The following is a 57671-nucleotide window of genomic DNA, read 5'->3' as shown; positions in this document are numbered from 1 at the left end:
CCCAGTTGATGATGGCAGTGGCATGGCCAAAGGCATTGAGCATGTTGGGTTGATTGCCAAAGGCTACCCAATTGGAGTTCGTACCCCCATTTTCCATGCCATCCGTGTAACGGAAACGAGCACTTGGGTTGGGTGCGCCGTTCTGATCGAGCAAGGTGAGCTTCACGCGCTTAAACCTGTGGTTGGGCACAGTGGTTTGGATGGTCACACGATTTTCCTTGTTGCTACTGGAGAAAGTGGGATCTTGCACCCAAATCATAAATTCGCTGTAGACATAGCGTTCACCTTGATCATCGGCTTCTTCCCAAGGCAAGATGCGCACGTCCACCTGCAAGCGGTCGGCTTCGCGCACGGTGTAGACATAGTGCGTGTTGCGCAGGAGGGAGAATTTGCTATATTGATCGGCATTAGGCAGCAGATAGCCGTTTTGTGCCAACGACTGTGTGGGGTCGTTGAGATTCATCTGTCCCACGCTGAAGTATTTCGTTTCTTCGAGACCGCTCTTGAATGCCGACTGCGACCCGAGGGGCCATGCGTCGCCCGTGAGGGGAGGTTCCACCCAGCGACCATCTTTCGACAGTTCGCTATTCTTAGGAGTGAGCGAGATGAGCAAACTTCTGTCCCATCGCTCTGCCACTCCCCCTTTGGGACCTCCGTCGGTGACGCCTTTTTCGAGCAGCATCTCGGGCACATAGAAGGTGTAGGTGTAGGTGCGTCGATCGTCGGGATTGGCAGAAACGTCTGCAGTGGTGTAGTTCACATCGGGCGATTTCACCAAGTGCTGATAGGGATACTGACTATAGAACCACTCACCGCGTGCGATGCGTTCGTAGCGATAGCGCGATTCACCTTCGGGGAAGATGTCGCTATAAAATTTGTACTCTCGAGGAGCGTGGTTGGTTTTGAAGAGGGGGCTATTGAAATACGACCAATAGCGGGGGCGATTGAGCAGCACCACCCCAAAGTCGCCCAACACAGGATAGCTCAATCCACGTGGGAAGATGCCATCGCTAAACTGGCGGATTTCGGCTGCTCGCTCGAGGTGAACCGTCACCTTGGCAAAGGCGCGCACCAATTTCACCACTTCGTCACCATCTGCCACGAAGTGTTGGGGGTCGCTCTGCGATTGGCCCTTACCATTGCGTGTGCTGGTCACCGTGATGTTGCGATACACCGCACTCATGGGCATGGGACGCGTCTCACTGGGCCACCACACCACATCGCGTCCACCGCCAGTCTTGTAGGTAGCCAAGTCGAGATGCGAAAGGGGGGCAGCCGTGGAGCCTGCCACTTCGCTGCCGAAGATGCCAGAGATGTGGGTGCCCACCGCAAGGCGGTCCAAGGCTTGGTTGCCCAACTGGAAGTTGGCAGTCCTTTGAGCCTGCGTGCTTGCATTGGGGGCATACCAGTCTTGTCCTTCGTTGGCAATAAACCAGAAGTCATATTTGCCAGGAATGAGCTTGAAGGGCTTTTTCCACGGCTGGTTCACACCCTCCGCCTGCGAATAGCGTTGTTGCACCGCAGCCGGTGTCACCGTCTTTTCGTTGTAGACGATTTGTCCGGTTTGGCTGTCGGAGATGATGAGTCGTATGGTGTAGATTTTGGAGTCATAGTCTGCCGTGGTGTTGTCAAACGCACGTGTGGTGCCCACCGTGACGTGGGTCGCCATCCAGATGGGCTCTCTACCCTGCTCTCGCTCCGTGCCCACGAGGTTGTAGTCGTGAGCGCAGCTCAACAGCGTGAGTGCTGTCATGCCCAGGAGAGTAAGTTTAGACAGTATGGATTTCATTTGTCGTTATTGCTTATGTGAGGGGTAAACGATGATCTATGGCGCCATTCTCGATGGGCGCATAGCGTGGAGAGAAGCGCAGCGTCAGCACGCAGTGTGGTGCGGGTCTGCGGAGGGTCCGTGTGGGGGCAGGTGGCTTGTGGCTGTTGTCGCCACCTCTCATGAGGACGCGTCTGAGCTGCCTGCCACGCGGGACTTTATTGTTGTTGCAAGGTCACAAACCATTGTGGGTCGTCCAATCCGCGAGGAGCACGCACCGGAAGAACGGGCTGGGGCTTATTATTTAGAGAAGGACCGAAACCTTTGAATACATTCACACCAAATGTGTAGGAGTATTCCTCATTACCCGTAAGCACTTTGTAGTTCTTCACATAAGGTGCAGGATTAGCGTTCGATGGAGATGTTGGATTATTCTTATCACTCACCGCAAACTGGAAATACTGCCCAATAAAGAAAACTTTTTGCGTTGATAAACGAGTTTTTTCATTTAAAGCATTTTGCAATCCCGAACCAGGTACCAAATAGTTACGCATATCCACGCCTAGGCTGGGATCGGGATTCCAGAAATCGCCCCAGAATGCATTTTGAGGCGGCGTATTGGGATCGGTGGGGAGATTGCCGCAAATCACATCTTTCAAGAATCGTTTGCAAGCCTCTTCATCCTTCCAATCTATACCATAGTCGGCAACACTGCGCGTGTGAATGACATATCTAGAATCATCTAACGCTAAAGTCTGAATAGTCTTACCATTATTTGCAAGCCACTGCCCTACTACAGTATAGCGCACTGCATAGCAGAAAGGAGTGCCCACAAAACGAAGACCATAGAAAGACTCGTAGTTAGTAGGTTTTATCGAATTCTTTCTTGTATAAGGCAATGGACGATGATAGTAGGAGGTCATATTATTGAAAATGATACCTCCAATGCGCACTCTCTCAGGAAATTCTTTATGTAGTGCCCCAGCTGGGTAAACTTCCTTATTCGTCTCATTAATGTTCTTCATACCATAAGGAGGGAACAAGGCACGAACCGTCAGTTCGTCGGGCAACACCCATTTCGTATGATTCTCTCTAGGAACTCCTCCCTTCACCAAAGGGGGATCATATACCTCAAATTCGTCTTTGAAATATCTCAACTTACCATAGGTGAAATGGCGATTAGGTGCATTATCATATAACTCATGATAGTAATAAGACGAATATTGCATATCAGAGTTCTTTGCATCAGCATCGGGCCAACGATAGATACTTCCTGCATCATTATGAGGAATATTAGCTCTCGATCTATCGTTATAAACGAAGTTGGGTGCAAAATAGTTGGAAGCACTTATCGAAATATCTGCGCCCACTCCGGCATCGCGGAAATAGGCACGACCCGTCTTGTGATTGCGCACAGAACTGAAGGCTTTGCGCACTCCGATGGGCACATCCAAAGTGGCATTGTAGAGGTCGAGCGAAATTTTCAGTTCTCCGCCACCAAACTGTGAGGCTTGGTCTTTCGACTCGTCGATCGACTTGGTCCACACATAGAAATAGGGGGTGTATTTGCTGTCCGCCTCGCTGTCCTTCTTGCGGGGCAGGGCATAGCCTGTGTGCATATTGCCCGTCACGGCTCTGTCGAGCTGAACGGTCTGCTTGAAGGGATTGGCAGTGCTGAAGGTGTAGGCACTGCCATCGGGACGGCAACCCGTCCAAGGGAGGAGCTGACGATCGGGCGCACCGAGGGCGTCCACATTGATCCAGCCCCCCAGAGTGGTGGAGGTGGACTCGATGTTCACTCCGCGCAACACAAATGAGTTGAGTAAAGAGGTGGCAGTGACACCAGGATAATAGCCGTCGAACTCCATGCCATACTTAGCTTTGATTTCTTCCAACGCCTTGTGCATGTCGTTTTTGAAGCGCATGCAGAGCAAACTGCCATAGGGCACGAAGTCGGGTTCGGCATCGATGCAAATCAAACGATAGGCAGTTCCGCCTTGGCGGTCGCCATTCGCCACTGCCATGCGCACACCATATTTGCGCTTGAGGTCGTTGTCGAGCAAACCTTTCCAACTGGTGCCAAGGATGAAGGGCACAACGATGTCTTTGTTGAGCTCCATCTTTTCGTCCTTCTTATACAATTTTGTGGGCACCATGCAGGACTTGTTGATGTCGTAGGTTTTGGTGGCTGAGTTCCACGTACCGCCCATCATGGCATCTAGCATCCACTCTTCGTCTTCCTGCCAAGTGAAGGGCGCACCCTTGACTTGCGTGAAGGTGTAGACACCAGAAGCCGACAACTTCTGACTTTCCACTACCTTCCAGTCATTGTTGTCGGAAATATAGACTTTCGACCCATCTCGATTGCGCAAGATGAGGAATACTTTCATGTTTTGGGTGCCATTCGCCAAAAGATTGACTTTGGTGACGCCTCGGTCTTGCACCTCGAGAGAGGCACGCGTTTTGAGGTTCGACGCCTCCTGACCTTCTTCCACAGCCGTGATTTCTGAATGGAAATTGATCGTTGGGAAATCGAGCTGTAGTCTGATGGTATCGACACGCTCCTCCTCCGCACTCGCAGGCTGCACAGTGCGCTGGGTGAGTTCATCGGTGCCACAAGCTCCTAGCGTCACGAGGAAAATCGCGACAAACAACCATTTTATATGGACTAGTTTCCTCATTTTGTTCTTATACTTTTATGGCTCTCTGCGAGCGGATAGTTTTCTTACGTTCTTCTGTAGATGCCAAATATAAACATTTTATTTATCCCTTCCCGCGAAAACCAGGAAAATATTACACCCTGATAATGTTTTTTTTCTATTCCGCCCGTTTTTTAAACCTTTACAAAACAAAAAGAGTGCATAAGACGTATTGCTTGTAAACAACACCTTACACACTCTTTAATTACTTTTCCGCGGATAGTTTTCTTTATTTAGAATTTAGAGGGTCGCAGACCCGTTTTAGACGTTAGACGTTAGACGTTAGACGTTAGACATTAGACGTTAGACATTAGACGTTAGACATTAGACATTAGACGTTAGGTATTAGATATTAATACTAAAAAAACAAGGGCTCGCACGGAGGAAAGTCCAACCGCGCGAGCCCTCTAACGTCTAACGTCTAATGTCTAACGTCTAAAACGGGTCTGCGACCCCGTCTAACCTCTAACGTCTAATGTTACTCCGCCTTCTTTTTCTTTTTCACCACGGGTGTCATCTCTGTTTTGGCGAACTGGAGATGTCCCGTCTTCACATCGAGGGCGCGTTTCACACGGAGCGCAGGCACAAACACCACGTGCATACGGGTGATTTGAGAAGCGTTGACATCCTCCTTCTTCTCCACACCCTTAGAACGGAGGGACGGACGGAACGAACCGAGGTCGCCAAGGCGAACGGCATTGCCATCGCGCAAAGCATCGATGAGTTCCACTTCCAAGGCGTCAACCACCGCCTTGATGTCGCTCGAAGCCAGGGTGCACTTCTTCTCGATGCGGTCAATGATCTTCTGACTGTCGATGGGTGCGGGGGGCACGAGGGCTGGGTGGAACTTTTCTGCCTTGGTGGAAGGATTCTTGCGAGAAACGATTTTGTAACGAATCATAGTAATACAGATTTTAAGATAAAACAATAGGTTGCTAGTGGTGTTTCAGCGGATAACCGTCACCCCCACGCTCACTCACACTTCTTGCGAAGTCACCATCGCTAATTGCGAAATAGAATCCTCACTTCTTGCGAAAGTCACGATCACAACTTGAAAGCAACCTCCACTTCTTGCGAGGGATTTACTATCGCAAATTAAGCTTCAGTAGGTGTGTGTAGGTGTAGGTGTTTTTCACGGAATCACCAGCCAGCCAACCAAGGTTAGGATGGGGCGTGGACGTCTCCGCTCGAGTGCTGCGCCCCGCAGGCTCTCGTTGAGAAGCGTCCCTATATATATGGGAGGATATGACCCCAAAGTGATAAAAAATCGAGAAAAACTGCACTTTTTTTTTCGAACACCCCTCTTTTTGCCTTCTCTACTTGGCAAAACAAAGGGATTTCGTTGCAAAAAGCGCACTACATTCTTGCGAACTTGTCGCCACTTCCTCATCTCCATCTCTCAACTTCCTGCGATTTTCACCCTAATTTTTTCGTAAAATCTCCATTGCTTTCGCTCAAACGATGGACTTTCTCGAAACATCTGGCTTAAGAGGCAAAACATCTCCGTCCCTTTCGCTCAAAACCTCCGTTGCATTCTCTCAAAACCTCCGTGGTCCGCCCACAAAAATCCCCTCCGCATGAGGTGCAGAGGGGACTAGTCATCGTGTTTAGGGACTGACGCTCTCAAAGATGCTCAACGGCATCGCTCAAAACGAGGGGAGATTCTCTCAAGACGAGGGGGATTCGCTCAAGACGAGGGAACATCAGCACCCTCCTTCATCGCAAAATTTCGGGCACTTCTATATCGTCAGCCTGCAAGCGTGCCAACCGTTCCTCACCGAGCGCAGTAAGCGAAAAGCGCATTCTCCGCTTGTCGTCCTTGCACATCTGCCGTTTGATGAGCTTGAGAGCCTCGGCAGAAGCAATCACCTTGGAGGCATTGGAGTTGGTGAGCCCAAGGGCTTCTGCCACCTCCCCAGCCGTCTGCGAGGAGCGCGCACTGAGGGTGCAAAGCAACATCGCCTCATTGAGATTCAAATCATAATGCTGCTCGAAATACTGCTCAAAATTGAGGATGGCACGATAGAGATCGCGGATGCGACAAAGGCAAAAATGGTCCATAGGTGAAAAAGGCAAAAGGAATGAGATGAAGTGCAGCTCACGACTACTTCTTTCTGCAACGCTTCAAGATGAGTTCGAGCGGACAAATGCCTGTGAATGCGGACTGCACAAGATTTACGCCCATAAAGATAGAAAGAAAAATCCAATAATCGGCTACATAGTGAGCTAAAACAATACCGACAAGCACCACAATGCCAGCAAATAGACGGACGATATGTTCGTTACACATGATATAAATATATAATTAAGTAAATGAAATGATGGAGTACTGCTCACCAGGATTTATCCCCTTGACCAGCGCTTTCTCCACGAGAAAATAGTTTAGTATGTCAATATGAAGCCGCGGGCATTAAGCCTTAGGCAGGAGGATATCTTCGATCACCTCTTTGAGTTGTCCATAGGTCATGGCGCCCACCGCCTTTTGGGGCAATCCTTCTTGGGGGATAAAGAGGAGTGTAGGCATAGAGCGCACGCCAAACACCTCGGTGAGTTCCACTTCTTGGTCCACATCCACCTTATAGACATCGAGTTTTCCTTCAAATTCTTCTGCTATTTGGTCCAAATGCGGCGCCATTCCTTTGCAGGGTCCGCACCATTTGGCATAAAAGTCGATGATGGCAGGACGTTGTCCGATAAACTTCCACTCATTGGGCGAGGCTACATAGTCAAATACGTGTTGTTTGAAATAGTCGGTCGTGATTTCTTTAGCTTTCATAACTTTGATTTTTTGTTGTGATACAATCTGTTTATCTAGTTTCGCAAGGCAAAGGGTTATTTTATCGCTGAGGGAGCTATTTTATCTGTGAGGGAGCTATTTTTTCTCATGAGGTTGCTTTCTACTTCTCATGATATTTACGACTAGCTTCTCAGCTGTTTATAGTGAACTTTTCAGCTGTTTCTAGTGAGCTTCTCAGCTGTTTATAGTGAGCTTTTCAGCTGTTTCTAATGAGTTTCTCACTAAGTTTTTCATTATTTTCCCTTGGAAACTTCTGCAAAAGTAAAACATTCTTTCCAGACCAACAAATTTCCAGCGGAAAATATGTATTAGACGTTGGAGAATAGAGGTTAGACGTTAGACATTAGACGTTAGAGGGCTGCGCGGTTGGACTAGAAAGACTAGAAAATCTAGACCCCCTCCGAGCCCCCGAGCCCCGCTTGTCGGGGCGAGCAGAAAAGGGTCCGTGACCCTCTAACGTCTAATGTCTATTCCCCTCTAACTTCTAATGTCTAGACACAAAAATAGAGCTACACAACAAAGTGTGTAGCTCCTTCCTTCTTTTTAAGTACAAATACGCAGCCGAAAATCATCCTAAAAATCATCTTCGTCACGTATTGGCACTGCTTTTGTGATGCAAAAGTACAAACTTCTTGCTAGCCATCAAAAGAAATCCGTTGTTTGTTGCTACAAAAAATATAGATTTCTAATAACCAACGAATTCTTTTTGATGTGTGGATTTCACGCGATTTTGTGATAACAAATCCTTGTGTTTATCGCAGTTTTCGCAGCCTTGAAATAACCAACCCAATAACCAACGGAAAGTTTTTAGACATTAGAGGGTCGCAGACCCGTTTTAGACGTTAGACGTTAGAGATTAGAGGTTAGAATTTAGACGTTACACGTTAGAGCCATGCGGAGGAGAGACAATCGCGATAGCCCTCTAACGTCTAATCTCTAGACACAAAAAATAGAGCTACACAACAAAATGTGTAGCTCGTTCTTTTTACAGTACAACTTAAATTAAACCAAAAGTGCGTAGATGCTCTTCTGTTTCTAATTCGCTACCGATAATAGTAGTTTTGATGAGTTCAAAATCTTCATCGTGAACACTACCTATCATTTTAGCTGCTAAGAAACGCTGAGCCTTTATTTCTTTGAGTTCTGCGCAATTAACAAACGAATCATATAACAAAAAAGAATTGCGCTGCTGAGATAAAGGCATATGGAGGTCAGTGATACTCCGAGGGAGATTAGAGTTCACCCTTGAATTGATGACCACACCCCCATAGACATTGCCTAGTGCATCGATGCCAAGAATCACAAAAAACTTCCTACGACTTTTATATCCCAATTGAGGGGTCACTCCCTCTGATTGCGTCATCGCGATACTCCACACTTGTCCTGGAACCACTGTATTGCGTATCCACTGAACTATTTGCTCATCTGTAAGCTCCATCACGACAATGTTTTGTGGAGAAACTCTTGCTCTTCAATATAAGCGATTAACTCAGGAGAAGCGTTCGCTTCTTCAGCCATCGCACGAGAGGAAATAAGCCCCGTAGTTTCTTTAACTTCATCCCAGGCAGAACCATGCGACCTCACCATAAGTTCCTCAAAACTCAAACTTGCATATTCCTTAATGGCTTCGTCAAGACACTTGCAATCCGACACAGAAAGAAATGACTTTTTGCTTTCTCGTAAAGGGTTGAGCAAAATACGATTACCATCTTTTTTAGAAACGAGTATTTCGCTCAACTTGTTATTTTTGATGGCATCATAGAGGCTGCTCGGCACTGGACCATAGGGTAATGCCATAAAATCTTCCACAGCAATACGCCGTCCATAATTCACCAAATGTTGCTGTTCGGCAAAATATAAAACTTTAAAAAGATGGTAATGGTCGATTCCTTGCTTTTTATTAATTACATAGAGCACCACCTCTACCAATTTCGTCCATTTAGCTGTGTCCATAGCCTTCTATTTTTTATGTTAATGTAACATGCAAAGATAAGAAGATTTTCTCTATTTACCAAATTTCCTATCATCATTTAGTAGTGTAGAAATTACAGACGTCTAAAAAAATCTCAGGAACGAGATTTTTTCATATATTCTATCGCGCGGTCGGGATCGTTGTTGCAGAGGGCAAGCGCTTCGGCATAGCGGCGTTTCGCCTCCTCGTGGCTCACAGCACGGGAAGCCCAGCGTTGGCGCTCACGCTGGCGGTCGATGCGCTCCTGTTCGCGACGGAAAACATCGATCTCGCGCGAACGCTGCGCCAAAAACGTCTGCACGTGGCTCACCATGTGGTCTGGCGTGAGTTTGCCATACGCCACCTTGCCATACACTCCAGCACGAAGACGCGAAAGATAGAGCCCAATCTCTGCCAAGTTCAGATGACTGTATTCGCCCACAAACGACTCTGCCACAGCCTCCAACATCTCTCCCGAAATCTTGTCGCTACTGCCCCACAGTCGTGCCGTCTCGCTCAGTTGGATGGTCATCCACGTCACGGCAGTCTGCACGCCATAGTCGCGTTTCACACGTGCCAGAGCCGGTGCATTACCGCGAAAACAACGGTCGGCATCGAGTGCCATGAGGCGACACACCTGCGGATTGTAGCGTTCGAGAAATGCCGTTCGTTCGCGCTGCTTCTCCTGCTGTGCCGCTGCCGTGAGGGCTGAGGAACTGCCATTGGAAGCGGTGAGGGCTGCGCTGCCCCTTTGTGCCACGAAAGTCGGCATCTGCTGGCACTCCTGCTGGGCTACGGCAGTGGTCACTTGCATCGGGGCTGTGGAGGAGGAAATCGGGACTACTGCGCTGTCCCTTTGTGCCACGGAGGTCGGCATCTGCTGGCACTCCTGCTGGGCTACGGCAGTGGGCATTTGCATCGGGGCTGGGGAGGTGGAAATCGGAGCTATTGCGCTGTCCCTTTGTGCCACGGAGGTCGGCATCTGCTGGCACTCCTGCTGGGCTACGGCATTGGAACTGGCAAGCACCGACTCGGGAGATGCGGAGGAAGCGCGGAGAAGTTGCGAAATCGAAACTACTTCCCCCTGCCCTACTGGCGAAGGCGGAGGTGCAATAGCGGATTGTTGCGAAGTGAGGATTTCCATTTCGGAAAAAAGCGAAGCATCGTCCGATGAAGACGGTGCGGACAAAGGACAAGGAGTGAGTTTCATGGTAAATAGATATTTGAAAGAAGGTTTGCAATCAATAAAAATTCAAGTTCATCCTGCAGCGACGCTAGAACTGGTTATCAGACGTGCAAAGATTGACCAACTGACAATCAAGGACTTACCAACAGCCCTTGCGGTGCATCCTGCAGCGATGCTAGGACTGGCTATCAGACGTGCAAGCATGGAGCAACTGACGATCAAGAACTTACCAACAGCCCTTGCGGTGCATCCAGCTGCGATGATAGAAGATTCTATCAGACAATCAAGGACTTACGAACAGACGTGCAAGCATGGACCAACAGACGTTCGGGGGAATTAGAAAGGCACTTCGGGAGGGAGTTCATATTTGTCGTGCACACTGGTGACGGCTGCCACCACTTGCTGCTGGAGAAACTGCTGTCGCTGCTGGTGGAAAAGCCGATCTTGCTGCTCTTGCGAAGCATTGCGCTCGAGAAACACCCGATTGCGCCATTCCCTATCTTGCTGATATTGAAGTTCTCTGCGCTCTTTTTCCTGCGCCTTTTGCTGCACTTGCTGTGCTCGTTCTTCGGCATATCGGCACTGGTTGAGGTGCCACGTGCTCACTGCTGCGTGCCAGTTCATCATGTCGTGACGCGTGGTTTTCCACCCATTGGCAGCATAGTACGCCACAAAGCGATCGGCTTGAAAGTCGGTATAGCCCAAATACTTGGCATAGGCTGCCACCTCTTCCACCGTGGGAGGATTGAGATAGACGGGAGTGCGCAAAAGATGCCCTCTCACACTGGCACGTTTGCGTCGCACAGACTGAGTTGCGGAGGTTTTCGCTTTGCTCTCCTTTTTCGCACTGCGAACATCGCAAGATTTTGCGAAAAGACTTAATTCCTCGCAGATATTCTCCTCATTGCTCGTCATTCTTTGCATCTTCGCTCCCCTACCCACCCCTTTCTTGGTGACGAGGAGAGAAGATGTTTTTCTTCTCTCTTCTTTCTCTTGTTCGTTTGTTTGTTCGTTTGTTTGTTCGTTTGTTTGTTTGTTAACGCGCACGCACGCGCGAGAACTACTTGCAAGTTCTTCATTTGCAGGAACTTGCACACTACTTTTTGACACTTTGCAATCGCCTTCCTGCGCATCTGCTGCAAAACAAGATGCAAGTTCTTCATTTGCAAGAACTTGCACACCCTTTTCAGCCACTTTACAACCGTTTTCTGCTGCACTTGCTGTAAAACACAATGCAAGTTCTTCATTTGCAGGAACTTGCACACCCTTTTCAGCCACTTTACAGCCCTTTTCTGCTGCACTTGCCGCAAAACACGATGCAAGTTCTTCATTTGCAGGAACTTGCACACCCTTTTCAGCCACTTTACAGCCGTTTTCTGCTACACTTGCCGCAAAACACGATGCAAGTTCTTCATTTGCAGGAACTTGCACAGCATATTTCTTATTCCTTGCCTTGGCGAGTGCAGGGTCGATGGAGAGCAACATTTCGTCGAGCAGCGGAGAGAAGAAGCACCCTTTTTCGCGGTTGATGGTGAAGAGTCCGAAGTCTTCGATGATGGTGCGCAGCGTCTCTTCGTCCGTCCAGAAGGAGAAGGCGAGCGACTCATAGTCGAGTTCGAGCACACACTCTTTTTCAGAACGAAGTCTCTGTAGGATAGCGAGATAGATGCCATATCCAGCCCAGCCCATGCGAGCCCGGAGTTTGGCAGACCGCTGTTCGGCATAGTTGTCGATGAAAAGCGGCACATACTTGTTGTAGGAATCTGTCTTTTTCATGATACGATGGATTAAGGTGAATGCAGCAAACTTGCGGCATCCCACTGATGGGTAGGTTATTGGGTGGTGTTTCCCAGGAGGTTATACAAGGCAAATCGAGGGCAATGTGGCAGCACATGGCACCCTTCTTCGCGATAACGCTTCTCAGCGATACTGCAAAGTTACGAATTTATCGCAACAAACAAAATATTTTCATCTTTTTTCTTCGCGACGTTAGCAGCCTCAGTAAGCCCAAAAAAGTCCATCGTTTTAGAAAAAACGTGGGAGATTTTCTCTAAAACGATGGACATTTTCCAAAAAACGTGGGAGGAAATAGTTAGAGGGTCGCAGACCCTTTCTGCTCGGCTTCGTCTACACTTCGTTTCGCTCGCCTCGGGCTAGCGCGGTTGGACTCTTCGCCGCAGGGCTCTAACGTCTAACGTCTAAATTCTAATCTCTATTCCCCTCTAACGTCTAATGCCAAATGTCAATTCTCGCAGGGCTCTAACGTCTAATTGCTAATGTCTAATTAGGACAATTTTGTTGGCAGAATTCGTCGATGATGGCGCGTCCTTTATCGGTGGCGCATCCGCGGAAGAGCGTCACGACGAAGTGGCGCATATAGTCGGAGATGGTAAATTCTTCCATGCCGCGTTCGCGTTGGAGCACACTATCGGAGAGGAATCCCATGCATTTGCTAAACACCACAAAATTGAAATTGTCGACAAACACCCCTTGTTCCACCCCGATATTGAGAAGTTCCACAAGTTCGCTCATGCTTTGTGCACGACGATTTTTAAAATACTGCGCCACAGTGGGATAGCGATTAATCTCGCGGAGGTAGTGGTCGCTGGCAGAGGCAAAGTCCTGGATGCGATATTCCAACAAGTGCAAGATGACTTCGAGGGCATTGGCAGAGCGCACGGAGATTTGGGTGACGAATTGTTGTTCGCGGTCCAAGTTGTTTTTCACGCATGCCAACACCAATTCTTCCTTCTCGCGGAAAAACTGATAGAGGGTGCGTTTCGACATGTGGATGTTTTTAGACACCTCGTCCATGGTGACTTTTTTGATGCCTTTTTGACGGAAGGAACTGTCTGCAGTGTCGATGATCAACTGGCGCAAACGGAGCTGTTCGGGCGTCATGTATTGCGGGTCGGTGTTGGTGATTGTAGCTACTGCTGCATTTCGCTTCCGACGGCAAGCGGGGGTGAGGTTATTGGGTGGCATAGCGAACAGATATTAAAAGTTAAAAACTAGGTGTCTACAACAGGGCTTTGCTACGTGTTTCCCATAGAAAAGTAGTTACTCATTTTATGGATAGTTGATGGAAACACGGTCTCTCTGCATCGGTTATCCTTCCCGGTCGGGGAACTAGCTCGAGTAGAAAACACCGTTCGTTGTGGCAAATATACAAAAATATTTATAGGCAAACAAGTTTTCTTCAAAATTTCCTCGAAAAATAGTTTTTTAGACGATTCGAACTTTAAACCTTAACCATCAGACGTTTGAGGGTCGCAGACCCGTTTTCGCTCGGCTGCGTCTGCACTGCGTTTCGCTTGCCTCGGGGAGAATAGACATTAGACGTTAGAGATTAGACGTTAGAGGGTCGCGGACCCGTTTTCGCTCGGCTGCGGCTGCACTGCGTTCCGCTTGCCTCGGTCTAGCGCGATTGGACAGTTATAGACACTCATCGCCGCATGGTTCTAACGTCTAACGTCTAACCTCTAACGTCTAATGTCTAATCCCAATTTGTAAACTCCAATCGCTATTTGGAGGGATAACGACCACAAAATGAAACGAAATGCAGAGGACTAACATTTTTTTCACTATTGCACAGAGGGGGGGTAAATGGAAAAATGTAGTTTCGCTCTCCCAAATTGGAACGTTTTCGTTAAGCCAAATGAGCAGAACCGAGCTTGCTCGAGTTATGCCATGGCGAGAAAACGAAGGATGAAATCCAAGGTTTTCGTTAAGCCAAATGAGCAGAACCGAGCTTGCTCGAGTTATGCCATGGCGAGAAAACGAAGGATGAAATCCAAGGTTTTGCCTCCCTCATTCCTTTACAGGACTTTGCAACAAGCAGTCTACTAAGACATTCGTTCAACTAAGACGCTATTTCTAACAATGAAGATGAAACATTTTTTGCTCTCCGCACTCTGCGCCGGACTCCTCACAATGACCGCCTGCCAGAAAAAGGCAGAACAGCAGGTGGAAACTACTTACACCGCCACTACTCCGCTGGTGGACAGCATTGATTTGCCCAAAGACTATGCAGCCAACATCAACTCGCTACGCAACGTGGAGATTCGTTCGCAACAGAAGGGTCTGCTGCAAGCGGCCTACGTGAGCGAGGGACAATATGTGAAGGCGGGACAACCGCTCTTTCGCATTGCTGCCGTGGGCGTGGACGAGGAGATTGCCAAAGCTAAGGCGGAGGTGGAACAAACGAGGATTGACTTGGAAAATGTGTCGAAACTGGCGGACAACAAGGTGGTGTCGGTCAACGCGAAGCGTATGGCCGCGGCGAAACTGCGCAGCGCGGAGGCGGACTATCGACTGGCGGTGAAGCGCAAACGCTTGTCGCTCATCAAGGCTCCGTTCTCGGGCATTTTGGGACGCATTCCCCTCAAAGTGGGGAGTCTGGTGGACGATGGAGATTTGCTCACGAGTTTGTCGGACAACCGAAAGGTGATGGTGTATTTCAACATCTCGGAAACGGACTATTTGGACTATCGCCTGCATCCGGAACGCTACACGCAGAGTGGCTTGCAACTGGTGTTGGCGAACGGTGATGTGTTTGGTGCGCAGGGTCGCATAGTGGACCTGGGCGGACAGTTTGATGCGAGCACGGGGACGATTGCTATGCGTGCGGAGTTTGCCAATCCCAACAACTTGCTGCGCAATGGCGAGATGGGGACGGTGCGGTTGATGGTGAAGAAGCGCAACGCGATGATGATTCCGCAAGTGGCAGTGTTTGAGGAGCAAGATCGGAAATATGTATTTGTGGTGGACAAGCAGCGGCGTGTGCACCAACGTGCTGTGACGATTGGGGCTGAGTTTTCGGGGGGCTACGTGGTGAACGGTGGTCTCTCAGCTGGCGAACGCTATTTGGTGGATGGCATCCAAAAACTGAACGATGGCGATGTGGTGCGCTTCAAAATAGTGGACCCTCACACAGCAATGAAAATGAATCAACTCACCGCAGACTGAGGGTCGCAGACCCTTTTTCGCTCGCCCCGCAAAGCGGGGCTCGGGCTAGAAGCACTAGTACCACTATCCCCACTAGAAGCCCCAGAAGCTCTAGAAAAACTAGAACCACTAGCCCAACTGCGCAGCCCTCTAACGTCTAACATCTAACGTCTAACATCTAAGATATGTTTAAGATCTTTATTCGCCGACCAGTGTTGTCGATTGTGGTGTCGCTGGTCATCGCCTTCATTGGCGTGTTGGCATTGTTCAATCTGCCGGTGACGCAGTTTCCCTCCATTTCGCCCCCAAAGGTGAATGTGGTCGCCAACTATCCCGGAGCGAACAACGAACTGTTGGTGAAATCCGTGATTATCCCCTTGGAACAAGCCCTCAATGGCGTGCCAGGGATGAAATACATAGAGAGCGATGCCGGCAATGACGGTGAAGCCGCGCTCAACGTGGTGTTTAAGTTGGGCACAGACCCCAATGTGGACGCCGTGAATGTGCAAAACCGCGTGTCGTCAGCCACCAACAAGTTGCCACCCGAGGTGATCAGAGAAGGGGTGAAAATCTCTCGCGAAGAACCCAACATCTTGATGTATATCAACCTCTACAGCGACGACCCCACTGCCGATCAGGGTTTTCTCTACAACTATTTCGACATCAACATCGCCCCCGAACTCCTCCGCGTGGACGGTGTGGGCGACCTCGACATCTTGGGCACGCGCAACTATGCCATGCGCGTGTGGTTGCATCCCGACAAGATGATGAGCTATGGTCTTTCCACCGACGATGTGCGCGAGGCTCTGGAAGACCAAAATGTGGAAGTGTCGCCGGGTAAGTTGGGCGAGAGTGGCGGACTGCGCCCACAGGTGAAGGAATATGTGTTGAAATATCCAGGACGATACACCACAGAAGACGAATATAAGAACATCATCATCAAAAGCACGAAAGGCGGCAACGCTGTGCGCCTGAAAGACATCGCCGATGTGTATTTGGGCAACGAGGTGTATGACATCTATTCCACCTTCAACGGTAGACCCTCAGCCGCTGTGACGCTGAAACAAGCCTACGGCAGCAACGCGCGCGACGTGATTGGCAAGGTGAAAACCGCCATGGCGCATTTGCAAAAAGACATGCCCAAAGGGATGCACTATGAGGTGAGCTACGACGTGAGCCGTTTTCTCGATGCAAGTATGGAGAAAGTGGTGCACACCCTCTTCGAAGCCTTTGTGCTGGTGGGCATCGTGGTGTTTGTGTTCTTGGGCGATTGGCGCGCTTCGGTGATTCCGATTTTGGCGATTCCCATCTCGCTGTTGGGAAGTTTCATTGCGATGATGGTGTTCAACATCACGCTCAACATGATTTCGCTCTTCGCCTTGGTCATGGCGATCGGTATTGTGGTGGACGACGCTATTGTGGTGATTGAAGCGGTGAATGTGGAGATGCTGCGCCACAAACTCTCACCGGTGGAAGCCACGGAGAAGGCGATGAAGGAGATAAGCGGTGCCATCATTGCCATTTCGCTGGTGATGGCTTCGGTGTTCATCCCCGTGGCGTTTATGGGAGGACCTGAGGGCATGTTCTACCGCCAGTTTTCCATCACCATGGCATCGAGCATCTTGTTCTCTGCCTTTGTGGCACTGACCTTGACACCGGCTTTGTGCGCCTTGATTTTGACGAAAGAGCAAGAACACAACGTGAAGTTGGGCTTTGTGGGCAAGGCTTTGCAACGCTTCAACGCGCGTTTCGACCGTGGCAGCCAACGCTATGAGCGCGTGGTGCGCCGCACGGTTCGCATGAAGGCTTTGACCCTCGGAGCGATACTGGCATGCTGCGGACTCGCCTACTGGGTGAACTTGGGTTTGCCGGCAGGCTTCATTCCGCAAGAAGACCAGGGGATGATTTATGCCGTGGTGGAAACGCCTCCGGGCTCCACGATAGAGCGCACGAACGCTGCTGCACAGGCTTTTCTGAAGATTGCCAAGGAAGAAGAGGGGGTGGAGAGTGTGTCGTCGTTGGCAGGCTTTGAAATCCTCTCGGAAGGCACGAGTGCCAACTCCGGCAGTTGCTTGATCAACCTCAAAGACTGGAAGCACCGCAAGCGCACGGCGAAGGAGATTATCCGCGATTTGGAAGAAAAGTGCAAGACCCTCACGCAAGCCAACATCGAGTTTTTCGAACCGCCTTCAATCCCAGGCTACGGTGCGGCGAGTGGTTTTGAACTCCGCTTGCTCGACAAGACGGGGAAGAATGACTATCACGAGATGGAGCGCGTGAGCAAGGATTTTGTGAAAGAACTCCGCAAGCGTCCTGAGATAGGCAATGCCTTCACGTTCTATTCTGCCAGTTATCCGCAGTTTATGCTCCACGTGGACGACAATGCGGCTTTGCAAAAAGGTGTGCAGCCGGGCAAGGCTTTGGAGAATCTGTCGATTTTGGTGGGGTCGGACTATCAAACGGGCTTCATCAGATTTGGCAAACCCTACAAGGTGATTGTGCAGGCGGCTCCGCAATATCGCGATTTCCCCGAACACTTGATGGGGCTCTACACGAAAAACGAGGAGGGGGAGATGGTGCCGTATGCCGACTTTATGTCGCTGTCGCGCACCTATGGCATGAGCGAAATCACGCGCCACAATCTCTACAACTCTTCTGAGGTGACGGGAGCGCAGGCGGCAGGCTATTCGAGCGGTCAGGCTTTGCGCGCCATCGAAGAGGTGGCACAGCGCACACTGCCCAAGGGCTATGACTACGACTGGGCGGGTATCTCGAAAGACGAGGCAGAACAGGGCAACACGGCGATCATCATCTTTATGGTGTGCTTGGTGTTTGTGTATCTCATCTTGGCTGCGCAATACGAAAACTTCTTGTTGCCCGTGCCGGTGATTATCTTCTTGCCGGTGGGCATCTTGGGTGCGTTCTTGTTTTTGAAAATGTGTGGATTGGAAAACAACATCTATGCGCAGATTGCGCTGGTGATGCTCATTGGTTTGCTGGGCAAGAATGCAGTGCTGATGGTGGAATATGCTGTGCAGCGCAAGAATGCAGGAGAGAGCATTGTGCAGGCTGCCATCTCGGCAGCGGTGGCGCGTTTCCGTCCCATCTTGATGACGAGCATTGCCTTCGTGGCTGGACTGATTCCGCTGGTGTTTGCCACGGGAGCTGGTGCGATTGGCAACCGCACCATCGGTACGGCAGCTGTGGGGGGTATGCTCCTCGGTACGCTGGGCGGACTGGTGTTGATTCCGGGACTGTATTACATCTTTGCTGGGATGACGGACAAACTGGTGCATTACCAAAAGGAGAAACCGCTGAGCGAGGAGAAGGATGTGGCTTATCGGAAGAAGAGAGCCACGAGTGCTGGGGGTGATGAGGTGTTTTTCCTAGAAGAACTCTCGGTGGAGGAATTGAATCGACAGCATTTGGCACAAACGTCTGAGGGTTTTGCCCAAGAGGATTTCACGCAAGATAATTCTGCGCAAGATGATGCTGTGCAAGAAAATTCTGCGCAAGATGATTCTGCACAAGATAATTCAGCGCAAGATGATGCTCAAAACGTTCAAGAAGATGACGACGATGAAAAGAAATAAGATAAATGTGGCGGTGTGCGCCGCGGTGGTTTTGCTGGGTTTTGGGGCTTGTCAGACACCGCAAGCCACTGTGGTGAAGTCTGATTTGAAAGAGAGATTGCTCAAAGGGGACTCTGCGCACCACGCCACGCAGGACACGCTACTGTGGTGGAAACGCTTTGACGACACCACGCTCCAAACGCTTATCGACACGGCTTTGGCGAACAATCACGATGTGAAAATGGCGGTGCAGGATTTGGCGATCGCCAAAAGTGCCATCTTGGTGAAGGAGGGGGCTTTGCGCCCTGTGCTCTCGGGCAAAATGGGACTGGGGCTCTCGAAGGTGGGACGCTACACCGCCGAAGGGGCAGGCAATGCTTCGACGGAGATGACGCCGGGTCACAACGTGCCGACGGTGATTCCGGACTGGGCACCGGGGGTGCAACTGGATTGGACGATTGACCTTTGGCACAAACTGCAAAGCGACAAAAAGGCGGCAGTGGAACGCTATCTGGCTTCGGAAGCTGGACAACGGGCGGTGAGAAACAAACTAGTGGCTGAGGTGGTGGAAAACTACTATGCGCTCTTGGCGCTGGACGAAAAACGGGAGGTGATGCTGCAATATGTTGCGCTGCAAAAGAAGGCGGTGCAACTGGCGAAGATTCAAAAGGAAGCGGATGCTGGTACGCAACTGGCGGTGGAGAAATTTGCTGCTGAGGTGGCGAAGGGGGAAGCGGAGGAATGTGGGCTGCGCGAGGAGATTGCTGCTCGAGAGCACACGCTGAACTTGCTCTTGGGGCGTTTGCCGCAAGCCATTGTGCGCCAACCGAAAGATTTGGCGACATTGCCTTTGCCTTCTGCTGAGGGGGCTTTGGCGGTGGAGCGTTTGTTGGCGAGGGCTGACGTGGTGCAGGCGGAACACGAACTGGCGGCTGCGAAATGGGATGTGGAAACGGCGCGTAAGGAGTTTTTGCCGCAACTGAATGTGTCGGCTGCTTTGGGGGTGAACGCTTTCAACCCGAAGTATTTGGTGCGCCTGCCGGAGTCGGTGGTGTGGAACGCGCTGGGCACTCTGACGGCTCCGCTGATCAACAAGCGGGCGATTCGTGCGCAGTTTGCTCAGGCGGATGCGCAGCAACTGAACGCGCTCTACAACTATGAGAAGACGCTTTTGGGGGCTTTCGTGGAGACGCACGCTGCGCTCTCCAAACTGGAGCATTTGGCTTTGGTGGCGGGTCACAAACGTGAACAATATGCTGCACTGACACGTGCGGTGTCGGCTGCGCAACAGTTGTATGCGAACAACCGTGCTTCTTATCTTGAAGTGAACGACAGTGAGCGCGAACAACTGGACTGCCGCCTCTCGCTGATTGACCAAAAATTGGAACAACTCTCCACTCTGATTGGCATTTTCTCAGAAAATAGAGATTAGAGGGTCGCAGACCCGTTTTAGACGTTAGACGTTAGAGATTAGACGTTAGGGGTCGCAGACCCTTTTATGCTCGGGGTCATAGACCCATTTTCGCTCGCCACGACAAGCGTGGCTCGGGCGTTTTAGAGGTTAGAAATTAGACGTTAGAAGTTAGAAGCCCAACTGCGCTACCCCTCTAACGTCTAATCTCTTATTTCTAATTTCTAGAAGTTTGATGTAGCTTCCATCTTTGAGGGATACACAAATCGAAGTCTGGTAATGAGAGATGGACTGTGTCAGGAAAAAGGGCATCACGAAATCGTTTTTCGTATCGTTCCAAATGAATGGGGTGGGAAATAGAGATTGATGCCAAGTTGCTGGAATACTGATTGGGAGGGAAATACACAAAAACTCTTTGTCGTGCTTGTGTGGCAATTTCTATTGCAGGAATCATATCACTATCTGCGGAAACAACGATGGCGACATCACAATTTTTCTCATAAGCATCAGCTACAATTTGAGTGGCAATGCGCACATCGGTTTCTTTTTCCTCGTGGGTGTGAATGATATTTCCACAATTAAAACAGGTGATTGATTTCTTCAGATACTTGCCTAAGACCAAATGAAATTTGGGATTCTCTTGGTTGGCTTGGAAGAAAGCGTTTTGACGTCGGCTTTGTTCGAGGTCGTTTGTTCGTGCCGAAAAGTATTTCACAGCCACCAACTCTTGATTGGGGCGCATAAAGCTTTCAAAAAGTTTGACGATGTCAAGCCAATAGTATTTCTTCCAACGGACACTGGATTTTAATCCGTAGTAGAAATTGAAACCGTCAACATAGACGATGACGCGGTGTTTTTCGTGTGGTTCCATAAATCTGATAAAAAATAAGCCACCTCATTGCTGAAGTGGCGAGCCTTAGTATTTTCCACCTAAGGGAGGTAATTTGATGCAAAGATAACTATTTCTTTTTGCCCCACAAATTTTTCTAGAGTTTTTTAGACATTAGACGTTAGACATTAGAGGGCTAACGCAGTTGGACAGTTATAGACACTTATCGCCGCATGGTTCTAACGTCTAATGTCTAAAGTCTAATCTCTATTCCCCTCTAACGTCTAACGTCTAATGTCTAACCTCTAATTTAATACCAACAAATGCCGCGCTGGTTGGTCATTTCGAGCACTACCTTTGCGCCCGAGAGAATGAGGTCGTAGGTCAAGAAACTCTTCGTGTAAGGTTGTCCGTTGACAGTGACCGACTTGATGTAGCAATTCTCATCGGAGAGTCCTTCTGCAGTGAGGATAAACACCTTGCCGTTGGGCAGAGAAAGACGGCTCTCACGCCAGAGCGGCGACGTCAGTTCGTAGTGTCCCTGCACAGGATCTACGGGGTAGAACCCCATGGCAGCAAAGGCATACCAAGCCGACATCTGACCGCAGTCCTCATTGCCGCACAGCCCCTCAGGGCGGTCAGTGTAGAGCTTCTGGCACACCCTGCGCGAGAGTTCGGCAGTGCGCCAAGGTTGGCGCGCGGCATTGTAGAGGAAAATCACATGGTGTCCCGGTTCGTTGCCGTGCGCATACTGCCCGATCATGCCCGTGGAGAAGATGGGCAACTCCACGTGCTTCGGAGTTTCGGCAGAGAAAAACGCATCCAGCCGTTGCGCCAAGCCTTCCGCACCGCCCATTTTCGCCTTCAGTCCCTCCACATCGTGCTGCACACTCATGAGATATTGGAAAGCATTGCTCTCGGTGATGTCCTTCGTATAGGCGAAGGGGTCGAAATCCGCCTTGAATGTCCCATCGCTCAGGCGAGGGCGGAAGAAGCCCGTCGCCTTGTCCCACAAGTGGGCATAACTTTGGGCACGGTGCAGATAGTCGCGATGGAGCGCGCTGTCGCCGATGTGCTTGCCCCACGCTGCGATGGCAGCATCGTCATAGGCATATTCCAGTGTTTTGCTCAAACTCTCTTCGTGCTTGTCGGCAGGCACATAGCCCAACGTGTCGTAGTCGCCCAGACCGCGATAGTCCCAACGTTCGGCAGTGGAGCGCAGCAAGCGCGTGAGTTGTTGCGCATCGGCAGGCTGGTAGACCCCGCGCAAGATGGCTTCCACGATGACCGGCACAGAGTGATAACCGATCATCATGTCCGTTTCGCTGGCAAACATGTTCCACACGGGCAGGTGACCTTGGTTTTGCGCTCCGAAGTCCACCATCGACTGCACCATGTCTCTGTTGTCATCGGGTGCAATGAGGTTGTAGAGCGGATGGGCAGCGCGGTAGGTGTCCCACAGGGAGAAGGTGCTGTAGTGCTTTTGCCCCTCTGCCAAGCGATGCACTTGGCGGTCTGCCCCGAGGTATCTGCCATCGACGTCGCTATACAAGGTGGGACAGACCTGCGCACGATAGAGCGCGGTGTAGAAGATGCGCCGCTGTGCCGCTGTTGCCCCCACAAGATGCACACGCTCAAGGCGCGATTCCCACAAAGCACGTGCCTCGCGATGGTAGCGAGCGAAGTCGAAATCTTGGGCTTCTGCGCGATGATTGCCCTTCGCCCCTTGCACATCCACACCAGAGAGCGCGGTGGTGAGGACGATTTGGTCGCCAGCCTTCACGCGATAGTGGAGTTTCGCCACATAGCCCTGATGGTGCGCGGGTTCGTCTTTGAGGGAAATGCGCTCGATCGTGATGCTGTTGGCAGGACGTGAGAGGCGGGTGTAGAAATAGAGTTGCTGATTGCGCGCCCATCCGTCGGAGTGTCGATAACCTTGGAGTTCGTCGTTCGCCACCACCTCTATCTTGCTGTCGGTACATCGGTCCCAGTTCATCGCCTTGTTGAGGTCGAGGGTGATGCAAGCGGAGTCAGAACTTTGGAGGAAGGTGTAGCGTTGCACGCCCACTCGCGGTGTGGCAGTGAGTTCCACGCGGATGTTGTAGGGTTGGAGCAGCACGGAGTAGTAGCCGGCGTGCGCCTCTTCTTGGTCGTGACTAAACTTGGCATGGACACCGAGGGGCGGCTCAGCGGTGAGCACGGGGGCGATGGTGGGCATGAAGGAGATGTCGTACATGTCGCCTGCTCCTGTGCCACTGAGGTGGGTGTGGCTAAATCCGGCAATGGTGCTGTCGGGGTAGTAGTAACCGGCGATGCGGTCCCACCCTGGGATGCCGTTGTCGGGACTGAGTTGCACCATGCCGAAGGGGGTTGCCGCACCAGGATAGGTGTTGCCCACCCAGTCTGTGCCGATCATGGGGGCTACCTCGTGGCTCAATCTCTTGATGCTCTTGAGGGCTGCATCGGTGGTCTTCGCAGAGGGTTGCAGACTGGCAGAGGGTTGTAGACTGAGGGCAGATGCGGCTATCGGTTTACTGGATGCGCCTTCTCTCTTGCCTGACGCTTCAGTCATCTTTGCTAAAGGTTTGCAGGCGGTGGCGATGCAAGTCATTGCGAGGATGCTTGCGAATAGATAGATTTTAGACATTAGACGTTAGAGATTAGACGTTAGAGGGTCGCGGACCCGTTTTCGCTCGCCACAAGTGGCTCGGGCGTTTTAGAGGTTAGAGATTAGAGGTTAGACGTTAGACATTAGAAGTTAGAAGCCCAACCGCGCCAGCCCTCTAACGTCTAAATTCTAACGTCTAACGTCTAAAAATTTTCCCTTTGACGATATGGAGTCCGGGTTGTGAGGGCGAGATGCGTCGTCCGGAGAGGTCGTAGTGTGGCGTGTCGTTGTCGGAGGGCGCAGAAGGAGCAAGGGGAGCGATGGCAGTGGTAGTGCCCACCACCGTGGGGAGCTTTTGCGCATCGGCATTGAGGATTTCGTTCGTCTGCGTGTCGATGAGGAGACCCACCACGTGGACATTTTCGGGGTTCTTCACAATCCCAGGGAGGAAGAGGTGAAACGTCTGGCTCACCGGTACACCGCGCTGCATCGTAGTGGGAAGAATGCCTTCGCGCTGCGCTCTTTCGCCCACGGGATAAATCCATCGTGCCACATCATCGTAGAGCGTCTGCGCAGGATTGGGCTTATTCAACCATGCAGAATTGGGGAAATACTGCGCATAGTTGGACACATAGTTTGCCTGCATGTAAGGTCCCACCTTGTCTTCCACGAGGACGTATTGCATGCGGAGCGTGGTGTTGGGACTGTTGAACCCTAGAGTGGTGGTGAGGGTGATGTCGTAGTCGAAAGTGTCGGTCTTCGTCACCTTTGTCTCCACCTTGAAAGGCGTCTTCTTGGGTTGTTTGTAGAGGGCAGTACTCATTTCGTTGTTGAACATGTCGAGACGCTGCTTGCGGTTGAGCCACACTTGGGGGAATCCTTCATATCTGAGGAAGCGATAGTCCTGCACCTGCATGGGTTCAGACGAATAGGCGCTCTGTGCTTGGTGCACGGCGATGACGACGAAGGGCACGCTCTTGACGTCTTTGCGTAGTCGTTCGAGGGCTTCCATGCCGAGGGGGCAATATCCACACCATGTGCCGGTGCCTTCTTCGATGACCTGCACACGCGGATAGAGCACATAGTCCTTGGGATAGGCGTGCGTTTCGACTGTTGCCGCTGGAGGCGTTGCTGTTGCCGCTGTGCTACTTTGTGCTGCGGCAGTGCCACCCACGATGGCGGCAAATAATAGTGAGAAGATTCTAGACATGAAATTAGACGTTAGACGTTAGAGATTAGACGTTAGAGGGTCGCGGACCCATTTTTGCTCGGGGTCACGGACCCGTTTTTGCTCGCCACGAAGTGGCTCGGGAGTTGTAGCTGTTAGAGATTAGACGTTAGGGGTTAGGCATAGAGGATACCCCCTGCAAAATAGTACTTCAGCGCCTTATTCCTGCTTGTTCTTCGGAAGTTTTTGCGAGGCTTGTTCTATTTTCTTCTCTTCTCGAGTCACCCTACGCTCCAACTTCTTAATATCTTCCGCAGCAGGCAATTCTTCGGGCTTGATGCCACGCTCCCCCAACATGCTACGCACACTGAGATTATTCTGCACATGCTCATGAGTAATAGAAGTCTCTCCGTGCAAATCTTTGCTCTCCACATTGTAATTGGTCATTTCGGTGGCGAGATTTTTGGCAGCGATGGTAAGCGTCGGAAGAAAATCTGCTAATGCTCGGTTGGATTTCACCCCCAATCGTTGCTTCATATCTTCCGTGGTATATCCACCAAAAAGAGACTTGTCGCCTTTGGAGCGTATTCTTCCAAAGCCTTTATCATCAACTCCTCGTTCGTAAATATTCTGGGACAGTTGCTTTTCTGCAGCTCGCAATTTATCTCGAGTTTCCAAACGAGAAAGCAGGTTTAACCGCTCCTCTATCAACTCAGCCTTTCGCGTTTGCACAGCAAAATAACTTTGGGCGAACGCAATTTCTTCTTTCTTGGGGTCTCCGTTTTGAGCGATGAGATAACAAGCATAGCGAGTAAGCATGAAATCAGGGATACCACGCTTGGAACGACTGCCGATTGCCACCATTTTCGTGACCTCACGAAAATGGTCCTCTACATTGACACCCTGCGACTCACACGAATCGACTGCCCGATGTATGGCAACAAGGAAGTTCTCCCAACGGACATAGCCCAACACAGTTTGCAATTCGCGTGCATACCATACCTCGATTTCTTCTTTGCCATCATCGCTTTGGGCATATCTAACTATGCCGTCAAAGTCCGATTTATATTGCAATATACTCTTCTTGTCCATGGTATTTCTAGTTTTCATGGGTCTAAAAAAAATTGACCCGCACATTTGAGCATCGTTGAGAGGCTTGGCGGGTTCTAGTAGTGCAAAAATACCAACTTTCTCAAATATCAGCAAACTTTTTGAGCATATATTGAGTTTAGAGGGTCACAGACCCGTTTTAGACGTTAGGGGTCACGGACCCATTTTTGCTCGCCACGGAGTGGCTCGGGCACATTAGACGTTAGACGTTAGAGAATAGACGTTAGAGAGCTGCGAGGTTGGACATCTTCGCCGCAGGATTCTAACGTCTAACGTCTAATTTCTAGAATCGTCTAACGTCTAAAATCTAATAACTGCTCTCGGTAGTATTCGTATTGCTGCCTGCGGAGCTTGATTTCTAGGGGCAATCCTTCGGAAATGGAGTTGGTCAAGGTGTCGAACTTGTCCAAAATCTCTACAATGCGAGCTTGCTCGGAGAGAGGGGGAATGGGTATGGGGAGCTGCTTTATAATTTCGGAGTTCAGATTACTAACTGAACCACTATTGATTTTACCTGTCCAATAATGCTGAACTTCATTAGAAGATAAATAGTAATATAAATAATCTGGCAAAACATAATTACTTATCTCACTCAAAGAAGCCCATCCGTCATGAATACAACCACTGATTCCTAAGATATATGGTCTGCCATAACTCATCGAATTAGAGAGAACAAAGTCACCTTTCTGCAATAAACGAGATTTTCTAGCGCCTTCTTGAGTAATTCTCTCTTGTGTACCTTCAATATATTTGTCACCAACCTTAGTATCTCCAATCTTTATCCAAGGAATCCCATTGATTTGATCATCAGTAAGATACTTTGTGATAGGACGTGGTGATGCTCCTCGTTGTACCTTGCACACCTCCCCGAGCTTTCTATAAACTACGTTAAACTCACTGGGGGGGTATAAGAGAAGTTAAGAAGTTGCTCGCGGTAGTAGGCGTATTGCTTCTTGCGGAGTTCGAGTTCGGCTTGGAGTTGTTCCTCTAATTCCGCCTCCATCGCAGTGAATTTATCCAATATCTCCACAATACGAGATTGAACGGAAAGAGGGGGAATGGGGATTTCTATGCGCGCTAAATCCGTTGCGGAGACATCTATGACCTTCGTTCCTTTAGCTAGTTTACGCTTTTGGTCAAAGAAGCTACGTGTCTTCGTGTAATAAACAAAGAATTTGGGTAATAAGTGTTCTGAACACCTTATTATCGTAGCGTGTCCTCCAGTCACAGCTTCGGACTTTCCAGTATATAACAATGCTTTTCCAACGTCTTCTAAGTTTTCACTCGTATTGGTAATCACCACATTCCCACAAAAGACTTTGCGCAGTTTGGAAGCAGTTTCCGGAGTTACGAATGAAATTGTTTCTTTGGTCTCGTTTCCGTAGTACGTATATATTTGACCATAATGAATGGCAGGGATACCTTCAGGTGCAAAATCCTTTTTGGATAGCCCATTTCCGCGCACAAGCTCTGCCACCTCCCCGAGTTTTTTCCATTCCACCGGTTGGTTGTTGAGTAATTGTTGTAAGTAGTCCATAAATTAGACGTGAGACGTTAGAGATGATTGTAAAGTTATTGTAAAGTTCGCCATATCACGTCACACAACCTACTGATTAACAAAAGAGTAAACTTTACAAAGACTTTACAAAAGCCTAAGAAATACTTGTTAGAGATTGGACAATTCTAGAAGTGTTATAGACGTTAGAGGGTAGAAGGCTAGCGCGGTTGGGCTAGAAGAACTAGAAGGACTAGAAGAACCGAGCCACGCTTGTCGGGGCGAGCGAAAAAGGGTCTGCGACCCCTAGAATGGTTTTCTCCAGTTGCAGCCTTCTTTCCAGCGGGAGCAGCCGTAGGCAGTGTGGCCCTTGATGACTTTGCCTTCGCCACATTGAGGGCATTTGCTGCCGGCACGGATGATTTTGCGCTTCGGCTTAGCTTCGCCATTGCTTTCTACGGAAGAAGATGTCGCATTTTCGGAAGAAGATGACGAATTTCCAGTAGGAGAAGAAGGGGCTGAAGGAGAGGATGTGCCTTGTTTCGCAGAGGATTTTCCAGCAGAGGAAGCATTTCCAGAAGGTGCAGGAGCCTGTTGCACACGGCGGTTGGTGTTGTCGCACAGCACCGTGTGGACAAGTTCGGAAACCATCTGCTTGAGTTCTGCCATAAACTGTTGCGCGCTGTAGGTGTGGTGCTCAATCTGGCGCAACTTGTTTTCCCAGATGCCCGTGAGTTCCGCACTCTTGAGGAGGTCCTCTTGGATCAACCCGATGAGGGCAACGCCCGTGGGAGTGGCTTCCAAACTCTTGCGCTGCAGACGGATGTAGCCGCGCTTGTAGAGCGTTTGGATGATGGCAGCACGCGTGGACGGACGACCGATGCCGTTTTCCTTCATCGCCTCGCGGAGTTCTTCGTCATCGACATTGCGCCCTGCCGTCTCCATGGCGCGGAGCAGCGTGGCTTCTGTGAAGGGTTTGGGCGGAGTCGTCTCCTTCTGCGTGAGCGTGGGCGTGTGAGGACCAGTTTCTCCCTTCTGAAAGGGCGGCAAGGTGCGCTCATCGTCCGAGCGTTGCGCCCCAGCATTGCCCGCTTGCGGTGCTGCCCCACCCTCGCCTGCTGCGGAGGAGGAGGAAGAAGCGGCATTTGCCCCACCCTCTCGGGTAGCATTCGCCTTGGGGAAGAGCACGCGCCACCCTTCGTCCACAATCACCTTGCCACTGGCGCGGAAGGGGATGCCAGCCGCCTCACCATCGACGGTGGTGGTGGCAAATCGGCAGTCGGGATAGAACACGGCAACGAAGCGTTGCACGATGAGATCGTAGACATTGCGCTGCACATCGGTGAGCCCTTGCGGCAACACCCCAGTGGGGATGATGGCGTGGTGGTCGGTGATTTTGGCGTTGTCAAACACCTTTTTCGACTTGCGCAGGGGAGCATGGCGCAGGGGTTCGAGCCACTGCGTGAGCGGTTGCGTGCGCCCCACGTGATAATCGCGGATGCCCTTGAGAATGGCAGGGCAACGATCGTACATGTCGTCGGGCAGATAGGTAGTATCTACACGCGGATAGGTGGTAAATTTGTTTTCGTAGAGCTGCTGGATGAGCTGCAAGGTGAGGTCGGCACCATAGCCAAACTTCTTGTTGCACTCCACCTGCAGGCTGGTCAGGTCGAAGAGTCGTGGGGGAGCTTCTGTGCCCTTTTTCTGCGTCACCTTCTGCACGGTGAAGGGCGTGCCTTCGATGGCTTTGAGGGCAGCTTCCGCCTCTTCGCGGTTGGTGAATCCTCGTTTGGCGAGCGACTTGTTGGCTGGGGATTTGCCCTCCGTCTCGTCGTTGTTTTGGGGTTTGTCGTCCTCATCGTCGGCTTCAAGGCGGGCGGTGAAGGTGACATCGCGATAGATGGTGGAGAGCACCCAGTAGGGTTCGGGCTGGAAGTTTTGAATCTCGTGTTGCCGCTCCACAATCATGGCGAGGGTGGGGGTTTGCACGCGCCCGATGGAGAGGGGTTGCGCTCCGCGACGGCGATTGTTGTCGCCATATTTGAGGGTGTAGAGGCGGGTGGCGTTCATGCCCAGGAGCCAGTCGCCAATGGCGCGACAGAGTCCGGCTTCATAGAGCCCTTGATAGTCGCTTTGGGGGCGCAGACGGGCAAAACCTTCGCGGATGGCTTCTTCGGTCATGGAGGAAATCCAGAGTCGTTCGACAGGACAGGTGGCACCGGCTTTTTGCATCACCCATCGCTGTATGAGTTCTCCCTCCTGCCCGGCGTCACCGCAGTTGATGATGCGCTCGGCTTTGGCAAAGAGTTGTTCGATGACGTTGAACTGTTCTTCCACGCCTTCTTTGAGGCGTATGCCGAACCGCTCGGGCACCATGGGGAGGGCTGCGAGCGACCAGGCTTTCCAGTAGGGGGAATATTCTTCAGGATTTTTGAGTTCGCAGAGGTGTCCAAAGGTCCACGTGACTTGATATCCGTTGCCTTCGTAGTATCCGGCATTGCGCCCCACCCTGTGGTGGTGCGTTGCGCCGATGATTTTGGCAATGTCGGCGGCTACAGAAGGTTTCTCAGCAATACAAACTATCATTGTTTTAGAGGGTCACGGACCCTTTTATGCTCGCCCCGACAAGCGGGGCTCGGGGAGGTTAGACGTTAGGGGTCGCAGACCCGTTTTCGCTCGCCACGGAGTGGCTCGGGCTGCGCGATTGGACTAGAGGGGCTAGAAGCTATCATCATAAGCTATCAATATAAGCTGTCATCATAAGCTGTCAATATAAGCTATCATCATAAGCTATCATCATAAGCTGTCATCATAAGCTATCAATATAAGCTGTTTCGGACTTTAGAGCGTTTTATCCGCCCTTACAGCATCGCCAGTTTTTATCATATCATTTTATAGTATCGCAGTGATACAAAAGAGGCATCAAACGAAGAAAGTATATATTGACCATAGTCCTATTCCAATCACACTACACCTACATTTGGACAGATTTTGAAAGAAACACCCATTTCCCTTTTCTATCGGAACCTTCTCGTACAATCATCTGATATTCTATTAGTAAAGATAGATCTCGGGAGATGGTTGGCACAGAAACTCCAAGCTCCAAAGCTAATTGTTTTTTGGAGAGGCTTGGGTTTTGTATGAGCAGTTGAAGCATCTTCGCCAATCTCTGTTTTACTGTATCATTTACTGTATCATTTACTATATCATTTACTATATCATTTATTGTATCATTTATATCCTCACTCCAATCACGATGAACAAAATCTGGGTGACACGGAATGCGAATCAAGAAAAAACTTCTATCTTGATCGGTCTCAATGATAGCCTTGGGAGAACCATTGCGTTTTAACTCATCTTGGATAGTGGGAATCCCTGTGGCGCGTCCCTCTGAGAGCTTCAATTCCTTAAGAAAATCGCCTAATCGTCTATTGCGATAGCGTCGTGCTTGTAGATATTGAGCAGACTTAAGGGCATCTGCAGATATACTACGATCTGGACCAGAGTAACTTAATATGGAAATTTCGTGAGGTTGTACACTAATTTCGACAGCTTCATACTCTTGGTAGTCGCGATGATAGAGGGCATTAACCACCGCTTCCTCCAAAGCCTGATAGGGATAATTGAAAAAACGAATAGACTCTGCTTGCCCTTTGGGTTTTATTATTCTCTCTTTGATGATGTTGGTGCGGAGATAATCGAGAGTAGCCCTTATCATCGTGGGCACAGAACCCGTGATAGATGGCACTTCTATCATATTATTGGGGTTTTGAATCACTCCTTCGGGAAACATCACGATGTCCACTTGAGTATAGGGAAAATACTTCCGCGGATCTTCACAAAACATCATTGCTGCTACGTTCTTCAATCGTCTATTTTCAGAAGGACCACTCCACAAATCAAGTTGCTCGAGTGTTACGCTCAAATCTTGTTTGAGCACCACGTCAACCAGTTTACTCCCTACGCGCTGAAGATAATCTTGCACCAAAAGAAGCGAGATGTCTTTGAGGGCTATTTCCTTGTTGGAACGCTCATCAAAGGGCAATCTATTGCTCATTTCTCTCAATTCATTCAACACTTCTCCCTTCGCTTCTATCGTGCTACTTCCTGAACGAATGTAAGTTGTAGAGGGTGACTTATCACTCACCACACTACTTCTCACCTCGTAAGGGCGCATATCCCCTGCTGGCACCCAAATAACCAAAAGTTTCTTCCCATCTACTTCTTCTATGGACGTGCGGGGCAAGTAGAAAGGACTAATTTTGTGATTATATCCCACCATCGACTTTAGGATGCGGTCTAGAGATTCATCTGGTACTCCACAAATGGGACGTTTGACCATGCCATTCTCTTCTTCTACCCCAACAAGAATATACCCACCTCCTATGTTGTCGAAATCATTGGCAAAGGCACAGATGCTTTGATAGATTTTCGGAGCGTTCCAACCTTGCTTAAACTCTATGCGATTACTCTCTATCCGCTGATTGCTAAGTAGTGCTTCTATGTCGATGTGAAGTGCCATAAGTATTTTAATTATTTGAGGGTAGAGATTAGAGGGTCGCAGACCCTTTTATGCTCGCCCCGACAAGCGGGGCTCGGGGAGGTTAGACGTTAGAGGTTAGACGTTAGAGGGCTAGCGCGATTGGACGAATCTAGAAACTAAAGAGTCGAAGTTAGAAAGTTAGCATGGACGCACATCGCCGCAAGGCTCTAACGTCTAACGTCTAATTTCTAACATCTAATTTCTAATGTCTTATCTGCCTCTCTTTTTGCCCAATCGAGGTGGTGGGTGGCAACGATGACAAGCTTTTGCTCTTCGTGTGCCAAGTGGGAGAGGAGCTGAAAAACCTCTTGGGTGGCTTGGAAATCGAGAAAATTGGTGGGTTCGTCGAGGAGCATGATGGGCGTGTCTTGTGCGACAGCGCGCGCCAACATCACGCGCTGTCGCTGACCATCGGAGAGGGCGTGCATGGGGCGAGATGCCAGATGGGCAATGCCGCAACGATGCAGCACACTGTCCACAAAAGTAGGTTCGTCCCTTTGTGAGAGAGAGGCATGACTATGCAGCACACCGTCCACAAAAGCAGGTTCGTCCCTTTGTGAGAGAGAGGCATGACGATGGGGCAAACGTCCCAGTTGCACGACTTCCAGCACGGTGAGGGGCGGAATTTCGGGGGTGGTGGGCAATACGATGCTCACCCATCGTGCACGCTCAGCCGGCGAGAGCGAGGAGAAATCGATGATCCACTCCTCTTGCGTCGTCGCACCACTGCTCGACTCTTCACAAAGTGGTTGTACCCCACTCTGCTGAACTTTGCCCACAATGGAGTGTGCGTCAGCGTGCAAAGTGGATTCGGGGCAATGACGTCCCGAAGTTTTTATCCTCATCTGTCCAGCGAGGGAAGGCAGCAGTCCGGCAAGGGTTTGGAGGAGGGTGGATTTCCCACTTCCATTGCGTCCGATCAATGCCACCAACTGCCCCGACTCGAGAGTGAGGGTGAGCGGTGGCAACAAGGGCTTTCCTCGATGCCCGAAGGTGAGATTTCTAAGCGCAAACTGCATGATATTGCAAAGGTAATCATTTTTTTTGATTAGAGGGTCGCAGACCCGTTTTAGACGTTAGACGTTAGACATTAGACATTAGAAGGCTCGCGCGGTTGGGCTCATCTCCGCAGGGCTCTAACGTCTAACGTCTAAATTCTAACGTCTAAAAAACCTCCATTTATTTTTGTTTATCCCAAATAACCCTTAACTTTGTGGCAGAGAAAAGGATAACACCTTCCACAGAAACAACAGAACCCATAACAACTGCCCGCAGTCCCATTTGGCAGCTCCCAGGAAAAGGAGGTAATAGGGGAACCACTTTATGAGATTTAACTCTACTTTTCGCGCACTTGGTGCAACCTTCATTGTGCTCCTCTGCACCCTCTTCGCAGCTCCCTTGAGCGCAAAGGCACAAGAAAAAGAAGCCTACGTGGTGCTGAGCGAAGATGAAACCACCTTGACGTTCTATTACGACGCAAACATCTTAAACCATGAGGGCACGGTACTGCCCATCGACGAAACCCAATCGGATGAAGAAGGCGGCTATGGCTATCCCGCGTGGGCTGGCACTTCGAAAGAAGCCAACACTTGGGTCAAAAAGGCGAAGTTTGACGCCTCCTTCAAAGACTATCTCCCCACCAGCATCGGATGTTGGTTCTACAACTGCCAAAATCTCGAAACCATCGAAGGGCTTGAAAATCTCAACACCTCCAACGTAGAAGAGGCATTTTCCATGTTTGTCAACTGCGTGAGTTTGAAAGTGCTCGATCTCTCCTCTTGGGACATGAGCAAGGTCACCGACATAGCAGAAATGTTCTACAACTGCTCCGCCCTCACCACCATCTATAGCTCTGGCGCTTGGAACTGCAAAACATCCACAGATATGTTCACCAACTGCTATGCTCTCCAAGGTGCCGTGAAGTATGATGCGAGCAAAACAGACGTTTCGATGGCAAATCATGAAGGCTATTTCAGCAAGGTGGGTCCCACTGCCCTCTCCCGCACTGTCCTCAACGCGCGCAAGGCGAAGGGCATCTACACGCTCCAAGGCAAGCGCGTGGATGGCAAACTCCAACACCTCCCCGCTGGCGTCTACATCGTCAATGGCGTCTTAGAAGTTAGACATTAGACGTTAGAGATTAGACGTTAGACGTTAGAGGGTCACAGACCCTTTTTCGCTCGGAGTCGCAGACCCTTTTATGCTCGGCTTCGTCTTCACTTCGTTACGCTCGCCTCGGGCTAGCGCGGTTGGACTCATCTCCGCAGGGCTCTAACGTCTAAATTCTAACCTCTAACGTCTAATTGCTAATGTCTAGGAAATCCCCACTCCTCTCTAGCAGGTGAGTGGGGATTTATTTTATCTAATGTCTAATGACTAATCTCTAAAACTTCCGACATTTCAGAGAAAAAGTCGGACATTTTCGGAAAAATCTCACACCTTTATTCTAGAATCTCCGACATTTTTGGAGATTTCTCCGACTATCCAACACTCTCCCTCCCATTGCAGACGGCAGAAGGAACTTCTCAAGAGAGAGTTAGACAAAACAGGAGCTCGACAAGAACTCCCATTACAAAAGACTATTGTATTTTTACGCTTGCTGGTTGACTCTACGGTTGACTCTACACCACGACAAAAAACTCAATTTTTCTACCCCGAAAGTTGAGTTCTACAAAAGAATTAACTAAATTTGCACTTGCTCGTTGACTCTACCCTTCTGCGAAAATATCACTCATTCCTTCAATTTTTCTCTTGATTATTTGGCTGTCTGTTTTTTGTCTTATTTTTGTCGTCGAAAGGATTTACTTTTTGTTATATCCTTTTCATCTAGTATTCCTTCCAAACATTCAACGTATGGAAAAACTCAACAATCAAGAGTTTTCTGCCATCAAGGGTGGTAGAAAAGAAGATGTGGTAGGAATATCTATCTTCGGCATTGGAGGAGTTGATGACGGTATACGACATAACGGTTACATCCGCATCTTTACTCTCAAGATTCCTGTACCTTGGTGGTAAATCTTAGGTCAGCTCAGAGTAGCTTACACTTCTCTGGGGCTATTCTTAAAACACTTCTATCTATGTTCCGATTACTCATATATTCTCTCTGCACTCTCTACTCTCTCAGCCTTTCAGCGCAGCGCAAAGTCCATGTGATTGATGCAACAACGCAACTTCCTATTGAAAACGTAGTCGTTACCGATGCACAATTAGGGAAAGTTTTGGGGATTACTCCCAAAAACGGCCTCTTTCTCTCCACTTCTCAGTTCAAAAAGCTGAGCTTCTCGCACTTGTCCTACCAACCTTTGGCTGCACCTGTCGCAGATACCGTTCGCCTCGTCCCACGCGATTACAACATTGCCCCAACGGAAGTCACGGCAAAGGCTGCAGACTACTACAGATTGCGCGCTGTCGTGCGTTCTTATCAGTATGTAGACAGCATCCCTGTGAACTTCGTGGATGCCGTCTTGGACTTTTACGTCAATGGCAAGGGCAATAAGTTGGAATATCGTGTACTTAAACTAGATGCTTACAAAGACAAAGCGCGCATTCGTGAGAACAATCTCAACAGAAGCAAGGTAGAAGTGGATGACAACGGCCTATTGGATTGGGTGAGTGCACAACATATCTCAACTAATAATGCCTATTTCTTGATGCAACAATTGGGAGAGGAAAAACTCATTCTCAAAAAGAAAACTCGCGAACCACTAGGTGCACTCACTTTCGACCCAAGTCAAAGAGCCTATGTCGCAAAGGTCAATCTACTCACTCCCAAAGACACCGCAACGCGTCTCCTTTTCGGCCGATTCATTAAGTTCAATCTCCACACCCTCGAGGAGCGTTTCCCAGCATCAGTGGACACCGCACGCCTGCGTGTCTATGATATGCAAAGCTATCGTTGGTTGCTGCAGCGCGACACTTGGACAAAAAAGTATCCCACTCGCGTACCCCTCACAGCCATCCACGAGATTGTAGTCTTCGAACGCCAACGATTGAGCAAAGCGGACTACAAAAAACTCGATTTCGACACAGATTGGTACGACATTCCTCGTTCTCTCCGCGGACGCGCTGCGACAGAAAACATCGATCTCTCGAAATACACTCTCCCCCTTCCCCAAGACATCCAATCGTTGTTGGGCAATCAGCTCCAACTACTGCCTTATAAGGACTAGCTATTCTTTGTTTTCTTAATTTTTCCTCACAGCATGGTCAACGAGGCTTCAGAGCGTTCGTTGGCCATGCTAGCCTTCTTCATTGTCTCTTTCTCTTTGTCTTATACAACCACTTCTCCAACGTGATGCCATGGACTGCGGCCCTGCAACAGGACAAGAGGGACTCACCTTAGCTGGGCTTCTCATGTTTGGGAAAGGATTATCCATAAGAGAACGTTTCGACAACATCCGCCTAGACTATCTTGATATGACCAATCTGCAACCAGATAGTCGATGGAGCGATAGAATGACGTATGACGGCACATGGGAAAATAATCTCTATAACTTCTTCACCCGTGTATTGCCAAAGTTGGTGAGCGACATCAAACGCCCTTTTATGCTGCAAGGAGTAGAAAGAGAAGACGACACCCCCTTGCACAAAGCCATTCGCGAAGCTTTGACCAATCTTGTGATTCATGCTGACTACATGATAGAAGGGGTGCTGAGAGTGGAGAAACACGATGACAGATTCTTCTTTTCCAACCCAGGTTCTCTCATACTGCCTATATCAGACATCTACAAAGGAGGAAACTCAAAAGCCCGCAATCCTAATATCCAAACCATGCTGCGTATGCTGGGATATGGCGACAATATAGGCTCTGGCTTTCCCACCATTGTTGATGCCTGCAAAAAAGAAAACTGGCGGAAACCATTACTCTGTGAGTCAAACGAACGGCACACCGTAGAGTTGACTATTTCTATGAAATCTCTCATCTCGGACGAATGCACACAACAGCTGCGCACTACCCTAGGAGAGAGTGTCTATCAGTCACTACAAAACGAAGAAATCCTCATTCTCTCTGTGGCTTTGACAGAAGACACTGTAACTAACAGTGTGCTACAAACTCTCTTGGACAAGAACTCCTTGCAAGTGGGAAAACTCTTATCTTCATTGGTTGAACGAAACATTCTCGTCTCTCAAAACAAAGGACGCTGGACTTCCTACGAGGTCAATCAAGACTTTATAAAAACAGAAAAGGCAAGGAGTAGACATACAAAAGTTAAGGAGTAAAAGCAAAGCAGCAAAGGAGATGCAGATTATAGAATTTTGCAAAACTCCACGAACGCTTTTAGAAATAGCACAGGAATTGGACCTGTCCGATCGCTATAAAATGAAGCAACGCTATATAGACACTCTACTACAGCAGGGTCGCTTGTGTATGATGGAAGAAAGCAAAACAGCTCCTACGCAAAAATATAAGACAATAGAAACCAACAAGAATCAATAGTTTAGTAGACATTAGAGGGTCGCAGACCCGTTTTAGACGTTAGAGGTTAGAGCTCTGCGGAGATGAGTCCAACCGCGCGAGCCTTCTAAAGTCTAACGTCTAATTGCTAATGTCTAAAATGCGTCTAACGTCTAAAAAAGTCCGCCGTTTCTCCAAAAACGATGGACTTTTTTCGGAAAATCTCCCACGAAATTTTGAAAATCTCCCACGTTTTTTGGAAAACGTGGGAAGTTTTTTTTCCAACGATGCGAAGACGATTTCATAACATGGAGCAGAAATCATTGACACAATGAGAAGAAAATAGCCCTCATTTTGCGAAATTAGAAGAACAGATGTATCTCATATCAATGTTTTTTTTTCATCTTAGTTCCATAACCCGGAGGCTATTTATAGGCTATTTGCTATCTTTGCAGTACAATTTCGAAACGTAACACTGGAATAACGATATCAATTTTATCTGGGGAAGGTAAAGATGATTTACATCGACCCACCTTATAACACGGGCAAGGACTTTGTTTACAACGACGACTTCGCCATGAGCCGTGAGGAGATGGATGAGGCGATGGGGAATCTTGACGAAGAGGGCAAATACACCCCCGACTGGGCGATTGTCTTCCGTGAGGGGGATATCAAGCACATTTACTTTGTGGCAGAGACCAAGGGGTCGGAAAGCATCGCGCAACTGCATGGCGTGGAACTCGCCAAGATAGAGTGTGCTGCTCGCCACTTTGAAGCCATCAGCCAGAACATTCATGTAGCGTACGGTGTAGCTAAGGACTACAAAACTTTGTGTGATAAGATAATGAAATAAAGAAGAAAAATTAAAGACAGCAGACCAATAGATTTGCACATTCAGATATAATGCTATATCAGTTATACACAGGTAAAAGATAGATTATGAGACAACAAATTGAAAAAACGCTAAACCATCATTTGATGTTACCGATAAAACTATTTATGGGCAGAGAGAAGTCTGGAGGAATTGTTTTGCTTCTCAGTGTTGCCTTGGCTATGGTTTTAGCAAACACCAATATTGCAACAAGTTACTTTCATTTTTTTGAACAAAAAGTAGGTTTCATCATTAACGGACAGCCATTTTTAGATTATAGTCTGCACCATTGGATTAACGATGGTCTAATGGCTATTTTCTTCTTCGTTGTAGGCTTAGAGCTGAAAAGGGAGTTCATTGGCGGAGAATTGGCAGATATAAGAAACACCCTCCTACCGATTGGGGCTGCAATAGGTGGTATGGTGGTGCCAGCTTTGATTTATTTAGGTCTAAACTTCGGTAGTCCACAAACAACGGGATGGGGCGTACCGATGGCAACAGATATAGCCTTTGCCTTAGGAGTGGTATACCTTCTGGGCGATAAAGTACCAGCTTCAGCAAAGCTATTCCTCACAACGCTTGCCATAGTAGACGACCTTGGTGCTGTGTTGGTCATCGCATTCTTTTATACCTCTGAACTATCTTTTGTGAGTTTGCTCTTTGGCTTCGCTTTTCTTGCTGTGATGTTCATAGGCAACAGATTAGGTATTAAGAGTTTACTCTTCTATGCCGTGCTCGGTATCGGAGGCGTATGGGTAACCTTTTTGCTGTCTGGCATCCACGCCACCATCTCTGCTGTACTTGCAGCCTTTATGATTCCAGCCGATGCCAAAATAAATGAGTCTATCTATCTCAAACGCCTGAAGAAACTGACACGACGTTTTGAACAAGAGGATGCAAACGAGGTGAGAACCTTGGAAGAGGGCCAGGTGGACGTCTTGACTAACATACAGCACGACACATCCATTGCCATTCCTCTGCTACAACAGCTTGAACACAAACTGGCTCCTATCGTTACGTTTGTGATTATGCCTATTTTTTCCATTGCCAATGCAGGTATCAGCTTTACGAATTTAAGTCTATCTGATATTTTCTCCACCAATATTGCTCTCGGTGTCACGCTGGGGCTATGCTTAGGAAAACCAATTGGCGTTATTGGGGCCACCGTATTGATGGTAAAATTACGTTGGGCAAGTCTTCCCAATGCTATCAACCATCGCACGCTGATAGGCTTAGGAATGCTTGCTTCTATTGGTTTCACCATGTCGATGTTCATTTCTACCCTTGCTTTCACCGACGAATTATTGTTAACACAAGCAAAGGTAGGTATCTTCCTCGCCTCTATCTTAGGTGGAATAGGAGGATATATTCTCCTTAATCAACCAACCAAGAAAGCATAAGCACCTCAACTATAAGGCACTCTTTTCCTCACCTTTATCTTGTTGTTTATCCTCTCTACTTTTCCTGCCGATATGAGACAGTCATACCGTGCTAGAATTCCGTTGCTCTAAGCCATGATTGTGGCGGCTATTTTCATCAACTGCGGGACTTTGTTCTCTTGCGCCTGTTTTAAGTGCAGAAAAATGCAATACACAACATTTTTCTGCGGTTATGATTGCAAATTTCGTGATTTCAGAGAAAGAAGACGAAGATTGTAGGAAAATCTACCTACAAATAAGTATCGTCTTACCCGATTCTGCATCGGCTGCTGCCATCTCGAATCTGTTGATTGTGGTTTTCTAGCAGAGGAACAAATATTGCCTGTTTTCAATAACGAAAAAAAGACTGAATGCCATAGAGTTAAGACATGTATTGCCTTCCGCTATGCTCGACAAACGGCATTGTTTTAAGTGCTTGCAAAGCCACAAAAAGACTTTTGCGACATGAGCACTAGCAGGCAAAAATAGTCGCATCGAAAATCATCGTTTCTGAGTATTGTGCATTCTCAGAAGTGTTTTTATCTTTGCAGCTAAGAACTTAACAGAGTAGAAAGACAAATCTTTCGACTCAGTTGGAAAGTATGGAATAAAGCAACGGATAAGTGAGAAACAGTCATTGCCCATATCATTCCTTTCGTGTTATGTGATAAAGGTTTGAAAGCGCCTTTGTTATATTTATATCGCTAAGAATGTGCTAGGCCCGACGTACAATACTCCTTATGGTACCACAAACATTTTCCACTAAACGGAAATAACTTCTATATGGTAAGGAGTAATTGTGTACGTAGGGGTGTATTGGCTCTATGCGCGCTGTTCATTATGGCAGCGGCATGGGCTCAGCAGGATTCAGACTCCCTCAAAAATTATAAACATCATCACAGAACAGAGCAACAGGGTGGCAAGTTGAAGCAAACCCAGCATCTGGATGAAGTAGTGGTTCGTGGCAGCCAAGTGAAGCGTGTCAATTCGTCGGCATTTAATGTTTTGGCGGTAGACACTCGACGCTTGCGCAATACGAACTTCGATTTGGCGCATGTTCTCGATCGTGTGCCCGGTGTGAAGGTGCGCGAAGAGGGAGGACTAGGTTCTGGCGTAAGCATAAACCTTAATGGATTTACAGGAAAACACGTGAAGCTATTCATCGACGGTGTGCCGATGGATGGCGCCTCTTCCAGTTTCAGTATTAACAATATACCTGCAAGCTTTGCCCAACGCATCGAGGTGTATAAGGGCGTCGTGCCTGTGGATTTTGGGGGTGATGCCTTGGGAGGTGCCATCAACATTGTAACGGATCATTCTCCGCACACTTCTGTTGATGCCAGTTATAGCTATGGTTCGTTCAATACTCATCGTAGCAAACTCTCTCTTGGGTGGTGGGGCAAATCGGGGTTCACCTTCCGTCTGAATGCCTATCAGAATTATTCGGATAATGACTACAAGGTAAAGACGCAATGGACCGACCTCAAGACCAATGCGGTGAGCAAAGACGAGGCGTGGTTTCGCCGATTTCATGATCAATACCATAATGAGGCTGCTGTGTTGCAAATCGGTGTGATGGATCAGCAATGGGCAAACAAACTCATTTTCGGTTTGAACTATAGCCAAGAATATGCACAAATACAGAATGCCAACTTGATGAAAATAGTGTTTGGTGGCAAGGAACGCACCGCACAAGGATGGACACCATCCCTACTCTATGAGAAGCGAAATCTTATTTTTCCAGATTTGAATTTGCGCTTGTCGACTCGATACGACATGGTGAAGACCAATAATGTGGATACGCTCAGTCGTACGTATAGTTGGACGGGGGAATACAAAGTAAACTCCTATCAAGGAGAGGGCGTGCCTAGCCTTGCAGAGTTTAAGGGCTACACTTGGGCAACTGTAGCCCAGCTGACCTATCATCGTGGCGATCAGCATTTCTTTACCCTCAATGATACGTACACTCATTATCGACGTCGCACCACTAACGCAGCTTCCAACAATGTGCAGAGTTCTGCTGCAACCTTTATGCGTCGCCTCAACGCTAAGAACACCTTGGGACTCTCCTATAAGTTCCTTCCCAGTCAGCACTGGAATATGGTGGTTTTTCTCAAACACTACGCATCGCATGTAAGGGGCCCTGTCAATGTGGCTTCGTCTGGACGTGCCATTTATCAGGAGCAGGAACGTTCTACTCATGCTTTGGGGCATGGCGTGGCAGGAACTTGTTTCCTATTGCACAAAGACCTACAGGCGAAATTGTCGTATGAACGCACTTATTGTCTCCCCACAGATCGCGAACTCTTTGGCGATGGAGATTATGAAGAGGGTAATACCACGCTTCGTCCAGAGAAGAGTGATAATTTGAACTTTAATTTGAATTATCAGCACACTTTTTGTGATGCACACACGGTGAGTGTGGATGCAGGCTTCAACTATCGCTATATGCAGGACTACATCATTCGCACCATTGGTCAGAAAGGTGTAGCTGTGAGCACCAACCACGGCAAGGTGTTGGGAAAGGGACTGGACCTCAGTCTACATTATTATTTCAAGGATGTAGCAAGCATCGGTGGAAATTTTTCGATACAGAACACTCGCGACCAAGAACGCTTCAATAGTATTGGTGCACCATCCATAACTTATGGTGACCGTGTGCCCAATCTGCCTTACACCTTTGGCGGTGCTGAGGCTAGCTATGCGTTCAAGCACGTGCTGGGTAGGGATAATCGACTGACAGTGGGGTGTGACATAAGATACATACATAAATTCTATCGTTCGTGGGCAAGCGAAGGAGCAAAACTCTATGTGCCAGAGCAGTTGAGCTGTGATGCGAATGTCGTCTATGCTATACAGGGTGGCAGATATAACGTGTCGTTGGAAGCCAACAATATTACGAATGCTTTACTCTACGACAATTATAGTTTGCAAAAGCCTGGACAAAACTTCAGTATTAAGTTCCGCTATGTTTTTTATAAACAGTAGGGCATAAACTAACCAATTAGTGAATAAGACACGTATATAAGAATGAGAAATAACTTTTTATCATGGTTTGATGTAGCGAAGGCAGGGCTATTTCTTAGTCTCTTCGGAGCAGCTATTGCCTTCGTCAGTTGTAGCAGTGGAGATGGTCCAATCTCTCCCAACAAAGGCGGAACTACCTCATCGGAGGGTGATGCAAGGAATGGAAAAGGGGCTTACTTCATAGCCGTGAAGAGCGACAACGGCACGGAATATATCATGCAGACTAATAGTCTAACAGCAGGTGATCTTGACATAAGAAACAATGTCATGGAATTGCCGCAGACAGAATATACCTGGATCTTTGATCGTCACAATGCTGTTGGCATGGTCTATCAGCAACAATTTTCCGGTCTGGGATATGGATTGCGCTGGACGTCTGATGACGGTCCGTTTGCCAAGCTAGGTGAGTTTCGCATTGACACTCGTTTCTCCAACTATGGTTTCTTTAATGGTCAACTAGTGACAAGTGTTGGAGGTCAGGTTTCTGCCGATGGCAAACGAAATGACGGAGCCACCTTTGTTTTTTGGAATATCACCAGTGAGGGAGTGAAACTAGACCATACAAAGACCATTTGGACAGAGCCTATCACAGGTAATGGTCAGCAAGTGACATTCTCCAGCATTGTTGATAATGGCGACGGTACATTCCTCACGGCTATGGTGCAGTCAGCCTTCCATCAGACAGGAACGGGGGATGGTTCCAGCGTTGGCGAAGTGAAATACCCCGATAGTGTATGGGTAGCCAAGATGGACAAGGAGCTCAATGTGCTTAAGGTGTATCGTGACAATCGCATAAGCTATGCTGCTGGTCACTATCGCTCTCAGGTTCTCCACGAAGTGTTCAAAACCCAGGATGGAACTGTGTATGTCTTTTCCAATGGATTTAATGCGGCAACCACTCGCAAGGCTGGTGCTCTACGCATCCACAAAGGGGCAGACGAGTTTGATCAAGATTATTACTTCGACATTCAAACCCCTACCGATGGCTACAAGTTCCGCCGTGTTTGGTATATAACAGGCAGTAAGTTCCTCCTCGAGCTCTACAATGAAAGGAAAATCAACACTCTATCTGCAGGACATCAGTTTGCAATGGTCGATATGGAGAGCAAGAAGTTTACCTGGCTCAGTGGGCTTCCCGCCAAGAATCTCATCACCTCAGGAGCAGAGACAGGAGGTGTCCCCATGTATGCTGATGGAGTAGTCTATTTACCGATAACCCAGTTTGGTCAAGATGCTGCCATCTATCTGGTAAATCCCGAAACGGGAGTGGCAACAAAGGGAATCACCATTAGGGGAGTGAGGGAAATTAGAACACTTGGCAAGTTGAACTAAGCAACTCTCACATCGCTCTTTACTAGATCACAAGACAAGGATATATCAATCATCAACAATAACATAATAGTAAACAAAAAAGAACAATGAAGAAGTATTTCTTTCCTGTTGCGCTTATGGCGCTCGCATCCTGCGTGACACTTGCGTCGTGCACAGACGAAGAGCAGAACGAGAAGGGAGGTACCCCTTCTGTGAACCCACCTAAAGAGGTTCGTTTTATCGTAACTTCTGGCGACCCCTCCACCGACCTCACAGGTGGCGTTTACATGAAGGTCTACAATGATTTGTCCACCCCTAAAAATGGTGAGACCGTGTATGGTGCTGCTGATGCAGTAAGGTCTTATGACAGTTTCACGCAGATGACTTACAACAAGACTAGTGGCATCTTTACGGGCTACATCTATGCTCGTGGTGCTTCTGCTGAGGGAATTGGCAGCATGAAAGCAGGTCTCCGTAATTACAAGGTAGAGAATGGCAAATTGACAGAGGTGGGTTCGCCAGTGTTGGTGACTGCTTTTGGCAACACGGGCACATTTGGCACCTATTCTTATGCGGCGCACATTAGTCAACCCTATGCTATGGTGGTGGATAAGAATGGTGCTGGCAATAACATTGCGGTAGATTTGCCCCAGTATGCCATTGACAATGTAAATCCTAACATTTCCAACATTGTGGACATGGGAAACAACCAGGTGGCTATGGTTTTGAACTACAGTAATCGAGATTCTGCAGCAGTAGCCATCTGCGACAACAACCTGAAGGTCAAAAAGGTGATTTATGATCAACGCATCGGCACGTCAGTAGGAGCCATGCGCTCTGTTCGCTACACGATGAGTGGTGCAGACGACAAGGGCAACGTCTATGTGTTCTCTGGAGCGAGTGCAAAAGACGGCAAGGTGGGTGCTCTTCGTATTAAGAAAGGAGACACCGAATTTGACAAGAACTATCAGTTTAACATCCTTGCAGCATCAGATGGATATCGTTTCCGCAAGGCTTTTCACATCAGTGGTAGCAAATTCTTGCTTGAGTTTTATCTCGACAAGAATAAGTATGGCAACATGGATGCTTCTGGTAAGATGGCGGTTGTGGATGTAGAGGCTAAGACCTTGACATGGGTGACCGGACTTCCAGATGCCTCTACCATATCATTGGGTTGGGGCGATGGCTATGCAGGTGCCTACTATCTTCCCGTAGCAGCTCCCACGCGCATGGGTGGCGGTGGCAAGAATCATGGTGGTGGCAACGGAAATCATGAGGGCGACAATGGAAATCATGGTGGCAGAAATGGAAACCCCACACGTGGTGCCTCTACTATCACTCCTACCATTTACAAGATAGACGCTAACTCAGGTGTAGCCAGTCCCTTTATGACCTTTGGAAATGGAGATTTGCTCAAGGCCATCACTATTCTAAAATAATCATCTATTGTTTCAATCGTATGTACAAACTCAATAAAATGCTCATAGCCGCTTTGGCGGTTATGGGCTTCATCTCAGCGAAAGCACAGACCACACTTCCTAGTAGTATCGCGCAAGTTGTTAAGGAGGACGCAAGCGCAAAGACGGTGTTGGAGAATATCCTGACTCGCACCAGTATTAGAAAATTCAAGCAACAACCAGTGGAAGACGCTAAGATAGAAGCTTTGCTGCGCGCTGGTATGGCTGCCCCTACGTCGGGCAATAAGCAACCCTGGCATTTCGTGGTGCTAAAAGAGAAGAAGGATATTGAGAAATATGCTGAGTCCAACCAGTATCATGCAGAAGACATCAAGAAGACTCCGCTCTTTATCTTTGTCTGTGCAGATACTACGCGCATGGCAGAGGGACAGTCTAAGGATCTCTGGATACAAGATTTGTCTGCTGCTTCAGAAAACATTCTTCTGGCTGCTCATGCCCTGGGATTAGGGGCTTGTTGGACTACCGTTTATCCTATTGAGAAGAAGGTGAAGGGTATTTCAAAAACCTTGAATTTGCCTAGTCATTTGATACCTTTGAATGGCATCATCATCGGTTATCCAGCTGAAATGGAGCAACCTAAGGATAAGTGGGATGTCCAAAAGGTAACCTACGGCATACGACAATAGCCACTGCGAGGTCTGTAAAAGCCAATTTACAGCCTTCTCGTTCATCAATGCTGTCTGATAAAACAGTTTGCTAACCATAATCTATGGCAAGGTGTCCGCCTTATGTTGGCACTGGACGTTTTGTCGGACAGCATTGATTGTTTATTTCTCCCCCTCGTGTGGGGTGAGGGTGCGGTTATTCCTTTCCGTGCAAGAAGGAGCAGAACTTATTTCTTGTTTTTCTCAACGACAAAGTAGCCCAAGGAAGACGACTAATGAGAAAAATGAAATAAGACGTTTGAGAAAACGACTGGATTCAAAAAGAATGGAGAGAAGAAATCACCGCAATAGTAAACTACAATTTTAAAACAATACAACATGATGAAAAAGTTTATGCTTGCCACTATGAGTGTGCTATTGGCTGTCAATGTCAATGCGGCTAAACAGCCCAAGCGCACTGCTCTGCGATTTGATTCTAACAGTGGGGTGAAATCCGCTTTGACCATGCCTGATGGCAAAGTGGTAAACTACACGGCTTATAACAAACTTTATTTTGTTACCAATGTAGAGGATTCTACCTATCAGTATATGAATATCTTTGTGCCAGAAGGGGCTAACGAGCAGACACCTATCTTTCTGCGCACATACGTGGGGGGCTATATGCCCAGTCAGGCAGGTAAGCCACAAGCACAGGATGCAAGTGGACGTGCCTTGGCAGAGGGGTATGTTCTCGTCATTCCGGGTAGCCGTGGCCGTACTTCTACCGTGAAGAAAGGAAAGAAAACGATTTATACTGGTCGTGCTCCGAAAGCCCTACTCGACTTGAAAGCGGCTATCCGCTACCTACGTCATTTTGACAACCTTATACCAGGTAATACAGAGAAGATTATTACTGACGGTACCAGTGCAGGTGGAGCGATGTCGAGTTTGATGGGTGCAACAGGTAATCATCCAGCCTATGAATCTCTACTCAAGGCTATGGGCGCAGCTGACGGACGTGATGATGTCTTTGCGAGTGTGTGCTATTGTCCGATTACCGACCTTGATCATGCGGATATGGCATACGAATGGTTGTACGGAAATACCGATAGTCGCAAGAGCCTTGCAGCAAGTAAGCAGACGCTGATTAAGGAATTGGCGGCACAGTTCCCATCTTATATCAACTCACTCGGCTTGAAGAAGGCTGATGGTACACAGCTCAATGCCGACAACTATCTTGACTATATTAAGCAGATTATCATCCGTAGTGCTCAGGATGCTAAAGATGCAGGTGCAGACATCCCTGATTCTATCGGCTTTACATTCAGCAGTGAGGCTGCTTTTCAGGCTCCTATCAATGGCGGTGTAGGTATGGCACGTCCTGCAGGAATGGGGGGCAGTATGCCTCCAATGTTGATGGGTCGCGGAAAAAGAGTGGGTGAATACATCACAGACCTTGATATGAACAAGTATCTTAACTACGTAGTAAGTACGCAAGCCCTCAAGGGGGTACCCTCTTTTGACAGCTACAACGTGGACGGAGCAGCTGCAAGTGGTGAGAATGGTGAGTTTGGAGACGAGCAAGGTGCTGATGTTAACTTTACTGCATGGGCAGCAGCAAAGACGGGTAGTACATTATCTGACGAGGTGAAGGAGAATGTCCGCCTGCTAAACCCTATGTATTTCATCGGTGATGGCATCACGACTGTTGCTCCTCATTGGTACATCCGCCATGGTGCGCGCGATCGCGACACCGCTTTTCCCATTGCCATCAATCTGGCTACCAAACTGCAAAATGCGGGTAAGGACGTCAATTTCAAACTCCCGTGGAATCGTCCTCACAGTGGTGACTATGCCCTGAAAGAACTCTTCAGCTGGATAGCCAAGATTGTAAAATAAAGCAATGAGCGATAAATATACATTTCTGAGCCAGGCGCCTGTCCATCGTGTGATAGGCGCCATGGCTAAACCTACCATCATCTCTATGTTGCTGACCAGTATGTATAATCTGGTCGATACGTTTTTTTTGTAGGTAGGATTAATACGCTATCCACTGCTGCGGTAGGTATCGTCTTCAGTGTATTGTTCTTCATCCAAGCCTTTTCTTTTTTCTTGGGTATACCCATCGGCACATCTCATTTGAGGGACGATTTGTAAAAGAAATCATAGCTGATTGTGCTTTCAAAATCGAAGTTCAACATAATCCCAAATCGGTCATTAGACCGTTATAGTGATCCTAGTTATTGATAAGATAACTTCCTGCGATCTTTCATTTTCTTGTTGGCATCTTGTTTTTCGTTGGTTCTCGCCGTAGCCCGCTACACCTTCGAGGCAACGACAAACCATCTGCTCAACCATCCAATAAAACCTGTTCAGGATCTAATGACCGATTTGGAACAAAATAAGGATGAAGTACATTTTGTATTTCATCCTTTTTCTTTTTCACACAATAGCTGAGACATTAGACGTTAGAGGTAAGACGTTAGACTTTAGAAAGCTGGCGCAGTTGGACGCTTCGCCGCAGGCTCTAACGTCTAAATTCTAACCTCTAACGTCTTATCTCTAACATCTAAGCACAGCTCGAGCCACTTGTGGCGAGCAGAAAGGGTCCGTGACCCTCTAACGTCTAATGTCTAACATCTAACGTCTAAACACAGATTTTCTCGGTTTTTATTCTTATTTTTGCCTCATCAATGATAACACAGCAATAACTCCACTCATCAGCCATGGAAATTGTCAAAGTGGACAATGGTAGGGCACGACAAGGATTTGTGAGTGTCCCTCGCTTTCATTGATGATGAACCGTCCAAGCGATAATAGCCCCAAAAGATGAAACCATGACGTACACCCAAGAAGATTACGACTATTTTCTCACCTGTGAATATGAGAGCCTAGAAGAAGGTTATGATCAGACAAGCAGCCTGAGCTGTGCTTTTCTTAAGTCGCGAGGACTACTCTTTGCAGCACGCTACGGCAACCAAAGTCAGAATGACCCCTTTGTCTTTGAAGTGCCTACGGGAGAATACCTCATCACCAAAAGAACCTGGTGGACCCTCGTCATTCTCCCCCTAGAGGACGGAATACCCGAGGAGCACTGGGAAGACTTGTCGTGGAAAGCACTCATGGATAGGGCGACTTGCAAATCCCCTGGATGCTGTTGTGTGTGGACCAATACGATCGATAAAGATAAATACCATATCGGCATTATGGGGCTATCGCAAGATTTCGTCCTTGCACTTGAAAAACAGAAAACTTTAGTGGTACTAGGTCCCAACATGCCTCCACTGGATTACTACTCCAACTTGAGAACGTTGCTCTCCGTCCCTTACACTGTAGCCTGCAAAAATACACTCAACTTTGACTTTGCTCCGCAAAACCTGTGGCATCCCGCTCCCATCACGGACCAAGACGACATGACCACCATCATCGAAGAGGCGCTCTCCACGCACGATGTTGTGGCGATACAAGGTCCTCCGGGCACTGGCAAAACAACTAAAATTACGGAATTCATAGCTCATCTGTTGCGACAGGGAAAAAGTGTGCTCGTGACCACGCTCACCAACCAAACGCTGATGGAGGTGGCACGAAAACAAGCGCTGGAGAAATTCTTGGAAGAAGGAAAAATCTCTAAAACGAGTCTCCTACACGAAGAATATAATGAACTCCCTACACTGCAAACCCTCCCCAACAACGAATGTTCGCCCCGACCAGGCTTTCTGACGCTTGGCACCTTCTTTTGGACAAGCGGATGGGCACATGCTCATCCTCACCAGCCTTACGACTATGTCATCGTAGACGAAGCAAGTCAAGCCTTTCTGCCCATGCTGGCAGCCTCGCGCACTCTAGGGAAAAAGGTGATTTGGATAGGCGATCAGCAACAGTTGTCGCCCATCGTGCTCAGCAAAGAGACTTGGAGGGATTTCAAAGACTACACTCCTCTGGTGCAAGGCTTCGACACTCTGTGCAATCATTTGGACATCCCAGGATTTATCCTCACGAGCACCTACAGACTCACACAGCGCGGGGCGGAATATACGGGCATCTTCTATGGCAATAAATTGATTTCTGCCGCAGCCGTGCAAAGCACCAATGGTGCGGTGAAAGAAAACCACCCCGCTGGAGGTCCTGTGTTTTTGCCCTTCTCGCTAAATGATGGCGACAAACGCTGCGAGAGTGCCTGCACGATGATCTACAATTTGGTGTCCCAACTCATTCAGAGCGATAAGAAAGTGAGCATTGCTGTGCTTGCCAAATTTAAGGAGACCGTAAACAATCTCCAGCGGAAATTCAACTATTTCCCTCAAAAGTTTCTCAACCGAATCAAAGTTTCCACGGTAGAGAAAGTGCAAGGTCTATCGGTGGACTACACGATTTTCTTGATTCCTCATGTGGCATATCGCAGTTCGCTCGATCGTTCTCTCTTCAATGTTGCCACTTCGCGCGCTAGCAGCTGCACCTTCATTGTGGCAAACGAAGACATCCTCAACCAAAACATGCCACCCGAGGTGAGAACTTATCTTGAGAATCTCATCCATCGCCGCAAATAGTGCATCGCCGCCTAAAGCACTATGGAGAAGGGGCTGACGACTCTTTCTTATGTAACAGCGTCTACCTCGATAACCTGCTGCTCCGCGACAACTATAAATCCACGCACATCGGAACGTTGCTGGAAGGTCGTCAAAATTATGATGGCCAAACCATGAAGATGCTCAAAGAGGTGTGCAGTTCCTTGCCTACTCCTCAAGCTTAAACGACAGTCCCTAGCTCATATCATGGGAGGGGGAAGGGACCTAGGATAAATTATGGCTAACGTCTAAGCACAGCTCGAGGCGAGCGCAACGCAGTGAAGACGAAGCTGGGCAGAAAGGGGGATAGACGTTAGAGATTAGACGTTAGACGTTAGAAGGCTCGCGCGGTTGGACTCTTCGCCGCAGGGCTCTAACGTCTAATGTCTAACCTCTAACGTCTAATTTCTAATGTCTAACGTCTAATATATTCTTTATCCTCTCGCGGGCTTCCTCATAGTGGGCTTTAATTTGTTCTTTTTCCCACTCTCCCTCCTTTACACGCTCCATCATTTCTTGCAGCTTGAGGCTAAGGGCACTGCGCATTTCTTTGCTACTCCCGAAGTTATCGTACTTCGCTTTGGGCATATTGTTGCTGAACTTCGAATTCATGCTGCTACTGATCAAACAGAGATTGCCAAAACTATTCAAGTACTCAGTGGGGAGGGGCTCATAGCCAGGCATCGGTTTTTGGGGATAGAAGTGCTCCACCGAAGTGCGGTAAGTGAAATCGAACTTCTCGTGTTGCACAGACTCCTCGTCTTGCTCGAACTTCTCGTGTTGCCTAGACTTCTTTCTCTGGAGGTGTTGTTCTAACTTCTCTCTCCAGAGAATGAAATCATAGAAGTTGAAGATGAAATTCTGGACATTGCAACCTTGGTTGATGGCTCCCCAATCTATATCGTCAATATGATTTTGGGGCATTCCCCCTTCGCGATAGACTATCTCTTCAAAACTATGTTTTTTACCGTCCTTTGCGAGGTAAACATCGAGCATATAACAGCGTGCCAAATCATACAACCATTTGCGCAGAGAATCATCTTGGGGATTAGTCGTATGCACATGATAGAGCACAGCATTGAGCCAATGCTTATAAATCTGTGTTGGAGCTGAAACGTGAAACATCGCCTCCAGCAGTCGGATTTCTTTGCCTTTGTCGCTTTCACACTCTGCGTCTTCTGCTTTATTGCTCGAAGAGAAGGTGTTGACATAACTCACGGTCTTATGCTCATACTTCAGCGTTTTCAGACTCCAGCTTTCTGTGCCGTTGACATATTCGCGCTTGATGACATAGCGATCATAGAGCGTTCGCAATAAGAGGAGTTGCATGATGAAGTATTTCACAAAGTCTTTCTTTTCCGCTTCGGTGCCTAGAGAACTAAGCACCGCTTGGAAGGTGGGAATTAAGGCTTTGTCATCGAGTCTGATTTGAGCATCCACGTCTTTATCGTGATAGCACACCTTGAGCACTTGCAACAAGAAGTTGGGGAAGTTGATGATTGAGCCAAAGCGTTCTGACTTTCCTTTGCCTGCACTTCCATCACTAGGTAAGGGATAGCTTTCATTATTATTAGCATCTGTGAAAAGGCTGTCTAGGGTGTGTGGTGCACCGTCTTCACCGCTTGTTGTGTTGTCGCTTTCCTTTTGAGGGAGGGCTTTATACAATTTATCGAAATAGGTAGCATCGAAATAGGTAGCATCGAAAGACTCACCCTGCAGTTCTGACCATTCTTTGGTGAAAAGCACATTTCTCATACCAACCGAGAAATTCATTTGCACATAAGCACTCATGTCTGAACAAGCCTCCCAAATCAGATGAAAGAGGTGATGCTCTTCAGAAGCCAGTTTGCCCATCAACACCGCTTTGAGCACCTCGTGCTTCTCGAGTTGCTCCCCACGCGTGTTCATGATTTCAAAATAATGATTCAACTGAGTGTCTTGCGGCACAGGGATGCGAAGCATAATCACCTTCTCAAAAAGGTAGGCGGCGAAGGTTTCCAAATCCAGTCGTTTGGCAATAAGCATAGGCTTCAGATGCTTTTCAAGCAAACGATATACGCTCACAATGTTCTGCGCAGACGGATGCTGCGAAAGCTGTCCATTCACAAGCATCATGAGCGCCTCATCGGCTTCTTTTCGATGGTCATAAGACAAATTGGGCTTTTCAAACCAGCCAGCCTTCTCCTGATGCTTCAATAAGCAGGCGAGAATGGTCAATGTCGTCAAACGCTGCTGACCATCTATCGTTTCGAAATACGTCTCTCCATGAGCTGTGCGAAGAAACACCACAGCCGAACCGATGTAATAAGGCTGTTCCTTATTCTGTTTCTTATTCTTTTGCGCATAGTCGGAGATGTCTTCCAACAACTGCAAGGCTTCCCTTTCTCCCCAGTCATAGTTGCGCTGATAAATGGGAATCACATATTTCCCCTCACTGAGAAATTCCCTGATGTTCAAGGTCGCGGGCTTTAATAGTTCATTCTTTGTCATAGTACTTCTTGTATTGTGTGAATATCTCCTTTACCTCCTTACAATAAGAGCATTTTACCTCTTTCTCTTTCACTCCTTCGATGTAGACATTGATGAGGTCATAGGGTGTTTTGGCTTCATGGATATGTCTGAACATGCTCCCCCACTGCGCAGCGTATTTGTCCACAGATGCCAAACGCACGGCAGAGAGCTCTAGACGCAGTTTGTATGCCCAAATGAAGAATTGGGGCACCACCCTATCGAGTTCTTCTTCGCCAAAGCGGTCTACGTAGTACAAGAGCACCGTGTAAAACATGCTTCTCACATATCTATCGCCCGTTCTTTGGCAGCCTTTATAGGTTTTGACCATCTTCATGATCTCTTTCGCGCGACTTCCATCTGGCAAGGTATCTCGATAATTGCGAATCCGCTGATACAAGGCTGCATAATGTCGAATCATATCAAAGAAACGTCCTCCATTGACGATTTGATCATCGAGGTTGAAGGGATATTCGATACGCTGCTGGTCGATTATCCGGACGGGGTCTTGATTATACATCGTCGTAAACAGATGGGCGATGATTTCCATCTGATAGAAGGGATAGCGTTTGCCATCGATCAAGGAGATGCCTTTGAACATCTCTGTGTGGTCTTTCGTAAAATACTTTGCCGTCTTGCCATGCGACCATCGTTTGGCGCGAAACAAGATGAGAAAAAGTTCCTTCAATTTGTCTGTAGGCAGCTTTTGCCATTCGTCAATATTGTGGCTATCTTCCTCGGTGAGCGAGGGTATCTCCCTCAGATGGTAGGCTTTGAGCAGGTCGTGTGGGGCAAGATCCTTGCCACGCGCATTTTGAGCATCGAAAAACTGGAACGCCTCTGATATGCTGCCCAAACGCACCACCACAAACTCGCACTTGTTCAATAGGAAATCCAAAAGTTGCTGATCAAAGTCTGCCTGACGTTGCTGGATGGCGTGGATGTTCTCAACGACATTGTGCAGGGTGTAGCGATGGGTAAAAGCGACATTCTTCGATTGCATAAAAGCCTCAACCCCCTTCAGCTGCTGTTGATAGTTGGCTTTGACTGTTCCCTCTGGCAAGGCCTCGTACATGACTCGAATCAGCAAAGCCAAGGTGATGATACGTTGCTGACCATCCACGATTTCATCGTTGTGCAACACCAGCGTGCCGAGGCGATACTGCTGTTGATGTTTGAAGGTAAGAAGGTCGGAAATCAGTTGATTGACATTCTTTGCGGTCCACTTGTAGGGTCTTTGATAGGGAGGGATGATCAACTTGTCGAAGGGCAACTCGCCCACTTTACGGATTTCCACTTCCAACTTCCCAGTCTTCTCCGCTTGAAGTTCGTAGACATGATTAGACGACAAAGTTTCGCTTTGTGCGGTGTAGTCTTGCACCTTTTGAAGGAGGTTGTTATCGATAGGAATTGCCATCTTCTTTATGTTTTTCAGACCTACACTTTGCGAACCGTCCAACTTCAGTTCCAAAGCCTTGGCTTATTTATACGATGTTGTTTCATTGATTACAAATTGCCCTCCATCGGTTGTTCACATCCGCAAAGGATAGCACACGGAAGTCTGCCGCGTTCTTCGCCAGCCTCACAGATTTATTCATCGATAGGAGTGCAGTCCTCATAATATCTCTTTGTACCAATGACAGATATTACGCTCCATCTGCAAAGTTACAACTTGGATAGCGATTCTCCATTCACAACTATAAAATATTTTGTACACATTCTTTTTTTCGAGGAACTTCCCCTCCAAACGCTAACTACCTTGGTGTGTACTTCAAAGGATGAGGATAAGGCAGGAAGAGAAGGGGGAATATGAGGAAGAAAATTTTTTACCCAAAAACAACTCAATCATTTGTTTGAATGGAAGGATTTTTCTATTTTTGTGGAAAATTAAAGACGACAAGGCTCTCTTGGTATGCGTACTTGCAGCCTGACATGAAAACAGCAACGTTGCTAGGCGATAAGAAACTAGAAAACGAAGCAATATCTTTATTGAAATCTTGCTTGATCAATCACCAGTTACCATTATTGGTGGTGGGGGGAAGGATTCATTGGGGCAGATGCTCCATTCCATCCCGACCGCGAACATATTTATATGCTCAAATATGACCATGGGGCAATCAGTGAGGCAATCAGAGAATACCAACTGTTTCTAATACTCCGATAAATTATGACTAAGTCTCTTGCACTTCATAAGCTGCGTACCACCTTGCTTGGACTTGGCTTATTGCTTTCTTTCTTCTGTTGCTTATCTTTCAGCTTAAAAGGTTCGTCTGGAGGAGACAAACTTGCTAAGCTTTACCAATTACCATGGGGAACTCACATTAAATACCTTGATTTATCAGGACAAAATCTCACAGAAGTTCCGATACTCTCCATGTACGATATCGAATCGCTCAACCTTTCGCACAATAACATTAGGAGTATCAATATGCGAAATCTTCCCATCGCTTTGAAAAAGCTCAATGTGTCGTATAATCATTTGTCCGACACAATCGTATGGAATGAACTCTATGCTCCAGACCTTCGGGTGCTTAATTTCTCACACAACAGAATAACAGCATTCATTCCTTTGTTTCGGAATATGGACCTGCTCGATCTATCTTACAACGATTTGGTACATTACATAGAGCATAATATGCACTTGAAGTGCGAAACGTCTCGTATTCTTGTAGCAAATATCAGTTACAATCCTCGTCTGTCACCAATCGTACTCAGGGTCTACTCTTGGATGCCTCTTCATACGCTACGTATTATAAGAAAAGGTACGCCAGCTGAGCACAAAAGACTTGATTACAATCAGCGCCGCGGGGAAGAAATCGGTTTGAAATATGATCTATATAACCATCTAGACTACTTCCAATGAATATCTTGTTTATCTTCTTGTTTGTGCTATTCTTAGACTTCAATGGTAGCCAGACGCCAGTCAAAGGACTCAAAGCTCTCTACGAATTTCCTGCAGGAAGTCATATCGGGTATTGCGATCTTAGCCATCAACAGCTTAAGACTATGCCTAATCTATCCATGTATCATATAGATACGCTGGATATTTCGTACAATGAGATACGAAGTTTGGACAATGCTCTTCTGTTTCCTCAAGACTTGGTATTTCTTAATATCAGCCACAACAACATGAAGTTTGTTCTGATAAACATGCCCAAATCATCTACTGATATAGGGACTAAACGCTTTGTAGGCTTCTATCCAGAGCTATTTCCAAAGTTAGAGCAATTAGATGTTGCTTATAATCGTGTGAAGCGTCTAGTGCTCCCTCCGAGCATTCGTCATGTTAATGCAGAGCATTGTGAATTGCTGTCGATTCGTCTTTGTCTCCCTTACGACCAGCAACACAAAATCACTTATCTCAACCTCAACGACAATCCAGAACTATATGGTGTTGTGAACTTTGACGTGAACACAATAGACACATTGCTCACCAGCAATTGTGCAAATGGATATCCCTTAATTAAGGCTCCTGATGAATAAGCTTAACTCATCCCCTCTAAGCGGTTCTCGGATTCACGAGACAATCATTGAGGGTAGAGTTGGTGCTCCAAAACCATCGAAAAAGTAGCTATTACCGACTCCTTTTCAAAAGACGTTTTCGCCGACATGACATAGTCCAAAACATTTTCACGATTTAGACTTGCTCGTTTGTTTCAAGAAAACGTTTCACTAAAACACTTCATTTACGATGAAACATTTACTCACTCTTCTGTTGGCTGTGCTTTGTATGAGCATGGTAAGCATGCATGATTTGCAAAAAGACAATCGAGAAGAAGCAAAGCGACTTGTGCAAAGCACACAGATTATGACATTCAATGGCAAGACGGATTCACTGATTCTGATTCTTGATCATGCCATACAGCTAGACTCTTCTCTTTGGGAAGCCTATTCTAGAAAAGTCTTCCTCCTCGATGTTGCTGGTCGACAATCGGAAGCTCTCCACATGTTAGAACAGCTTGAACGCGATGGACGTTTCGCTAACCAATCTTGCCTTTTGTTTCATCTGGGCGACCACTACTATTGTGCTAATGATACTCCACGTGGCAAAGAGAAATTCAGACAAGCGCTAAGCATAGACGAGGCTCGCTTTGCTGAACACCCTTGCGATTCTCTCATAACATGGCTAGCTTATGGCTATCGTCGCCTCTATGATGGTAAAACCGCTTGGAAGAAATGTATGGCTCTCTTCAAGAAGTCACCCATCACGAGTCGGAAAGCACGTAAAGAGGCTATCCAAGAAGTGCGTACTTGGGCTAACATTGGGGAGGGTCAGATTGGTGCTTGTCTTGACCCTTATAAATTCTACCAATTTGTGGACAAGCAGAAAAAAGAACACTTCCAGAGAACTATTGTTGTCCGGTAAACTTCCTATTGCCAAGGTGACATCTTGGGGCAGGTGCACCTTTTTGAGAAGATCATGATCGTGT

General features: G+C 48.0%; 40 protein-coding genes and 2 pseudogenes (1 of these 42 running past the window's edge). 20 read left to right on the top strand and 22 right to left on the bottom strand.

Annotated elements, in window-relative coordinates; genetic code table 11:
• The 11 genes from BQ2633_RS09125 to BQ2633_RS09060 all read right to left on the bottom strand — a co-directional run.
• Positions 1-1789, bottom strand: partial view of a hypothetical protein gene (locus tag BQ2633_RS09125; protein WP_141700187.1) — the 5' portion only. It extends 164 nt beyond the left edge of the window; 1789 of the gene's 1953 nt are visible here — the first part of the coding sequence; its start codon is at positions 1787-1789; its stop codon lies beyond the left edge, outside the window.
• A gap of 197 nt (positions 1790-1986) precedes the next feature.
• Entirely contained in the window at positions 1987-4449 is a 2463-nt protein-coding gene (locus BQ2633_RS09120; protein WP_141700186.1) for a hypothetical protein, read from the bottom strand.
• Positions 4450-4945: 496 nt separating this feature from the next.
• The gene (locus BQ2633_RS09115; RefSeq protein ID WP_075566622.1) at positions 4946-5368 is read right to left on the bottom strand and encodes an HU family DNA-binding protein; all 423 of its coding nucleotides are present in this window, start codon (positions 5366-5368) and stop codon (positions 4946-4948) included.
• 815 nt (positions 5369-6183) lie between these two features.
• A complete protein-coding gene (locus BQ2633_RS09105; protein WP_075566619.1) occupies positions 6184-6528 on the bottom strand; it encodes a MarR family winged helix-turn-helix transcriptional regulator in 345 nt (114 codons plus the stop codon).
• Between the two features lie 43 nt (positions 6529-6571).
• Positions 6572-6757 (bottom strand): YgaP family membrane protein, encoded by a 186-nt coding sequence (locus BQ2633_RS09100; RefSeq protein WP_075566618.1) that lies wholly within the window; start codon positions 6755-6757, stop codon positions 6572-6574.
• Between the two features lie 120 nt (positions 6758-6877).
• Positions 6878-7243 (bottom strand): thioredoxin, encoded by a 366-nt coding sequence (gene trxA / locus BQ2633_RS09095; protein WP_083234020.1) that lies wholly within the window; start codon positions 7241-7243, stop codon positions 6878-6880.
• A gap of 1018 nt (positions 7244-8261) precedes the next feature.
• On the bottom strand, positions 8262-8702 hold the full coding sequence (locus BQ2633_RS09090) for a type II toxin-antitoxin system PemK/MazF family toxin (RefSeq protein ID WP_075566616.1): 441 nt from the start codon (positions 8700-8702) through the stop codon (positions 8262-8264).
• A complete protein-coding gene (locus BQ2633_RS09085; protein ID WP_075566615.1) occupies positions 8702-9217 on the bottom strand; it encodes a Panacea domain-containing protein in 516 nt (171 codons plus the stop codon). The genes BQ2633_RS09090 and BQ2633_RS09085 overlap by 1 nt, the downstream gene beginning before the upstream one ends.
• Before the next feature lie 113 nt (positions 9218-9330).
• Entirely contained in the window at positions 9331-10425 is a 1095-nt protein-coding gene (locus tag BQ2633_RS11350; RefSeq protein ID WP_141700185.1) for a hypothetical protein, read from the bottom strand.
• Positions 10426-10737: 312 nt separating this feature from the next.
• Positions 10738-12177, bottom strand: a complete 1440-nt coding sequence (locus BQ2633_RS09070) for a Lin1244/Lin1753 domain-containing protein (protein ID WP_141700183.1) — start codon at positions 12175-12177, stop codon at positions 10738-10740.
• A 504-nt stretch (positions 12178-12681) separates the two neighbouring features.
• A complete protein-coding gene (locus BQ2633_RS09060; protein ID WP_075566606.1) occupies positions 12682-13386 on the bottom strand; it encodes a TetR/AcrR family transcriptional regulator in 705 nt (234 codons plus the stop codon).
• Positions 13387-14289: 903 nt separating this feature from the next.
• On the opposite strand from BQ2633_RS09060, the gene BQ2633_RS09055 reads away from it, so the two are divergent.
• The 3 genes from BQ2633_RS09055 (at position 14290) to BQ2633_RS09045 (ending at position 20352) form a co-directional block, all read left to right on the top strand.
• Positions 14290-15369: an efflux RND transporter periplasmic adaptor subunit gene (locus BQ2633_RS09055; protein ID WP_083234071.1), complete on the top strand. Its 1080-nt coding sequence runs from the start codon at positions 14290-14292 to the stop codon at positions 15367-15369.
• Positions 15370-15533: 164 nt separating this feature from the next.
• Positions 15534-18941 (top strand): efflux RND transporter permease subunit, encoded by a 3408-nt coding sequence (locus BQ2633_RS09050; protein WP_075566601.1) that lies wholly within the window; start codon positions 15534-15536, stop codon positions 18939-18941.
• A complete protein-coding gene (locus BQ2633_RS09045; RefSeq protein ID WP_176720134.1) occupies positions 18919-20352 on the top strand; it encodes a TolC family protein in 1434 nt (477 codons plus the stop codon). The genes BQ2633_RS09050 and BQ2633_RS09045 overlap by 23 nt, the downstream gene beginning before the upstream one ends.
• Before the next feature lie 196 nt (positions 20353-20548).
• Here the strand turns inward: BQ2633_RS09045 and BQ2633_RS09040 are convergent, their stop codons facing one another.
• The 9 genes from BQ2633_RS09040 to BQ2633_RS09005 all read right to left on the bottom strand — a co-directional run bounded on the left by BQ2633_RS09040 (position 20549) and on the right by BQ2633_RS09005 (position 33103).
• A complete protein-coding gene (locus BQ2633_RS09040; RefSeq protein WP_075566596.1) occupies positions 20549-21202 on the bottom strand; it encodes an NYN domain-containing protein in 654 nt (217 codons plus the stop codon).
• A gap of 268 nt (positions 21203-21470) precedes the next feature.
• Positions 21471-23807 (bottom strand): GH92 family glycosyl hydrolase, encoded by a 2337-nt coding sequence (locus tag BQ2633_RS09035; RefSeq protein WP_346048523.1) that lies wholly within the window; start codon positions 23805-23807, stop codon positions 21471-21473.
• Positions 23808-23964: 157 nt separating this feature from the next.
• Entirely contained in the window at positions 23965-24978 is a 1014-nt protein-coding gene (locus BQ2633_RS09030; protein WP_075566594.1) for a thioredoxin domain-containing protein, read from the bottom strand.
• A gap of 177 nt (positions 24979-25155) precedes the next feature.
• Positions 25156-26028 carry a DNA damage-inducible protein D gene (dinD, locus tag BQ2633_RS09025; RefSeq protein ID WP_075566592.1) on the bottom strand — a complete coding sequence of 291 codons (873 nt, stop codon included), beginning with the start codon at positions 26026-26028 and terminating at the stop codon, positions 25156-25158.
• Between the two features lie 311 nt (positions 26029-26339).
• Entirely contained in the window at positions 26340-26909 is a 570-nt protein-coding gene (locus BQ2633_RS11205) for a restriction endonuclease subunit S (RefSeq protein WP_083234019.1), read from the bottom strand.
• Between the two features lie 20 nt (positions 26910-26929).
• On the bottom strand, positions 26930-27583 hold the full coding sequence (locus BQ2633_RS11200) for a restriction endonuclease subunit S (RefSeq protein WP_083234018.1): 654 nt from the start codon (positions 27581-27583) through the stop codon (positions 26930-26932).
• Between the two features lie 264 nt (positions 27584-27847).
• Entirely contained in the window at positions 27848-30127 is a 2280-nt protein-coding gene (locus tag BQ2633_RS09015) for a DNA topoisomerase 3 (RefSeq protein WP_075566590.1), read from the bottom strand.
• A 388-nt stretch (positions 30128-30515) separates the two neighbouring features.
• On the bottom strand, positions 30516-32063 hold the full coding sequence (locus BQ2633_RS09010) for an RNA-binding domain-containing protein (protein WP_075566589.1): 1548 nt from the start codon (positions 32061-32063) through the stop codon (positions 30516-30518).
• A gap of 209 nt (positions 32064-32272) precedes the next feature.
• Positions 32273-33103, bottom strand: a complete 831-nt coding sequence (locus BQ2633_RS09005; RefSeq protein WP_075566587.1) for an ABC transporter ATP-binding protein — start codon at positions 33101-33103, stop codon at positions 32273-32275.
• A 304-nt stretch (positions 33104-33407) separates the two neighbouring features.
• Between BQ2633_RS09005 and BQ2633_RS09000 the strand changes: the two genes are divergently transcribed.
• The 14 genes and pseudogenes from BQ2633_RS09000 to BQ2633_RS08930 all read left to right on the top strand — a co-directional run bounded on the left by BQ2633_RS09000 (position 33408) and on the right by BQ2633_RS08930 (position 50918).
• Entirely contained in the window at positions 33408-34214 is an 807-nt protein-coding gene (locus BQ2633_RS09000; RefSeq protein ID WP_075566585.1) for a BspA family leucine-rich repeat surface protein, read from the top strand.
• 723 nt (positions 34215-34937) lie between these two features.
• Positions 34938-35099, top strand: a complete 162-nt coding sequence (locus BQ2633_RS11495; protein WP_176720112.1) for a hypothetical protein — start codon at positions 34938-34940, stop codon at positions 35097-35099.
• A gap of 62 nt (positions 35100-35161) precedes the next feature.
• Positions 35162-36253, top strand: coding sequence for a hypothetical protein (locus BQ2633_RS08995; protein ID WP_075566583.1), 1092 nt, complete (start codon positions 35162-35164; stop codon positions 36251-36253).
• An 82-nt stretch (positions 36254-36335) separates the two neighbouring features.
• Entirely contained in the window at positions 36336-37304 is a 969-nt protein-coding gene (locus BQ2633_RS08990; protein ID WP_346048518.1) for an ATP-binding protein, read from the top strand.
• Positions 37305-37975: 671 nt separating this feature from the next.
• A pseudogene (locus BQ2633_RS08980) lies at positions 37976-38332 on the top strand (restriction endonuclease); the annotation flags it as partial.
• A gap of 86 nt (positions 38333-38418) precedes the next feature.
• On the top strand, positions 38419-39750 hold the full coding sequence (nhaA, locus tag BQ2633_RS08975; RefSeq protein ID WP_075566577.1) for a Na+/H+ antiporter NhaA: 1332 nt from the start codon (positions 38419-38421) through the stop codon (positions 39748-39750).
• A gap of 858 nt (positions 39751-40608) precedes the next feature.
• On the top strand, positions 40609-42756 hold the full coding sequence (locus BQ2633_RS08970; protein WP_346048516.1) for a TonB-dependent receptor: 2148 nt from the start codon (positions 40609-40611) through the stop codon (positions 42754-42756).
• Positions 42757-42798: 42 nt separating this feature from the next.
• Positions 42799-44127, top strand: coding sequence for a DUF4374 domain-containing protein (locus BQ2633_RS08965; RefSeq protein ID WP_075566573.1), 1329 nt, complete (start codon positions 42799-42801; stop codon positions 44125-44127).
• 86 nt (positions 44128-44213) lie between these two features.
• Positions 44214-45545, top strand: a complete 1332-nt coding sequence (locus BQ2633_RS08960; protein WP_075566571.1) for a DUF4374 domain-containing protein — start codon at positions 44214-44216, stop codon at positions 45543-45545.
• A 20-nt stretch (positions 45546-45565) separates the two neighbouring features.
• On the top strand, positions 45566-46210 hold the full coding sequence (locus BQ2633_RS08955) for a nitroreductase family protein (RefSeq protein WP_346048513.1): 645 nt from the start codon (positions 45566-45568) through the stop codon (positions 46208-46210).
• Between the two features lie 357 nt (positions 46211-46567).
• Entirely contained in the window at positions 46568-48067 is a 1500-nt protein-coding gene (locus BQ2633_RS08950) for a CocE/NonD family hydrolase (RefSeq protein WP_346048511.1), read from the top strand.
• A gap of 4 nt (positions 48068-48071) precedes the next feature.
• A pseudogene (locus tag BQ2633_RS11610) lies at positions 48072-48286 on the top strand (MATE family efflux transporter); the annotation flags it as partial.
• 719 nt (positions 48287-49005) lie between these two features.
• Complete coding sequence (locus BQ2633_RS08935) at positions 49006-50715, top strand: AAA domain-containing protein (RefSeq protein WP_075566568.1); 1710 nt, start codon at positions 49006-49008, stop codon at positions 50713-50715.
• Complete coding sequence (locus tag BQ2633_RS08930; RefSeq protein WP_075566567.1) at positions 50715-50918, top strand: hypothetical protein; 204 nt, start codon at positions 50715-50717, stop codon at positions 50916-50918. The genes BQ2633_RS08935 and BQ2633_RS08930 overlap by 1 nt, the downstream gene beginning before the upstream one ends.
• 223 nt (positions 50919-51141) lie before the next feature.
• Here the strand turns inward: BQ2633_RS08930 and BQ2633_RS08925 are convergent, their stop codons facing one another.
• Together BQ2633_RS08925 and BQ2633_RS08920 are read right to left on the bottom strand one after the other, a co-directional pair.
• Positions 51142-53223, bottom strand: coding sequence for a GmrSD restriction endonuclease domain-containing protein (locus tag BQ2633_RS08925; RefSeq protein WP_075566566.1), 2082 nt, complete (start codon positions 53221-53223; stop codon positions 51142-51144).
• Positions 53210-54658: a DUF262 domain-containing protein gene (locus tag BQ2633_RS08920; protein ID WP_141700182.1), complete on the bottom strand. Its 1449-nt coding sequence runs from the start codon at positions 54656-54658 to the stop codon at positions 53210-53212. The genes BQ2633_RS08925 and BQ2633_RS08920 overlap by 14 nt, the downstream gene beginning before the upstream one ends.
• Before the next feature lie 750 nt (positions 54659-55408).
• Between BQ2633_RS08920 and BQ2633_RS08915 the strand changes: the two genes are divergently transcribed.
• From BQ2633_RS08915 to BQ2633_RS11340, 3 genes are all read left to right on the top strand, one after another.
• Positions 55409-56104, top strand: coding sequence for a leucine-rich repeat domain-containing protein (locus BQ2633_RS08915; protein ID WP_075566565.1), 696 nt, complete (start codon positions 55409-55411; stop codon positions 56102-56104).
• A complete protein-coding gene (locus BQ2633_RS08910; protein ID WP_075566563.1) occupies positions 56101-56724 on the top strand; it encodes a hypothetical protein in 624 nt (207 codons plus the stop codon). The genes BQ2633_RS08915 and BQ2633_RS08910 overlap by 4 nt, the downstream gene beginning before the upstream one ends.
• Positions 56725-56932: 208 nt before the next feature.
• Positions 56933-57607, top strand: coding sequence for a hypothetical protein (locus tag BQ2633_RS11340; protein ID WP_141700181.1), 675 nt, complete (start codon positions 56933-56935; stop codon positions 57605-57607).
• The last annotated feature ends 64 nt before the right edge of the window (positions 57608-57671 follow it).

The organism is Ihuprevotella massiliensis, from assembly GCA_900095835.1.
Classification (GTDB): Bacteria; Bacteroidota; Bacteroidia; order Bacteroidales; family Bacteroidaceae; genus Alloprevotella; species Alloprevotella massiliensis.
Note: the sequence above shows the minus strand (reverse complement) of the source record. Positions and strands in the feature narration are given on the sequence as shown.

Coding starts and splice junctions, on each gene's coding strand:
- BQ2633_RS09115 (WP_075566622.1), bottom strand. CDS start 5,368: ATGATTCGTTACAAAATCGTTTCTCGCAAGAATCCTTCCACCAAGGCA.
- BQ2633_RS09000 (WP_075566585.1), top strand. CDS start 33,408: ATGAGATTTAACTCTACTTTTCGCGCACTTGGTGCAACCTTCATTGTG.
- BQ2633_RS11350 (WP_141700185.1), bottom strand. CDS start 10,425: ATGAAACTCACTCCTTGTCCTTTGTCCGCACCGTCTTCATCGGACGAT.
- BQ2633_RS09085 (WP_075566615.1), bottom strand. CDS start 9,217: ATGGACACAGCTAAATGGACGAAATTGGTAGAGGTGGTGCTCTATGTA.
- BQ2633_RS11495 (WP_176720112.1), top strand. CDS start 34,938: ATGGAAAAACTCAACAATCAAGAGTTTTCTGCCATCAAGGGTGGTAGA.
- BQ2633_RS08970 (WP_346048516.1), top strand. CDS start 40,609: ATGGCAGCGGCATGGGCTCAGCAGGATTCAGACTCCCTCAAAAATTAT.
- BQ2633_RS09030 (WP_075566594.1), bottom strand. CDS start 24,978: ATGTCTAGAATCTTCTCACTATTATTTGCCGCCATCGTGGGTGGCACT.
- dinD (WP_075566592.1), bottom strand. CDS start 26,028: ATGGACAAGAAGAGTATATTGCAATATAAATCGGACTTTGACGGCATA.
- nhaA (WP_075566577.1), top strand. CDS start 38,419: ATGAGACAACAAATTGAAAAAACGCTAAACCATCATTTGATGTTACCG.
- BQ2633_RS09010 (WP_075566589.1), bottom strand. CDS start 32,063: ATGGCACTTCACATCGACATAGAAGCACTACTTAGCAATCAGCGGATA.
- BQ2633_RS09090 (WP_075566616.1), bottom strand. CDS start 8,702: ATGGAGCTTACAGATGAGCAAATAGTTCAGTGGATACGCAATACAGTG.
- BQ2633_RS09120 (WP_141700186.1), bottom strand. CDS start 4,449: ATGAGGAAACTAGTCCATATAAAATGGTTGTTTGTCGCGATTTTCCTC.
- BQ2633_RS08925 (WP_075566566.1), bottom strand. CDS start 53,223: ATGACAAAGAATGAACTATTAAAGCCCGCGACCTTGAACATCAGGGAA.
- BQ2633_RS09055 (WP_083234071.1), top strand. CDS start 14,290: ATGAAACATTTTTTGCTCTCCGCACTCTGCGCCGGACTCCTCACAATG.
- trxA (WP_083234020.1), bottom strand. CDS start 7,243: ATGAAAGCTAAAGAAATCACGACCGACTATTTCAAACAACACGTATTT.
- BQ2633_RS09040 (WP_075566596.1), bottom strand. CDS start 21,202: ATGGAACCACACGAAAAACACCGCGTCATCGTCTATGTTGACGGTTTC.
- BQ2633_RS09100 (WP_075566618.1), bottom strand. CDS start 6,757: ATGTGTAACGAACATATCGTCCGTCTATTTGCTGGCATTGTGGTGCTT.
- BQ2633_RS08995 (WP_075566583.1), top strand. CDS start 35,162: ATGTTCCGATTACTCATATATTCTCTCTGCACTCTCTACTCTCTCAGC.
- BQ2633_RS09015 (WP_075566590.1), bottom strand. CDS start 30,127: ATGATAGTTTGTATTGCTGAGAAACCTTCTGTAGCCGCCGACATTGCC.
- BQ2633_RS08910 (WP_075566563.1), top strand. CDS start 56,101: ATGAATATCTTGTTTATCTTCTTGTTTGTGCTATTCTTAGACTTCAAT.
- BQ2633_RS08920 (WP_141700182.1), bottom strand. CDS start 54,658: ATGGCAATTCCTATCGATAACAACCTCCTTCAAAAGGTGCAAGACTAC.
- BQ2633_RS09005 (WP_075566587.1), bottom strand. CDS start 33,103: ATGCAGTTTGCGCTTAGAAATCTCACCTTCGGGCATCGAGGAAAGCCC.
- BQ2633_RS08915 (WP_075566565.1), top strand. CDS start 55,409: ATGACTAAGTCTCTTGCACTTCATAAGCTGCGTACCACCTTGCTTGGA.
- BQ2633_RS08955 (WP_346048513.1), top strand. CDS start 45,566: ATGTACAAACTCAATAAAATGCTCATAGCCGCTTTGGCGGTTATGGGC.
- BQ2633_RS08950 (WP_346048511.1), top strand. CDS start 46,568: ATGATGAAAAAGTTTATGCTTGCCACTATGAGTGTGCTATTGGCTGTC.
- BQ2633_RS09070 (WP_141700183.1), bottom strand. CDS start 12,177: ATGAAAAAGACAGATTCCTACAACAAGTATGTGCCGCTTTTCATCGAC.
- BQ2633_RS09050 (WP_075566601.1), top strand. CDS start 15,534: ATGTTTAAGATCTTTATTCGCCGACCAGTGTTGTCGATTGTGGTGTCG.
- BQ2633_RS08935 (WP_075566568.1), top strand. CDS start 49,006: ATGACGTACACCCAAGAAGATTACGACTATTTTCTCACCTGTGAATAT.
- BQ2633_RS09105 (WP_075566619.1), bottom strand. CDS start 6,528: ATGGACCATTTTTGCCTTTGTCGCATCCGCGATCTCTATCGTGCCATC.
- BQ2633_RS11200 (WP_083234018.1), bottom strand. CDS start 27,583: ATGGACTACTTACAACAATTACTCAACAACCAACCGGTGGAATGGAAA.
- BQ2633_RS09045 (WP_176720134.1), top strand. CDS start 18,919: ATGACGACGATGAAAAGAAATAAGATAAATGTGGCGGTGTGCGCCGCG.
- BQ2633_RS11340 (WP_141700181.1), top strand. CDS start 56,933: ATGAAACATTTACTCACTCTTCTGTTGGCTGTGCTTTGTATGAGCATG.
- BQ2633_RS09035 (WP_346048523.1), bottom strand. CDS start 23,807: ATGTCTAAAATCTATCTATTCGCAAGCATCCTCGCAATGACTTGCATC.
- BQ2633_RS08965 (WP_075566573.1), top strand. CDS start 42,799: ATGAGAAATAACTTTTTATCATGGTTTGATGTAGCGAAGGCAGGGCTA.
- BQ2633_RS08960 (WP_075566571.1), top strand. CDS start 44,214: ATGAAGAAGTATTTCTTTCCTGTTGCGCTTATGGCGCTCGCATCCTGC.
- BQ2633_RS09060 (WP_075566606.1), bottom strand. CDS start 13,386: ATGCCACCCAATAACCTCACCCCCGCTTGCCGTCGGAAGCGAAATGCA.